We start from the raw sequence: 57,116 nt of genomic DNA, 5'->3' as shown, positions 1-57,116 counted from the left end.
GCCGCCGCCCCAGACCCTGATCAGGTTGACGTTGGCCTGCAGGCACTGCTGGAACCGCTCGTGGTAGCGGCCTCGGGTGATCCGGTGCGGGAAGGTGTCGTCAGGAATCCAGTTCACGCCCTTGACCAGGATCGGACGCCCGTTGACCACCAGCGCGAAGGGGGTTCCGGACGAGTCGGGGGTGATCGTGAGGGTCACCGTGCGGAACCCCAGTCGGCGCTCGACCCGGTCGAGTTCGGTGCCGTCGGCCGACAGCGTCACCGTGATCGGGTAGAGGGTCTGGCCGCCATGGCCGACCGGCCACCAGCGCTCGACCTGCCCGACCGCCAGCGCCAGGGTGGCCTCGGTCTGACCGGCACCGACGACGACCTCCTGGTGGACCAGTCCGCCCATCATCTCGGCGCGGACGGTGACGTCGACGTCACGGGCGCGCTCGATGCGCACCCGCACAGAGACCGCGCCCTGGTCGAGGCCGTCGACCTCGGCGACCGTGGCGTCGGTGAGCACCTGGTCGAGCCGGGCGACCGACCAGCCCTCGAGCCGGATGTCGCGCCAGATGCCCGACGACGCGGTCTCGATGCCCCAGTCCCAGCCGAAGCTGCAGGCCATCTTGCGCAACGCGTTGTAGGGGTGGTTGTTGCCGACCTGGGGGCGGGCGTGCAACTCGACCGAGCGGCGGTCGGCCTCACTGATCGGCGAGCCGAAGTCGACGATCAGCACGCCGCCGCGGGCAGCCTGTTCGGTGACGTCGAAGCGGTAGCGGCGATGCATGTTCTGGGTCTGGCCGACCTCGGCGTCGTTGACCCGCACGGTGGCGACGGTGTCGAGACCGTCGCAGACCAGGTCGACCCGGTCGTGGCCGGTGGTGGCCGGCAGCGGGGCGGCGTAGCGCCACGGCGTGCGCCCGATCCAGGTCAACAGCTTCTCGTTCTCGCCGAAGTACGGGTCGGGGATCAGCCCGGCGTCCTGCAGGTCGGTGTGGACGCAGCCCGGCACGGTCGCTGGTACCGATCCGGGGAGGTCGACCGGCGTGGGAGCCAACCCCGACAGGGTCCAGTCCGACAGGGTGACTCGCGTGGTCATGACACACTCCGTTGTTGTCGCCAGTACCGGTTGGGGCCCACTCTAGCCACGCCGGTCCGGCCCGGCTGGGCGGGGTCCGGACCCTCGTCCGGCACCGGGACTGATGTCGTTCGGCCGGGTCGGTCGATGACCGGGAGGGTCGTCCGTGGTTGGCTTGCAGGGTGAGTCCCACCAACCCGGCCAGCCCCACCAACTCGGCCCGCCCCACCAACTCGGCCATCGCCAACCTGTCCCGCGTCGATGCCCAGGCCCGCAGTGCCGCGGTCGCTCCCGGCGTGCTCGAGGTGCACCTCGACCTGTCCGGCGCCGCCGACGCCGACCAGGCCTGGTTCGGCACCCGCTCGACGCTGCGGGTCACCGCCCTCGAGCCCGAGACGTTCGTCGACTTCCTCGGCGAGGTGCACCAGGTCAGCATCGACGGCGCCTGGACCGAGGTCGACTTCGACGGCGCCCGGGTGTGGTTGCACGACCTGCCGATCGACAGCGAGGTCACCGTCGAGATCACCGGACGAGCCCGCTACTCCCGCACCGGGCAGGGCCTGCACCGCTTCGTCGACCCGGTCGACGACACCACCTACCTCTACACCCACTTCGAGCCGTCGGACGCCCGCCGGGTGTTCGCCACCTTCGACCAGCCCGACCTCAAGCAGAAGGTGAGCATGCAGGTGGTCGCCCCCGCCGGCTGGACCGTGCTCGCCAACGGGGCCGCACGCTCGTCCACGACCTTGGACGAGCGCACCACCCACAGCTTCGACACCACCCCTCCGCTGTCGTCCTACCTGGTGGCGGTCGCCGCCGGGCCCTGGCACACCGCCAGCGACGAGTGGCTCAGTGAGGACGGGATGGTCGTGCCGCTCGGGTTGGCGTGCCGGGCGTCACGAGCCAGCACGCTGGACGCCGAGGCGATCTTCACCGTGATGCGCCAGGGTCTGGACTTCTTCGACGAGCACATGGGCCACCCCTACCCGTGGGGCAAGTACGAGCAGGTGTTCGTGCCCGAGTACAACCTGGGCGCGATGGAGAACCCGGGCCTGGTCACCTTCACCGAACGGGTGCTGTTCCGTACCGCGGCCACTCGCGCACAGTACTCCTCGCGCGCCAACGTGGTGCTGCACGAGATGTCGCACATGTGGTTCGGCGACCTGGTCACCCCGCAGTGGTGGGACGACCTGTGGCTCAAGGAGTCGTTCGCCGAGTTCATGGGCACCCATGCCGCGGTGACCGCCACCGAGTTCACCGACAACTGGGTCGCCTTTGCCGGCCGCCGCAAGGCCTGGGCCTACCAGCAGGACGAACTGCCCACCACGCACCCGATCATCGCCGACATCGCCGACGTCGAGGCCGCCCGGCAGAACTTCGACGGCATCACCTACGCCAAGGGTGCGGCGGTGCTCAAGCAGTTGGTGCACCACGTCGGGCTGCAGGCCTTCCTGGCCGGGTCGCGACGGCTGTTCGCCCAGCGTGCGTTCTCATCGGCGACCTTCGCCGACCTGGTCGCCGCGCTCGAGACCGAGAGCGGACGCGACCTGTCGTCGTGGGTGCAGGCCTGGCTGCGCACCAGCGGGCCGGACCTGCTGCGTCCGGTGGTCGAGGTCGAGCAGGGACGCATCGTCCGGTTCGCGGTCGAGCAGACCTCGGTCGACGCCCTGACCGGTGAGCACGTCGGACGACCGCACACCCTACGGGTGGCGTTGTACGACGTCATCGACGACCGGTTGGTGCTGCGCGAGAGCGTGCCGCTGGAACTGGCCGGCGATGGCGCGTCGCTGACGCGGCTGGTCGGCCGACCCGCGCCGGCGCTGGTGCTGGTCAACGCCGACGACCTCACCTACGCCAAGGTCGAGTTCGACGAGGCCTCGCTGGCGACCCTGCGCGAGCACCTGTCGAGCTTGGACGACCCGCTGGCGCGCGCGCTGGTCTGGACCAACCTGCAGACCAGGGTGCGTGACGCTCGCCTGCGGGTCGACGACTTCCTCGAGGTGGTGGTGCGGCATGCGCGCGCCGAGTCCGACACCGCGTCGCTGGCGTCGCTGCTGGCCGAGGCGTCGTCGATGATCGAGAACTACCTGCCCACAGAGCGGCGGGCCGCGGCCAGGCTGCGGCTGGCCGAGGCGCTGAGTGCCTGGGTGTCGCCGGGGGAGGAGCCGGCCGACGACCGGGCGGTCGTCCTCGATCGGGCCTGGGCGCTGGCGATGGCTCGCACGCCCGAACTGGTGACCCGGGTGCAGGACGCCTTGGAGACCACCACCAATGTCGAACTGCGGTGGTCGATGCTGCGCGCGCTGGCTGTGCACGGCCGGATCGATGCCGACGGTCTGCAGGCACACATGGAGGCCCACGACGACACCCTCGACGGACGCACCGAGTTGCTCGGGGCGCGGTCGGGACTGCCTGATCCGCAGGGCAAGGCCGAGCTGTTCGACACCCTCCTGACGCCGGGGGCGCTGACCAATGCCCAGGTCGGCGCCGCGCTGGCCGGTTGGGGACAACCGCTGCACCGCGACCTGGTCGCCGGCTTCGACGACCGCTACTTCTTGTCGCTGGTGACGATCTGGGACGAGCACCCGCAGGAGATCGCGGGCCGCCTGGTGGAGGAGTTGTTCCCGGCGGACGCGAAAGTGGGCGCCACCCGAGGCCGGACCTGGCTGGACGAGCACCCGGACGCGCCCGCGGCACTTCGCCGGACGGTGGTCGAACTGGTCGACCAGGCTGAGCGGGCTGGCCGGGCGCAGGCGTTCAACGCCTGACTCCGTCCACGTGGGTCGAGTGGTTCGCGAGGGACGAGCGAACGTGTCGAGACCCTGCTGGTCGTCGGCTGACCACCCCCACCGGTCGCCCGTTCGCCCTTCCACCGGTTGCGGCTAGATTGGTCGCCGTGGCAGACACTGTCGAGCATGCGCAGAACACTCCAGACGTCGAGCAGCCGTGGGCCGAACTGGGCCTGAAGGCCGACGAGTACGCGAGGATCCGCGAGATCCTGGGTCGTCGTCCCACCGGCGCCGAGCTGGCGATGTACTCGGTGATGTGGTCGGAGCACTGCTCCTACAAGTCGAGCAAGGTGCATCTGAAGCGGTTCTCGGTGCTCAAGCAGGAGACCCCGCGCGGTCCTTTGCTGGCCGGCATCGGTGAGAACGCCGGTGTGGTCGACATCGGTCAGGGCTACGCAGTCACCTTCAAGGCCGAGTCGCACAACCACCCGTCCTACGTCGAGCCCTACCAGGGCGCGGCCACCGGGGTCGGCGGCATCGTCCGCGACATCCTGGCGATGGGTGCTCGTCCGATCGGTGTGATGGACCCGCTGCGCTTCGGCCCGCTGGACGCCCCTGACACCGCTCGGGTGCTGCCCGGTGTGGTCGCCGGCGTCGGCGGTTACGGCAACTGCCTGGGCCTGCCCAACATCGGTGGCGAGGTGGTCTTCGACCAGACCTACCTGGGCAACCCGCTGGTCAACGCCCTGTGCGTGGGGCTGCTGCGCCACGACGACCTGCACACCGCGCACGCCTCGGGTGTGGGCAACAAGGTGATCATGTACGGCGCGGCCACCGGTGGTGACGGCATCGGCGGCGCCTCGATCCTCGCCTCGGAGACGTTCGAGGACGACGGCGGCAAGCCCAAGAAGCGCCCCAGCGTGCAGGTCGGCGACCCGTTCATGGAGAAGCTGCTGATCGAGTGCACCCTCGAACTGTTCGGCGAGAACCTGATCAGCGGCATCCAGGACTTCGGGGCGGCCGGCATCTCGTGCGCCACCTCAGAGCTGGCCAGTGCTGGTGACGGCGGCATGCACGTCGACCTCGACCTCGTGGAACTGCGCGATCCCTCGCTGGCGCCCGAGGAGATCCTGATGAGCGAGTCACAGGAGCGGATGATGGCGGTGGTCGAGCCGGCCAACGTCGACAGCTTCCTCGAGATCTGTGCCAAGTGGGACGTGCTGGCCACGGTGGTCGGCGAGGTGATCGAGGGCGACCGGCTGATCATCGACTGGCACGGCGAGACGATCGTCGACGTCGACCCCCGCACCGTGGCGCACGACGGACCGGTCTACGAGCGGCCGATCTCTCGTCCGGACTGGATCGACGACGTCAACGGCGATCCGGCCGAGGCACTGTCGCGGGCCCAGTCCGGCGACGAACTGCGGCGCCAACTGCTGGCGATGGTGGGTTCGCCCAACCTGTGCGACAAGTCGTGGGTGACCGACCAGTACGACCGCTACGTCCGCGGCAACACCGTGCTCGCTCAGCCCGAGGACTCGGGGATGCTCCGCATCGACGAGGAGTCCGGCCTGGGCATCGCGCTGGCCACCGACTGCAACGGCCGGTTCTGCTACCTCGACCCGTATCTGGGTGCCCAGTTGGCGCTCGCCGAGAGCTACCGCAACGTGGCCACCTCGGGTGCGGAACCGGTGGCGATCACCGACTGCCTCAACTTCGGCTCTCCCGAGGACCCCGAGGTGATGTGGCAGTTCGTCGAGTCGATCAAGGGTCTGGTCGACGGCTGCCAGGTGCTGGGCACCCCGGTCACCGGCGGCAACGTCAGCTTCTACAACCAGACCGGCAACGTGGCGATCCTGCCCACGCCCACCGTCGGCATGCTCGGCGTGATCGACGACGTCGACAGGCGCACCCCGATCGGGTTCGCCAACCCTGGCGACGTGGTCGTCCTGCTCGGCACCACCAGGGACGAGTTGTCCGGCTCGATCTGGGCCGACGTCGTCCACGATGGCCACCTCGGCGGCAACCCGCCCAAGGTCGACTTCGCCGCCGAGAAGGCTCTGGCCAAGGTGATGATCGCCGCCAGCAAGGAGCAGGTGCTGACTTCGGCCCACGACCTCGCCGACGGCGGTCTGGCCCAGGCGCTGGTCGAGTCGTGCCTGCGCCGCAACCTCGGCGCCTCGGTAACGCTGCCCGACGGCTGCAACACCATGCACCTGTTCAGCGAGTCAGCCGGCCGCGTTCTGGCCTCGGTGCCGGTGGACAACCTGCACCAGTTCGAGCGGCTGTGCGGCGAGCGCAAGGTTCCGGTCGTGCGTCTGGGCGAGGTGACGGCCGAGCCGGTGTTGAAGGTGGAGGGGTTGTTCAGCGTCTCGCTGCACGAATTGCGCGAGGCTTGGACCGCCCCCATCCCCGCCGCCATGAACGCCTGACGACCGCCAAGCCGTCCGCGTCGGGCTCACGCCCGTGCCCCGGCAGCCTCGGCAGCCCCTCGGCTTCCGCCGGGCGGCTCGTGGGCGCGGTGGACTGGGTGGACTCCATTCCGTGGGGAGTGCCTCCGCAACGGAAGCACTCCCCACGGTCTGGAGTAGGCACTCGTCCCAGAAGCGCCCGGTGAGAGAGGCGCCAGGCGGGTCTGCGCCGGCCCATGGAACAGAAGTGTCAGTGCTGCCTGCGACTGTCGTGTCGAGATCTTCAGGCAACCTACGTGGGGCGAGTGGGGGGACGGACAAGTGCAGACAACAGATCGATCGAGCCACCGCGGCGGGTGGCGTAGCGGTGCGCATTCGACCGGCCTCGACGTGCCTGGGCTGATCCGACGGGTGAGGCGCATCCTCAGAGTCAGCCAACGAGGGCTGGCTGGCCTGCTCGGGGTGGCGCCCGGCACCGTTGGCCGGTGGGAGAGCGGCGACCGCGAGCCCTCACTCTCGATGTACGCGCGGATCCTCGACCTGGCTGGGCTTCGGATGGATGTCATCGATGTGGCCGAGGTCCGAGCAGAACCCATGGGCACGCCCGACTCGGTGCGCGACAGCGTCGGCCGCCGATTCCCTGCCCACCTCGACGTGGTGGCCGCCTCGCCGTGGGCCAACCCCTCGGGGCAAGGGGGCTTCAACTACCGGCCGGTGGCGGCGTCTGTGGGCCGGCGACGTCGTGGTGCTCGGTCGCTCGCGGAGCAGCTCGCACTGGGAGCCTCCGCTGAGCGGGCACTCGCCACGCAGCACCCGACCAGTCAACAAGTCATGGCCCAGCGCAACGAGTGGCGCGAACAGGTTCGCGAGCGCACGAGGCTTCGATCGATCGCCCTGAGTCGGAGCGAGGGGCCGACGCCCACCCTGAGTGAGTGGCTCGAGGGAGTGGACGAGGCGGACGAACTCGACGAAGTCGACGAACTCGACGAACGAGTTGCCGGCGACCGCGAACTCGGGCGCCACCCCGAGGGCGAGCCCGCCTTCGAGCCGTCGCCCGGCCGGTGAGGTCAGCCCTTGTGTGTGGCGGCGATGGCGACCACGGTGTCGCCGGGCACCTCGCTGGTGATCTTGCCGTCGTCGCCCACGCTCACCTTCTCGGTGCAGCCGGGCACCGCCAGGTTGCAGTAGGACCCCGGGGCCATGCCGGTCTCCCACGGCACGGCCGTCGCGCCCTCGCCGGCGTTGATCGCGACGAAGCCGTGGCCTCCGCGCTGGATGCCGACCAGGTTGCCCTCGGCCATCGTCGTCACCGGTGCGTCACCGACCGCCTTGTGGAACTGGATCATGCCGACATTGGCGGGGGAGCGGTGGTTGCAGGTCCACGGCGGGGTGCCGCACTTGGCGTCCTGCACCCGTGACCCGTCACCGCGCGGAGGGCCGGCGTCGGTGACGAAGTTGAACTCATAGCCCGTGTAGAGCACGGGCGTGCCGTAGCCGTAGCCCAGCAGGAAGGCCTGCGCCAGCCGGTAGGGGCCGGGGTTGGCGATCGACAGCGACTCGCCGTTGCGCTCGGTGTCGTGGTTGTCGACGAAGCTGATCGCACTCTTGCTGGGCAGCCACGACCCGATGCCGAAGGTGTTGACCGAGTCGAAGCTGTAGTTGCCGAAGATGTTCATCAGCTCGCGCGAGATGCCGAACTCCTGCGACGGGCCGATGTTGACGTACTGCTCGGGCTGCACTGGCTCGTTGTCGGCTCCGCGGATCACCTCGAGGATCAGCTTCGGCTCCACCTTCACCAGGTCGATGATCGCGGCCAGGTCTTCAGCACTGATGTGCTTGGCCGCGTCGACCCGGAAACCGACCACCCCCAGCGACATCAGGTCGTCCAAGTAGGCCGCGATCGTGCGACGCACCTTGTCGGACGAGGTGTTGAGATCGGACAGGTTAAGCAGCTCACAGGTCTGCACCTGCGCCTGGTTGGAGTAGTCGACGATCTCGTTGCCCTCGGTCAGCCCGCACTGGTGAAAGTCAGCTGGCTCGTAGATGCCCGGGTAGCGGTAGTGCTCGAACTTCGACCCGGCCGTGCCGGTACCGCCTGTGTCCTGACCGGTCATGTGGTTGATCACCACGTCGGCGAACACCTCGACACCGACCTCTTGGCAGGCCTTCACCATGGCGGCGAACTCCTCGCGGGTGCCCAGCGTCGACTCCAGCTTGTACGAGACCGGCTGGTAGACGATCCACCACGGATCGCCGGCAATCGACTCCTGGGGCGGCGAGGTCTGCAGGAACGAGTAGCCGTCGCGCGCCAACTGCGGGCATTCCGCGGCGATCGAGCGCCAGTTCCACTGGAACATCTGCACCCCCACCGGCATCGCCGGCCCGACGGGGCTCAGGGGGGTCGTCGAGGCAGCGGACGTCGGGCTCGGAGTGGGCTGCCCGGCATCCTGACGGCACGCTGACGCCAGCAACGACAGTGCCAGGGCGAGGACGAGGACGATCCATCGGGGGCGGGTTCTCACCCCCCTGATCGTGCCAGAGCGGGTCAGCTCACGGTGAGGATGGAGCCCTTCGAGGCAGAACTCGTCCCCTGGCTGGTGGTCACCCGGACGACGACTCGTCCCTTCACACCGGCCGGGACGACGAACCACAGGCTCTCCGGCGAGACCGTCGTGACCTCGGCCGGGGTGCCCGACAGGTCGACCGTCGCACCGGGCAGGAAACCGCGTCCGGTCACCTGGATCACCGCCCTGGCTGCGGCGGTCGTGGTCGGCAGCGACACCACGCGCGGCAGGTCGACATAGCCGACGTCGACCCGGCCGGTGGTCGTCACCATGCCGTTGGACACCTTCACCGGGTAGCGGCCCGGAGCCAGGTGGGCGGGGGCGCGCACGACCAGGCGGTTGTCGCCGCTCCTGCCGACGATCGGCGCGTCGAGGCTGCCAATGGTCACCGAGGTGACCCTGGCCAGCCCTGCACCGAGCAGCACCATCTCGCCGCCGGGCAGGCCGGTGTGCGCGAACCCGAGCGAGCTCACCGTCGGCAGCCACGACAGGGCCAGATTGGCGTCGACGATGCCCGCACCGCACCCACTACAAGTGTCAGCACCTTCGGCGGTGCGGGTGAGCAGCGTCTCGAGTTGGGCCAGCGTCAGCGACGGATGGGCCGCCAGCAGCAGCGCCGCCACCCCGGAGACGTGCGGTGCGGCGATGCTGGTACCCAGGACGCCGACGGTGGTGTAGGCGCCGTTGTTCGTGGTGGCGGCATCCAGCCCGAGCGAGGGCACCGGCGCATTGGTCTCGCCGCCGGGGGCTGCCACCCTGACGGGCCCGCCGTAGTTGGAGAAGCTGGACCGCTGGGCCGAGGGGTTGCTCGCCGCGACCGTCATCACGCCCTGGCAGTTGCCTGGTGAATAGCTGGCTGCGGGCGCGTACTCGTTGCCGGCCGCGACCACCACCAGGGCATTGCGCCCTCGCACTCGGTTGATCGCGTCCTGCATCGCCGGCGAACAGGCCTCCGGCTGCACCGAGGCGAGCGACAGGTTGAGCACCCGAGCCGGGTACGCGTTGGCGGGTGCGCCGGGCACCGCGATCCCCGCCGACCACAGCATCGCGTCGATCAGGTCGGAGACGTAACCACCGCATCGTCCCAGCACCCGCACCGGGACGACCCGGCTGGCGGGCGCGACGCCGGCGATGTCGCGGGAGTTGTTGGCGAGGGCGGCGATCGTCCCGGCCACCCCAGTGCCGTGCCAGCTGGACGGGTCGCTGTTGCAGTAGTCACCGGTGTCGGTCGCGTCGCCGTCGCGCCCGTTGCCGTCGCCGCCGGCTGTCGGGTCGGAGACGAAGTCGTAACCACCCAGCCAGCGTCCCGACAGGTCGGGGGGGTTGGTCCTGCCACTGTCGATCACGGCCACCCGCGCACCAGAACCAGACGTTCGCTGCCACGCGCTGGTCACCGACAACCCGGGCAGCCCCTCCTGCAGGTTCCACTGTGACGACCAGTAGGTGTCGTTGGTGGCCCGGACGATGCGGGTGTCGGGCACTGCCCATTCGACGTCGGAACGGGCTTGGAGTGTGGCGATCAGCGACCGGGGGTTGCCACCGCCGCTGACCAGGGCGGCCTCGTTGCCGAGCACCCGCTTCGCGCGCGCGGCCTGGGGCAGTCTGGCGCGGTTGCTGGCCGCGCGGATGGCGCCCTCGCGGCCGGCGGCGGTGCGCTCGGCCGGCGTTCCGTCGCGGAACTTGACGATGACGTCACCACTCCAGTGGGCAGGCACCTCAGCCGGAAAGGGGTTCTGCGGCATCGGGGGAGGGGTGGCCTGCGCCAGCGAGGCGAGCGACATCGAGAGCGCGCCGACGACCAGGGCCGCCGCCGCCCGTCCAGCACGCCTCCACCTGCTCACGATCCCTGAGTGTACGGTGTCGCCGTGACAGTTCCCCGCCGGTGACCTTCGACGGTCAGCCGTGCCGCCCGGGCCGGCGATAGGGTCAGCTTCATGGCCCACGACGACGCCCTCCATGACGACGATGCCCTGCGCGCCCGAGTGGAGCAGGAGCTCCCCGGCACGCTCGACGACCTGATCGCCCTGTGCGCGATCCCCTCGATCTCGTCCATGCCCGACCACATCGCCGATGTGCAGGCCAGCGCGCTCTGGGTGGCCGAACAGCTCAAGGAACTCGGCTGCCCCGACGTGCAGGTGGTCGCCGAGGGCGGCCTGCCCGCCGTCATCGCCCGCTTCCCCGCACCCGAGGGCCAGCCCACCGTCTGCCTGTACGCCCACCACGACGTGCAGCCCACCGGCGATCTGGCGTTGTGGACGAGCGAACCGTTCGAGGCCACCGAGCGTGACGGGCGCCTGTTCGGACGAGGCACCGCCGATGACAAGGCCGGCATCGCGGTGCATCTGGCCGCGCTACGCGCCTTCGACGGCAAGCCGCCGGTCGGAGTCACCCTGTTCATCGAGGGTGAGGAGGAGATCGGCTCACCCAGCTTGGCCACCATCCTGGAACGCCACGCCGATCTGCTGCGCTCCGACGTGTTCGTGATCGCCGACTCCGGCAACTGGGACGTCGGCGAGCCCGCCTTCACCACCACCCTGCGCGGGCTGGCCGACTGCGTCGTCGAGGTCGCCACGCTCGACCACGCACTGCACTCGGGACAGTTCGGCGGCATCGTCCCTGATGCGCTCACCACCCTGTGCCGACTGCTCGCCACCCTGCATGACGACTCCGGACGGGTCGCGGTCGAGGGCCTGCAGCACGGTGAGGTCGCCGACCTCGACTACCCCGAGGACCGCCTGCGCACCGAGACCGGCATCCTCGACGGCGTCGAGTGGATCGGCGAGGGCAGCGTGGTCAGCAGGCTGTGGGGCCAGCCCTCGATCAGCGTGCTGGCGATCGACGCCACCTCGGTGGCCAATGCCTCGAACACCCTGGCCCCGAAGGCCCGCGCCAAGGTCAGCCTGCGCGTGGCTCCCGGCGACGACGCGAACCGTGCCATGGACGCCCTGCGCACCCACCTCGAGACCCACGCCCCGTGGGGTGCGAAGGTGACCGTCACCGACGGTGACTCCGGTCAGCCCGGCCTGATCCCGTTCGAGGGACATGTCGCCGACGCTGCGGCCGACGCCTTCAAGGTGGCCTGGGGACGAGACGCCGTCCAGGTCGGCCAGGGTGGCTCGATACCGATGGTGGCCGACTTCCAGCAGGCCTTCCCGGACGCGACGGTGCTGGTCACCGCGGTCGGCGATCCCGACTCCCGCGCCCATGGCATCGACGAGTCCCTCGACCTGGGTGACTTCGGCAAGGCCGCCGTCGCCGAGGCGCTGCTGCTGGCCCGACTCGCCCGCTGAGCCTGTTTCGACCCTGACGGAAACGGCGAGGGACGAGGCTCAGCGGCTCATCAGCACGTCGAGCGCCACGCCCATGGCGGCGGCGACCCGGAAGTCGACGCGCTGGTCGGGCACGGTGACGGTGTACTTGTCGCGCAGCGAGAACTGGCGACGCACCCGCATCAACGGCTCGCCCTGCTCGGAGGTGAACGCGAAGTGCACCGGTAGGAAGTCCAGTTCGGTGAACCGGCGCAGCAGGGCGACCGCTTCGTTCTCCTCGTGGCCGCGTCCCTGGTAGCCGGGGCCGGCGATCTCGAAGGTGGAGCGCAGCAGGCTGGCACCGAAGACCTTCTTGATGTAGCCGATCGGTTGGCCGTACTCGTCGAAGACGTCGTACTGCGCGCCCAGGTCGACCACCTGGCGGGCGGCGAAGCTGAACACCGGCCGGGTCTGGGTGTCGTCGGAGTAGAAGGTCACCTTCTCCTTTAAGGCCAGCCGCTTCTGCTGGGCGAAGGCCAGCATCTGCCCGGGCTGGCCGTCGGGTCCGGGTGCGAGCACCTCGTACCGGTTGACCAACATGGTGATGCGCTGCTTGACGAAGAACTCGGGTACGTACACAGCCGGAATCGTATCGATCCGCAGGGCCGACTCGAGGGGCGTGGCGCGTCCGTAGACTCGACCCATGTCCCATCCCGGCCAGCCGCGCTCCGAGACCTGGGTCGAGCGCCAGATCCGCGAGGCGATGGAACGTGGCGAGTTCGACAACCTGCCCGGCGCCGGCAAGCCGATCGACCTGGGACGACCGGGCGATGCCGACTGGTGGTTGCGGCGAAAGCTCGAGAAGGAAGACCTCACCGGCGCCATGCCCACCTCGCTGCGCCTGCGGCGCGAGAAGCAGGACATCCAGCAGACCCTGGCCGACGTCCGCACCCGCGAACTGGCGCGCGACCTCATCGAGGACCTCAACGCGCGCATCAAGGACTCCAACGCCCGCCAGGTCGAGCGGGTACCGATCTACACGCGTCCCCTCGACGTGGACGAGGTGCTCGCCGAGTGGCAACGCCGCCGCGACGATCCTGAGTCACCCAGGCCGGCCCGATGAGCGCCCCGATGGACGAGGTCGTCCGCTCCCGGGTGCTGCGCTGCGCCGCCGACGCAGGCATCGACCCCGACCACTTGGGTGACATCGTGCCGAGTTGGTCGAACCACGCGGTCGCCGTCAACGCACCCGAGCGCGCCTTCCTGCGGGTGTGCTGGATCGGCAACCGCTGCGCCTGACCGCCGAAGCCCTGGTCATGCGCGAGTTGCCCGCCGAGGTCGGCTGCCCCGAAGTCCTCGACCACGGCCGCGTCGGCGAACTGACTGCCCGTGGTGCTGATGGAACGCCTGAGGCGACGCCGGGGCACGCCCGGTCGCTACGACAGCGTAGGAACCGACCATGCCAGGGGGCTGAGCTCGCCATCGAGCACCTGCTGTGACAGGGGCACGCGCACGTGCACTCCGACCTCGAGGCCGAACCACTCAGCCTGCGCCTGCGAACAGCCGGTCTGCGGCTGGGTCACGACGTGTCGATGATCGCTCAGGACGATGTGCTCGCCGCTGACCTCGACCCGCCGCTGACCGCGGTGGCGGCTCCGCGTCGGCGGGGTCGGGCGACTGGCGGCGCAGGTGCTGGCCGAGCGGTTGCGCCACCCCGGTAGGGGCGGCCCTGCGCGGGCGGTCAGCCTGGAGCCCGAGATCGTCGAGAGAGGCTCGGTGGGTCCACCTCGCGGGGCGTGACGGCCGACACCATGACGACGATCACGTGTGTCTCTCATGGCCGTCTCATCGCCGGGCCATAGCGTCGAGGTATGGAGCGCACCCGGCGGCCGACACCGCACTCGATGCTGCTCGTGCTGCTGCTGCTCACTGACCTCGGCTACATCACGCTGCACGTGCTGTATCGGCTCGACCCCACCCGGTCGCTGTCGCGCTACCAGATCGACATGGACAATGGTCTCGCCGAGCACTACCAGTATCTGAAGTGGGCCTGGCTGCTGGTGCTCACGGCGCTCGCGGTGATACTGCATCGCACCCTGCGACTGGTCGGCTGGGTCGTGCTCTTCCTGGCCATGGTGGCCACCGACGCGCTGCGACTGCACGAGCGATTCGGGCATCGGATCGCCCGAGCTCAGGTGCTGCCCTCGAACGGCGTGCTCTCAGCACAGGAGTTGGGCGAACTCGGCCTGGTTGCCCTGGTCGGTCTCCCGCTGGGCTTGGGGCTGCTGGCTGGTCTCTGGCGAGCCCCGAGGGCCATCAAGGCGTTCACCGGCGATCTCTTGGTGCTCCTCGGAGCCCTCTTCACAGTGGGCGTGCTGTTGGATGCCGTCGGATCGGTACTGCCGGCCGCGTCGAAAGCTTCCCACGTGACGCAGGTGCTCGAGGACGGCGGGGAGATGATGGTGGCCTCGGTCATGGTCGCCTTCGTCTTCGGATGGGTGTGCACGGGTGGTCGACTGAGGCTCCTCAGCCGCCAAGGGTGGTGGGCAGCACGGTCAGGGGCAGGTGAGCAGGCGGTAGGGTGAGCGCGTGCGCCGTCCGGATGGTCGTCTGACCCACGAACTCGATCCCCACGACCGAGGTCCCCAGGACCAGTGCGGTGTGTTCGGGGTCTTCAGCCCGGGCGAACACGTCGCCCAACTCGCCTACTTCGGGTTGTTCGCCCTGCAGCACCGTGGTCAGGAGTCCGCGGGGCTGGCGGTCAGCAACGGCCAGCGGATCATGGTCTTCAAGGACATGGGGCTGGTCTCGCAGGTCTTCGACGAGTCGACCCTCAACTCCCTCCAGGGCCACCTGGCCGTCGGCCACACCCGCTACTCGACCGCCGGCTCGTCCAGTTGGGGCAACGCCCAACCGACCTTCCGCGAGACCGGCGACGGCGGCCTGGCGTTGGCGCACAACGGCAACCTCACCAACACCGAGGAACTCGAGGCCATGCTGGCCACCCAGGCCCCCTGCAGCGAGGTGCCCCACAAGCAGCGGATGGACTCCACCTCTGACACCGCGATCCTGTCGGCACTGCTGGCCACCCACGGCGAGGACGACATCGAGAAGGCCGCGCTGGCGGTGCTGCCGCACCTGCGTGGCGCGTTCTGCCTCACCTTCATGACCGAGAACACCCTGTACGCCGCGCGCGACCCACAGGGGATCCGCCCGCTGGCCCTGGGACGGCTGCAGAACGGCTGGGTGGTCGCCAGCGAGACCGCGGCCCTCGACATCGTCGGGGCCACATTCGTCCGCGACATCGAACCAGGCGAACTGCTGGCGATCGACGCCGACGGTCTGCGCTCGAACCAGTTCGCCGAGCCGGCGCCGAAGGGTTGTCTGTTCGAGTACGTCTACCTGGCCCGGCCCGACACCACGCTCAACGGTCGACGCATCCACAACGTCCGGGTCAAGATCGGCAAGTTGCTCGCCGAGGAGTGCCCGGCCGAGGCCGACCTGGTGATCCCCACCCCCGACTCGGGGACGCCGGCCGCGATCGGCTATGCGGCCGAGTCGGGCATTCCCTACGGGCAGGGCCTGGTGCGCAACGCCTACGTCGGACGCACCTTCATCCAGCCCTCGCAGACGGTGCGCCAACTCGGCATCCGGCTCAAGCTCAACCCGCTGCGCGACGTGGTCGAGGGCAAGCGGCTGGTCGTGGTCGACGACTCGATCGTGCGCGGCAACACCCAGCGCCAGGTGGTGGCGATGCTGCGCAGCGCCGGCGCCGCCGAGGTGCACGTGCGGATCTCGTCGCCGCCGGTGCAGTGGCCCTGCTTCTACGGCATCGATTTCGCCACCCGCGCCGAGCTGCTCGCCCCCGGCATGGGGACCGACGAGATGTGCCGCGCGATCGGCGCCGACTCGCTGGGCTTCATCTCGCTCGAGGCGCTCGTGCAGACCACGCACCAGCCCATGGACCAGTTGTGCCGAGCCTGCTTCGACGGGGTCTACCCGGTTCCGGTGCCGACCCGCCTCACCCCCAAGGAGTGACCATGAGCCAGTCCGCCTACGCCCGAGCCGGCGTCGACATCGAGGCCGGCGACCGCGCCGTCGAACTGATGAAGCAGCACGTCGCACGCACCCGCCGCCCCGAGGTGCTGGGCGGGTTGGGGGGCTTCGCCGGCTTCTTCGACGCCTCGGCCCTGGCCGGCTACAACCACCCCGTGCTCGCGACCTCGACCGATGGGGTGGGGACGAAAGTGGCCATCGCCCAGGCCCTCGACAAGCACGACACCATCGGCTTCGACCTGGTCGGCATGCTGGTCGACGACCTGGTCGTGTGCGGGGCCGAGCCGCTGTTCGTGACCGACTACATCGCCTGCGGGAAGGTCGTGCCCGAACGCATCGCCGACATCGTCAAGGGGATCGCGGCGGCCTGCGAGCAGGCCGGCGCGGCACTGCTCGGCGGCGAGACCGCCGAACACCCCGGGCTGCTCGGACCCGATGAGTACGACGTGGCCGGCGCCACCACCGGGGTGGTCGAGAAGGCCAAGATCCTGGGGCCCGAGCGGGTCACCGAGGGCGACCTGGTGCTGGCGGTGGCCTCGTCCGGGCTGCACTCCAACGGCTACTCCCTGGTGCGCAAGGTGTTGCTCGACGACGCCGGATGGACACTCGACAAGCACGTGGCCGACCTGGGCACCACCCTGGGCGAGGCGTTGCTGACCCCGACTCGGGTCTACGCCAGCGACCTGCTGGCCGTGCTCGACGTCTGTGAGCAGATCGGCGAACCGGTGCACGCGCTGAGCCACATCACCGGTGGCGGCTTCGCCAACAACCTGGCCCGCGTGGTGCCCGAGGGGCTGACCGTCGAGGTCGACCGCGCCACCTGGACCCCGCCGCCGGTCTTCTCGCTGGTGCAGCAGGTGGGTCAGGTGTCGCAGGCCGACATCGAGGCGACCCTCAACCAGGGCGTCGGCATGGCCATCGTCCTGCCGCAGAACGCCGTGGCAGTCGCCCAGGCCGAGATGCGCGGACGAGGGCTCGAATCGTGGGTCTGTGGCGTCGTCCACCCGGTGCGCGAACACGGTGAGCGGGTCGTCCTGCAGGGGGCGCATCGCTGAGCGCCTGACCAGCGCCGACGCCGGTTTCAGCCCTCAGCGTTGGCGGGCGTGGATTGCTTTGGCTCATCTGGCGTGCTCCGGTAGTCTTGCCGTCACGACAGCAGACCAGACATTCCGCGGGCACACCCCGCGATGACCAAGCGAGGGGGTCGACCCATATGGGGCGCGGCCGTGCAAAGGCAAAGCAGACCAAGGTTGCCCGAGATCTCAAGTACCGTCCGGTGAACACCGACTTCGCGTCGCTGGAACGAGAGCTCCGCACCGAGTCAGGCGGCCAGTACACCTTCGACGAGCCGGACTACTCCGACCTCGCTGACCGGTATGCCGATGACGAGTTCGACGAGGACGATGACGAACTCGACGAGGACGACGAGCAGGACGTTCGTCGCACCTCCTGATGCCTGAGGACGAGGGCGCCGACTGGCGCCCTGACACCAAGCTGTCCGGGTTTGAGTGCCTGACCCTCGAGCTCCCGCTGGCGACCTACGCCCCCGACGAGCCCGAGACCGATCCGCTGGTGGGCACGCTCGTGCGCCGTGGGCCGGCCCGGCACCCGCGCGCGGTGCTCTACGTGCACGGCTGGAGTGACTACTTCTTCCAGACCCACCTGGCCAAGTTCTTCGACCAGGAGGGTTTCGACTTCTACGCTGTCGACCTGCGTCGCTACGGACGATCGCTCGGCGAGGGACAGTTCGCGGGCTTCATCACCGACCTAGACGAGTACGGCCAGGAGTTGGACGCCGCCCTCGAGGTGGTGCGCGCAGACCACGACCAGATGACCGTCATGGGCCACTCCACCGGCGGACTGGTGGCCTCGCTGTGGGCGAGCCGCCGACCCGGGGAACTCAACGGGCTGATCCTCAACGCCCCGTGGCTCGACATGCACGGCACCGAGGCGTTCCGGGCGGTCACCTCACAGTTCCTCAAGCAGATGAGCAAGCGCAACGCCACCTACGTGATCAACCTGCCCGACTCGGGGCTCTACGTGCGCAGCATCCACGACTCGCTGGACGGGGAGTGGGACTTCGACCTCGGGCTGAAGAAGCACCCGTCGTTCGTGCTGCGGGCCGGGTGGCTCGCCGCCGTGATGCAGGGGCAGAAGCGGGTCTCGGCCGGGTTGGCGATCGACTGCCCGGTGCTCACCCTGATCAGCGATCGGTCCGACTTCCGGCGCACCTGGGACGAGTCGCTGTTCGAGGCAGACACGGTGCTCGAGGTCGACAAGCTGGCCAAGGCGGCGGTGCGGCTGGGTCCGCACGTGACCGTGGTGCGGATCAAGGGCGGCATGCACGACCTGACCCTGTCGCGGCTGCCGGCCCGCACGGCCTTCTTCGACGAGGTGCGGCGCTGGGCGCATGCCTACGTGGTCGACCGCGAGTCGCTGCCCGAGGCCGTCTCCGCCATCTGAGCCCTTCGTTGGCGCTCGTCCCCGCCCTGCGACACCGTGATGTCGTCAGTCCGCCGTGGCACCCTCGGGACAAGGAAGGGAGTCATCGTGGAGATCACCATCGTCGGCACCGCGCAGGCGTCCGTCGCGCCCGAGCGGGCCACCATCCACCTCAGCCTGGGGCACGAGGGGGGTGACCTTGGGCCGGGTCGAGTGGGCCCTGACCGAGAAGCACCGGGTCGAACAGGAGGCCAGGGTGCTGGCCGCAGCGGTGTTCAACGCCAGGGAACGCGCCCAGACCATGGCCACTGCCGCGGGACTGGGTGAGGTGCACTGCCTCGAGGTCTCCGACCCCGGCATGCTGTCAAGCAGGGCGAGGGTCGAGCACCAGTTCGACAGTGGGGGACCGGCGGCCTTGCGGGCGGCGATGCCCGCGGGTGCGCCCGGATCGTCCAGCTCGGGCTCGTCGGTGAGTCCGGAGGACATCGAGTTCTGGGAGTCGGTGCATGCCCGGTTCGCGGCTGACCAAGCTCGTCAGGGCTGAGTCGCGAACTTGGGTCCGACGCCACCGGGGTGCGACGATCGAGGCATGCCACTTCGTGATCAGCACGTCGTCATCGTCGGCGGAGGGTTCGCCGGCCTCAGCGCCGCCACGGCTCTGGCCAAGGCCGGTCTGCGGGTCACCCTGGTCGACAGGCACCCTTACTCGGTCTTCCAGCCGCTGCTCTACCAGGTCGCCACGGGTGGGCTGAACCCCGGCGACATCACCTATGGGCTTCGCCGGTTCGCGGCGAACCACCGCCTCGGGGCGATCACCTTCCGTCGGGGCTCGGTCACCGGCATCGACACCGAGGCCAGGGCCGTCCGGGTCAGCCATGGTGCCCCGATCACCTACGACCACCTGGTGCTCGCACCCGGCGTGGGGCCCAACCACTTCGGCATCCCCGGGGCGGCCCAGCACTCACGCTCGATCTACACCCGCGGTGCCGCGCTCGACGTCCGCGACCGGATCTTCTCCGGTCTGGAGGCACTCAGCGCCCAGCACGACCCGGATCGGCGCTTCACGGTCGCTGTGGTCGGGGGTGGCGCCACCGGGGTCGAGATGGCCGGCACCTTGGCCGAACTCAAGTCCGAAGGGCTGCCGGCGGTCTACCCCGAGATCGCCACCGACAACTTCCGGGTCGTGCTCGTCGAGATGGGTGATGCCGTGCTGGCCCCGTTCGAGCCGGAACTGCGTGACTACACGCTGGCGCAGTTGCGGCGGCGCGGCGTCGACGTGCGGCTCGGCACCACGATCGACCGGGTCGAGCAGGACCGGCTGCACTTCGCCGATGGGGGCAGCCTCGAGGTCGACGTGGTGATCTGGGCGGCCGGCGTGGGCGCTCACCCGGTCGTCGCCGACTGGGGACTGCCGCAGGGGCGCGGCGGTCGCATCCTGGTCGACCGCCGGCTGCGGGTTCAGGGTCTGTCCGACGTCTACGCCGTGGGTGATGCCGCCCTGGTCGTCGACGACCCGCTGCCGCAACTCGCGCAGCCCGCCATCCAGATGGGACGCCACGCCGCCGACCAGATCGTCGCAGCGGTCAAGGGACGATCGGGCACCGACTTCGGCTACGTCGACAAGGGGACGATGGCCACCATCGGACGCAACGCCGCGGTCGTCGAGCTCGCACTGCCCGGCGGGCGATCAGCCTCGGTCACCGGTGTCATCGCCTGGCTGCTCTGGGTCGTGGTGCACCTGCGCAGCCTGTTGGGCGGGCGCAACCGGTTGACCGCGATGATCAACATGGGTGTGCGCTACCTGACCTGGCCCAAGTCGGCCAACGGCATCATCGGCGACATCGTCGATCCCGGGACCCCGGGCGCCGTCCACGACGACGACTGAACCGCCGGGCGACCTGGTGCGCCCTGCGTGCGGTCGCGGCGCACCGCTGACCGGCTGCGTACTCAGCCGAAGGGTCGAGGGGCCTGCGGCTGCTTGCGCGCCTGCATCAGCCGGAAGCCGGTCCAGCCGACGTAGCCCAGGGCGACGATCGCAGCGCCATAGGCCAACCACCGTGTGATCAGGAAGATCACCAGGATCACGGCAAGCACCCCGACCAGGATGATCAGCGACTCCTTGAACTGCTTGTCGGCTGCCGTCGCGGCGTCAACGGGTGCCGGTGACTGGCTCCACCCCATCGGCTGCTGTGGGTACTGCTGACCCATCGGCGCCGGACCCATGCCGCCTGGGGGACCCTGGCTCGGGTACGGCGGCGTGGGCTGCGGCTGGGGGAACTGCGGGGCTGGTCCACCCTGCTGGCCTGGATGTGGCTGGCCGGGGAGAGGCTGTTGAGGTGGGTAGGGCTGCTGGGGCTGCGGGTGCTGGCCCTGCTGTGGAGCCTGAGGGGCCACCGGCTGCTGGGTGGGCCACTGGTTGGGCTGCCACTGCCTGGTGGGCTGTTCGGCCGTGGGCCAGTTCGCCGAGTTGCCCGACTGGGGATAGGGAGTTCCCGGGCCGGACTGCGGGGGCCCGGGCTGGGACGGCGGCCCGGACTGGGGGCCAGGCGGGTAGCCCTGCTGCGACATGCTGGTCTCCTGGTGTCGAACTGGCCCCACTCTACGGGCAGTGCGGACCTCACAGACGACGAAGGCAGCCCCCGCGATGTCGTGGGTGCTGCCTCAGACGTGGCCAGGGCCGGGTTCGAACCGGCGACCTTTCACTTTTCAGGCGAACGCTGCTACCAACTGAGCTACCTGGCCTGGTGGTGGGGCGGGGTGGATCGTCCACCCATCGCCTCGCGACCCCGACGGGACTCGAACCCGCGACCTCCGCCGTGACAGGGCGGCGCGCTAACCAACTGCGCTACGGGGCCTTGGGCCTGTTCTCCCAGACCAAGACCGCCGCCATCTCTGGCGGCTTGGAAACTATAGCGTGCCGTCTTCGGGGTTCGCCAATCGGCGCAGCACCGCCCCCAGGTGGTGCGACATCTCGACCCCGACCGCGGCCATCGCCAGCGTGTAGCGGATCTGGTCGCCCTCGCGTTCGTAGTGTCGCTCCACCCCATCGATCGGCTTGCCACCGGGCACGCTGGGCAGGGGACCCGCCACCAGATCGATGCGGTGCTCGTCGCCGCTGCCCTCGGCGATCTCGGTCGCCCCGAAGGCGTGGGCCAGCACCAACTGCACGCCGGAGGGCGTGCGCCTGAGGTAACCGGTCTCGGAGTGGCGAGGGTCGCCGGAGACCTCGTCGCGGGTGCGGCTCGTCCACAACGCCAGCGGTCGTCCCGGGACGGGGGCGATCACCAACTCCTCGGTCCAGGCGAAGTCGTCGATTGTGGGGTACTCGCCGTCACCGCGACCCCGCCACGTTCCCGCCCAGTCCTGCCACACGTGCGTCATGGACGAAATGATACGTATCCCCAACGGGATTCGAACCCGCGCTGCCGCCTTGAAAGGGCGGAGTCCTAGGCCGCTAGACGATGGGGACCAGCGCCCCCATGGTAGGGGACAGCCGCGGTGCCTGACCAAATGCCGACCGGCCGTGACGGCCGACCTCGTCCGCCACGGCCGGTGTCACCTTCCCCGGTCAGGGCTGCACAGTGATGTGCACGTGATCCTTGTGGTTCGCGGTGGAACCGCCACGGTCGGCCATCAGGCGCCAGCCCTCGGCGTCACGGGTGACGTTCCAGATCTTCTGGTCCCAGATGATGTACTGGATGCCCAGTCGCTTGGCGTTGGCGCGGTAGTAGGTGGCGACCTCCCAGCCGCGGGCGTTGCCGGCCGAGGTGCTCCAACTGGGGATCATCAGGTCGACCGCGCGTCCCGACGGATGGTCGGGCAGCGGGTCCTGGCGCACGCCGTAGATGGTCAGGATGAAGGGGAACTTCTCACGTGCCTCGGCCACCACGACCTTGGCGCGGGGGGTCAGCCCGTCGAGGCCACTGCTCCAGCCCAGGTTCTGGCCCAGCGGCGGGTTGGCGCTGAGGTACTGCGCGGTGACCCAGCGCGAGGCGCCGTTCCAGACGATCTCTGCGCGGCCGTTGGCCACGGTGCCGGTGACCTTGAGGGCGGTGCCGAAGGGCACGTCGGTGATCACGTAGGCGCTGGAACTGGAGCTGGAGCGGATGCTGAGCCAGGTGGCCGTCGAGTACTGCGTGCCGATGGCGACCGGAACCTTCGGCACCGCCGGGGCCGGATTGGTGCTGACCGAGACGAGGTAGTTGGCGTTCACCCAGCGGTACTCGCCGCGCCAGACCACCTGGGCCACGCCGGGCTCCACCAGGCCGGTGAGGTCGAGCACGGTGCCACGGGGGATCTCGCCGAGGGTGGTGAAGTTGCGTCCGGGGGACGAACGCACCAGCAGGTCGGCGGTCGCCCTCGCGGTCTCGCCCGAGGTCTTGGGAGTCGAGGTCGAGGTGGACGAGGTGGCGGCATCGCCGAGCCAGGCGGTCGAGATCCAGACCCGCTGGTCGCGCAGCGTGACCTGGGTCCAGCCCTTCGCCACGAGTCCGGTCGGGCTCACCTTGGTGCCCTTCGCGAGCACGGTGATCGACCGGTAGGCGGTCGAGGGCCCGGTGCGCACGTTGACCGGCGCGAGCGTGACCAGGGTGGCCCGGCTGCCGCTGGTGCTGGCGGGCGCGTCAGCGGTGGCCCGTGCGCCGATCAGGTAGTTCTGCGAGACCCAGCCCTTGATGCCGTTGACCTGCACCGGTACCCAGCCGTTCTTGGTCGAGCCGGTCTGGGTGGCCTTGCTGCCCTTGTAGAGAACGGTGAGGATCTTGCCGCTGGTCGACGGGGTCGAGCGGACGTTCACGGCGGTGACAGCACTCACGGTGCCGAACTGGGCGTCGGCCAAGGGCCCCACCACCAGGCCGGCCGTGGTCAGCGCGGTCGCGAGCGAGATGCTGGCTGCGAAGGCGCGTAGACCTCGAAGCGGCTTGTTCATCTGGGATCCCTCCGATGCCCAGCGGTCGCTGGGACGTCATGGCTTGTCCAACGGGTCGGAATCTAGGTCGGGCCCCCTACCGCCACAAGCCGACAAATTGGGTGGCGCATTAGACCGCAAGCCGACACGCCGGAGGGTGCGAGAAAACTACATCTGTGTGATTCGCTCAGGCTGAGCTGTCTGCTCGTCGGTGTCGCACCTGCGCGTGACAAGGACTGACAGCGACCCCTGACGGTGTCGACTGTGAAGAAGTAACTGCCGAACTCTCAGGAAGCGTCGAGTCAGGGCCCGTGATTGTGAGAGTTCACAGCTCAGGTGAAGTCTCCATCGACAGTTCAGGCTTGAACCTCGCCCGGCACGGGGACGAAGCGAGCGACGGCCTGGTCGACCACCAGGACCGAGGCCGTGCCGTAGGCGCTGTGCGGCACGTAGCCGCTCTGCAGGTCGGCGCGTCCGACGGCGTGCCCACCCAGCGACTCGGCCACCTGCAGGCAGTCACCGGCGCCGACGATGACCGCACCCCCTTCGAGGGTGCCGCGCGCAGTGTTGACCACCAGCAGGTCGACCACCTCGACGTCGATGGTGGGCGCCAGCAGAACGACCGGTGTCTTGTCGCGGGCGGCCCGCTCGAGGGTCTGCATCACCTCACGCGCCGAACCGATGCCCTCGGGGCACGAGAGCACCCGTGCTTGGAAGGCGACCAAGGTGCCGCCGCTGTTGGCCAGCCGCGGATCGGGCAGTTGCGCCGAAACCTCGACCACGTCTTCTGAGCCGTCGCGCAGTGCCTCGACCCGGGCACGCTGCTCGTCGGTGAGCGCGGTGTCTGCCCCGGGTCGGTGGGCCTGTTCGGACGAGACGTACTCGGGGGTGGGTGGGGGAGCTGCCGGGGCGTCCGACTCGTCCGCGCCCGGCAGGTCGGGCACCTGCTGCAACGCACGATCGGCTCGGCGGGCGCTGCGCCGGTCGAGGGTTGCGGCGATCGTCAGCACGACCAGACCGACGCCCAGGATGATCAGCACGCCACGCAGCGTTTCGGGGGACACGTGCCCCCAGCGGGGCTCGAACCCGCGACCCATGGATTAAAAGTCCACTGCTCTGCCAGCTGAGCTATAGGGGCTCGGCAATCCTAGCGGGGCGAGGCCGCCGGACGACCGAGACCTGGCCCGGCATCTCCGGCCGCAAGGACCTCTAGCGCTATCCCTACCGGCCCAGCCTGGTGGTGGACTCAGTCGCCGAGTTGCGCGACATGCTCTGAGGCCGCACGCGGGTGGGCCTCGGCCGACTGCCACCACTGCTCGGCGTCCTCGGGCAGCACCTCGGGCCTGACCCGGGTGAGCAGGTGGCGGATCCGGGTCTTGACCTCGGCGAGTTCGTCGAGGGTGTCGGGCTCATCCAGTGACTTCCGGGCGGCGAGCCGTGCTGCCTCTAGGGTGTGTGCGTGGCAGCGCAGTTCGATGATCTCGCGGTGGATGGAGCGCTCGGCTCGGCTCAGTTCGAGGTGGGCTTCGGCAGCGCGCAGCCAGCCGTAGTCGCGGGCGATCCTGATCAGTCCGGGGTCGACAGTGAGCGGGTCGTGCACGTTGAACTCGGGCTCGATCACCATGGCACCGGCGTTGCGGGCATAGGCGACCTCGTCGCGTGAGCCCTCGTCTGACAGGATCTCGGTGGCCCGCATCATCACGGTGAGCATCGACTTGGTGTCGAAGCCGGTGGCCGGCTGCAGCCCGGTGGCGCCCGAACTCACCACGTAGCAGCGGCTGGCGCCGAGGTGTCCGATCGCCATCTCGGCGGGCAGGTACTCGCGGGTGCCACCGTCGATGTACCACTCGCCGCCGATCTCGACCGGGCGGAACACGGCGGGGATCGAGCACGAGGCCAGCACGCCGCGCGACACGTCGTGCACGTCGTCGGACAGCAGCCGGTCGTCGCGGTCGACGATCCGGCCGTCCTCACGCATGAAGTGCAGCGCACCCGAGTGCAGGCCGACGATCGCGAAGCGGGCGGTGATGCCCGAGCGCGACACGGCGTCGGCGGCGAACACCTCGGGGTCGAGCAGGGCCGCGAGGATCGGGCCCGGGTGGTACATCGAGCGGGTGGCGTCGGCGCCGCGCAGGATCAGCGACAGGTCACCCGAGGCCCCGCGGAGCCTCGGCAGCATGCTCATCAACCCCATCGCCATCGACGGGGTCCAACCCAGGCCGGTGGGCACGGTGTCGTCCATGGCCAGGCGCAGGGTCTCGGCCTGTCCGGTGAGTTCCTCGGGGTCGGCGGTCTGTTCGCCCACGACGGACGAGTCGGGGTGCTCGGCGGGGTCGGCGTCCTCGTCCCGGCTGAGGAACGGGACGTTGAGTCGGGGCAGTGACCAACTGGGTGCCGGACGAGCCGCCTCGCGCTGCAGCAGCGCCATCCAGTCGGTGCCGCGGCGGCGCAGCCGGGTGAACCAGGGGCGTTCGGTGAACATGTCGGACTGCTGGTCCATGCCGTACCAGAGGCGCTCGATGGTGCGCACCGCCTGGGCCTGGTCGTCCGGGTCGGCGTGCTGGGCGATCATCGCTCCCAGGATCGAGCCGGCCGAGGTGCCGACCACCACCTGGGGCTTGATGCCGACCACGTCGTAGAGGTAGCGCAGGGCCCCGATCTGGAAACTGGCGCGCGAGCCTCCGCCGGAGAGCACCAGCCCCTCGACCACGTCGGGATGCCGGTTCCACGGCAGGCGGGGAAGACCATTCCAGACTGACGAGGCCATGTTCTCCAGAGTACGCCGCAGTGCCACACTGTCTGGCGTGAGCAGTCCGTCCATGCACGTCCGCAGCGCCCCGGTCGACCTGAGCAAGTTCGCGTGGTTGTCGATCGCGGCAGCCCTCGTCACGATCTTCCTCAAGGGCGGTGCCTGGTGGGTGACCGGTTCGGTGGGCCTGCTGTCGGACGCGGCGGAGTCGCTGGTCAACCTGGCGGCGGCGATCGTCGCCCTGGTGGCGCTGAAGGTGTCGATCAGGCCCCCGGACAAGAACCACAACTACGGCCACGCCAAGGCCGAGTACTTCTCGGCCGCCACCGAGGGGATCATGATCTTCGTCGCCGCGGCGGTGATCCTGTACACCTCGGTGGAGCGGTTCTTCTCACCGCAGCCGCTGGAGAATGTCGGCGTGGGTCTGCTGATCTCGGTCGCGGCCTCGCTGGTCAACGGCTGCGTGGCCTGGGTGCTGTTGCGGCAGGGACGACGGCACCGGTCGATGACGCTGGTCGCCGACGCCAAGCACCTGCTGACCGACGTCTGGACCTCGGTCGGTGTGCTGGTCGGCGTGGGGCTGGTCTGGGTCACCCACTGGAACCGGTTGGACGCGCTCGTGGCCTTCGCGGTCGGCATCAACATCCTGGTGACCGGGTGGAAGCTGATCACCGAGTCGACCGCCGGGCTGATGGACGTGTCGTTGCCCAAGGAGGAGAACGACGGCATCCGCGCCGTGCTCGAGGGCTTCAAGCGAGACAACGTCGACTTCCACGCCCTCCGGACGCGTGAGGCGGGTCATCGTCGGTTCATGGAGTGCCACATGCTGGTGCCCGGGGCCTGGACGGTGCAGGCCGGCCACGATGCGGTCGAAGAGGTGACCGAAGCCCTGCTGGCCCAGTACCCGGAGTTGCGGATCACCATTCACCTCGAGCCGATCGAGGACCCCAAGAGCTACGAGGACATCGAGATCTGAGGGCGGACTCCTGGGATCCCCATGGGTGTGCGAACCCTCGCATGCGCCCTGGCATCGCGTCGCGACCTATCACTGAGGCACACCTTGCTGAGTGAGGCACAGGAAATTGCCTGTGCTTGACGCACCAAGGTGTGCCTCACCCTGTGGGGGCGAGGGCCCGCTTCGCGGTACGCCTCGTCGTCAGAGGGCTCGCCTTGGAACGCCATGAAGGTGCACGGCTCCAGGTCGATCACGTCGAACCCTTCGGGCAGGTCGCCTGCCCAGTCGGCAGGCACCTCGACACCGTGCGCATAGCTGCCGGTGCCTGCGGGGCGCATGGCTTCGGGCAACCAGAGCCCGACCGGCTCGTCGATGGCCTCAGTGATCCGCACCAGTTCGTCCCACGGGGCGGAAGCGTCACTGGTGCCGCAGCCGACCTCGTCGACGTAGCTGAAGTAGTCGTCCGCCGATCTGCTGCGCTTGAGGACGAGCCGGCGGGCGGGCCGCTCCAGCACCTCGGTCACGATGGTGGCCTCGGTCATGGGTCGCCCTCCTGTTGGGTACTGACCGCGTGATGCTACGTGTCGCTGAGTCTAGATGCCGGACGAGGCGGCATCGCTGGCGCCAAAGCACAACCTGCTGCGTGGGGCATTGGCAATTGCCTGTGCCTCGCACAGCAACCTGTGCCTCAGCGAACGGCTCGGGGCCTGCTGGGGTCGTGCTCAGCGGTTCACGAGTGCTGGGGGGTTTGGGGACCCGACCTGTCAGGCGACACGGGCGCGGCACTCGTCGATGGCAGCGTGGATCCGGCGTCGCAGCAGCGGCAGATTGCCGAGTTGCCCCCACAGCATGCGGACGAAGACCAAGCCGATGCTGCGCAGCGCCTCTTCCCGGACCTTCTGCGCCTCAAGAGCACGACGCTGTTCCAGGGGGTCGGCCCCGTACTTGGCCAGACCGTCCATCTCCAGCACAACCGGCCAGTCGTCCAGCTGACGATCGACCCGGTACTGAACGCCGTCGATGATGTGCTCAACCTGTGGAGTCGAGGCGAGCCCCAGCAGGCGAGTCGCGAGTCCGAGTCGCGTTTCGCCGGCGCTCTCGTGGAGTGGCTCGGCGAAGGCCAACTGGTGCACCCGTGACATCCCCCGGAACCCCCGATGCCGCGTGGTGGCTTCGTCCAGTTCACCACGTGTGACCAACTGCTGTCGCAGGGCGTGGTCGGCGGCGATCAGCATGTCGATGCCGTGGGGCGAACGGTCCAGCAGACCGACACCGACGATGGCGTCGGCGATCCCGACGGCCAGTACACCATCGACGTTCTGTAGTGGTTGATCGGGGATCTGGCGGTGCAGGACGGCACCCGATCGATGCCGGGAGTTGCGGTCGGCGACCCTGGTCAGGTGCACGTCGTCCAGAGACGCTCGCCACAGCGGCAACTCGTGGAGCACCGCAGCGCTGGTATGGCTGGCGGCGGCGCGTCCGTCGAACTGATTGACCAGGGCGGCCGTCGTGCGGCGGTGCAGCAGCCGCGCACGTGCGAACCTGTCAGGTGCAGCGTCGAGAACATGGCCAGGTAGGTAGGCGTCGCGAGCCAGTCGGACGAGCTCACCGGAGTTCAGCAGCTGCCTGATTTCGCTGACACCAAGGCCGTGTCGGCACAGCTCCGCCCAAGTCAGATCACCGTCGAGAGGCAGATCGCGCAGTTCCATGCAGCACAGCTTTGTGCTGGAGGAGACATGGCGACAGCCCCCCTGCCAGGGCTGTGGACAACTGCTCGAGCAACCCTCGAGTTGTGGATGACGTGCCACTGTGCCCCGCACACGCCCGGTGAGGCACAACCTGTTGCGTGACGCATAGGAAATTGCCTGTGCCTCGCGCAACAACCTGTGCCTCAGCGAGTCCGGGTGGAGGCAACGCCCTCAGTCGTCGCGGCCGCGCCACCAGGCCCGGATGCCCTCGCGGTGCACTGCGGCCACCGCCGCAAGGCTGATCCCGGCCGGGCAGACCTCGGCGCACTCGCCGTAGGTCGAGCACGGCCCGAAGCGTTGCTCCAACTCGTCCACGATGGCGCGGGCCCGTCGTCCACGCTCGAGTGCCGGCTGGGGCAGCATCGCCAGGTGGGCCAGCTTCGCCCCGGCGAACAGGTGCGCCGCCCCGTTCGGGCAGGCGGCCACGCACGCCCCGCAGCCGATGCAGGCGGCGAAGTCGAGCGCGGTCTCGGCATCGTCGTGACCAATGGGGAGTGCCTCCGCATCGGAGGCAGTCCCCGAGTTGATCGCGACATGGCCGCCAGCGGTCACCAAGGCGTCCAGAGCAGATCGGTCGATCACCAGGTCGCGCACCACGGGAAACGCCGCTGAGCGCAGCGGCTCGATCCGCAGCCGGGTCGCGCCGTCGAACGAGCGCAGGTGCTGACGGCACGACGGCGTCCTCGGCACCGGCCCGTGCGGCACCCCGTTGACGGTCACCCCACAGGCACCGCACGCGCCCTCGCGGCAGTCCGACTCGTAGGCCACCGGCTCACCACCGGCGGCAGCGATCTGGTCGTTGAGCAGGTCGAGCAGGTCGAGCAACGACAGGTGGGACGCGGCGTCGTCCACCTCGTGACGCTCCCAACGCCCCGCGTCAGCCGGGGATTCCTGGCGCCAGACCTCGACGGTGAGCTTCATCGGTAGTCCCTCTCGGCCATCGGTACGGCGCTGAAGTGCAGCGGTTCGTGGTGGCGCACCGGCGGCGACCCGTGCTCCCACGCCGAGACGCTGCACCAGCGATCGTCGTCGCGCTTGGCCTCACCGAGTGCGGTCTGGAACTCGTCACGGAAGTGGGCGCCGGCCGACTCGGTGCGGTCGAGCGCGTCCAGGCACATCAGCTCGGCCAGGTCGAGGAAGTCGGCGACCCGACCGGCTGACTCCAGTTCCTGGTTGAGTCGTCCGCCGTCGCCGGGCACCCACAGGTCGGCCCAGAACCGCTCCCGCAGCGCAGACACCTCGGTCAGCGCGGCGCGCAGCCCGGCCTCGGTGCGGCTCACCCCGCAGCCTCGGCGCAGCACCTCGCCCAGTTCACGGTGGAAGGACGAGGCACGGGTTCGTCCACCGACCGCCAGCAGCGCCTCGACCCGTTCACGCACCGACGCGACCGCCGCCGCAACCTCCGGGGCGTCGGAGTCCAGCACCGGCTCACCCAGCAGCCCGGCCAGGTGGTGGGGCACCGTCAGCGGCAGGGTGAACCAGCCGTCGACGCAGGCCGACAGCAGTGAGTTCGCTCCCAGCCGGTTGGCGCCGTGGTAGCTCGAGCCGGCCTCGCCGCCGACGAACAGCCCCGGCACCGAGGTCATCAGGTCGAAGTCACTCCACAGCCCACCCATCACGAAGTGGGCGGCAGGTGCGATCCGCATCGGCTCGACATAGGGGTCCTCGCCGGTGACGTCGGCGTACATCGCGAACAGGTTGCCGTAGCGCTCGGCGATGGTGGCTCGTCCGAGCCGGGCGATCGCGTCGGAGAAGTCGAGGTAGACCGAGTTCTTCTGCGGACCGACTCCTCGTCCGGCGTCGATCTCGACCCGGGCTGCTCGCGAGGAGATGTCGCGGGGGGCGAGGTTGCCGTAGGCGGGGTAGCGACGCTCGAGGTAGTAGTCCCGCTCGTGCTCGGGGATTTCGTTCGGACGCCGCGCGTCGCCGGGATGCGTGGGTACCCAGACGCGTCCGTCGTTGCGCAGCGACTCGCTCATCAACGTCGTCTTGGCCTGGTTCGGGGAGTCGGCGGGCAGGGCGGTGGGGTGGAACTGGACGAACGAGGGCGACGCGAACAGTGCCCCGCGCAGGTGCGCCCGCCACACCGCGGTGGCGTTGGAGTGCACGGCCAGCGTGGAGTGGTGGAACACCGACCCGTAGCCGCCGGTGGCCAGCACCACGGCGTGGGCGGTGTGGGCCCTGATCTGGCCGTTGACCAGGTCGCGGGTGACGATGCCCTGGGCGCGTCCGTCGGCCACGACCAGGTCGAGCATCTCGTGCCGGGTGTGCAGGGTGACCCGGCCGGCCTTGACCTGACGCAGCAGGGCCTGGGCGGCTGCGACCTGCAGCTGCTGGCCGGTCTGCCCACGGGTGTAGTAGGTGCGCGACACCTGAACGCCGCCGAACGAGCGGGTCGACAGGCTGCCGCCGTACTCGCGGGCGAACGGCGCGCCGATCGCGTTGAGGTGGTCGATCACCCGACTCGACTCGGCCGCCAGGCGGAACACGTCAGCCTCACGGGCACGGAAGTCGCCGCCCTTGACGGTGTCGACCACGAACCGGTGCACCGAGTCGTTGTCGACCGCGCGGGCCCTCGCGGCGTTGATGCCCCCTTGGGCAGCCACGCTGTGGGCACGCCGCGGGGCGTCGTGGAAGGTGAAGGCGTCGACGTGGTAGCCGAGTTCGGCCAGCGCGGCCGCAGCACCAGCACCGGCCAGGCCAGTGCCGACCACGATCACCCGGAAGTGGCGCCGGTTGCCCGGGGACACCAGGCGGTGCTGGCTGCGCCGCACAGCCCAAGCCTGGTCGGGGGCGACGTCGGGGACGCCCGGGTCAAGGGCTCGTCCCACCTGGCGCAGGGCATCGATGGTGGTGTCGGCGAGGTCGGTCATCACAGCAACCCCGTCCAGACCCCGATCGGTAGGGTCAAGTTGCCCACCGTGATGCCGATGGCGAGCACGTAGGCGATCACCTTCCAGGCCTTCCGGGTGCGGCGGCCGGTCAGTCCGAACTCGGTGGCGCTGCTCCACAACCCGTGGACGAGGTGGACGAGCAGCACCAGCATCGCCAGCAGATAGGCGGCTCCGGCGAGCGGACGACCCATGCTGGCGACGGTGTTCTGGTAGGCGAAGGACTCATCGGCGGTGGCGGCGCGGTACTCGGCAGCACCGGCGATGCCCAAGGTCAGGTCGAGGATGTGGAAGGTGAGGAAGGCGAGCAGCAACAACCCGGTCCACGGCATGGTCGCCGCGGCCCAACGGTTGTGGCCGCGCCGCCGGAACCGGCCGCGCGCTCGTCGTCCCCGCAGGTACAGCACCAAGGAGGCGACCACGTGGACGACCAACGCGACCGCCAGGACGATCCGCATGATCCACAGCAGCCCGTCGCGCGGCAGCAGCGGGTAGAGGGCGTTGTGCAGCCAGTGGGCGTAGCCGTTGTAGGCGTCGGCACCGAACCAGGCCTTGAGGTTGCCGTACATGTGCACCGCGGCGAACAGGGCGAACAGCCATCCGGTGACCGCCATCGCCAGCTTCAAGGTGAAGGTCGACACTCGGGCTCGCGACGTCGTCGCCGAACGCAGGGTGGTGGACGTCACGGGGCATCACCTCACCGACCATGCTAGTGAGCGGGCAGTTCGCCCAGTCCGGCGGGTCGCTTGATCACGATCGTCCCACCGAGCTGCCCACGGCCGTGACACCATGTCCGACGCGATCACCCTCAGCTCCGTCACCGTGAACTGCCCTGACACCAGGCAGCTCGCCGACTTCTAAGCCGACATCACCGGCGGCGAGGTCACCTTCTGCCGCGCCTCGTTCGCCACCATGCACAGCGCGGGCGGCCGCATCGACTTCCAGTACGTGGACGACTTCACGCCGCTGCCCTGGCCCGAGACGAGTGGGCTCATCCACCTCGACTTCCTGGTCGACGACCTCGAGGCAGCCGAACGCCGGGTGCTGGCCGCGGGCGCGACGAAGTACGACACGCAGCCGAACCATGAGCACTGCCTGGTGTTCGCCGACCCGGTGGGGCACGTCTGGCCCGGGTGCGGTCAGCGACCACTGCCCCCGAGCGTCCGGCGACGTCGGATGCCGAGGGACGAGAGGGACGACTGGCCCCGGTCAGCCCGGTGAGGGCGGGTAGCTCTTCCGCGATCAGCTCAGCGGGTGGGCACGGGGTAGCCCGTGATCGTCTGCCAGATCAGTCCAGGCGCTTCGCTGGGTCGCCCGGACGAGTGGTGATCGAGGTCGCCCTCAGCCCTGCCTCGGGGTGGGCCGCCCGGTGTCGCTCCAACCATGCGGCGGCGAACTCGTCCGCACCGCTGGTCGGCACCAACGCCCACACCGACCCGCCGAACCCGGCGCCGAACGCCGAGGCGGCCAACGCCCCCAACTCGCGTGCCTGCGCCGCCAGCGACACGGTCTCGGGCACCTGGTTGCCCAGGTCAGTCTGCGACAGCTTCTGCGACTCGTCGACCATGGCGCCGAACCCCTGCCAGTCGCCGGCCACGAACGCGTCGCCAGCCGCGGGGACGATTCGGGTCGACTCCTCCAGGAACTGGTGCAGCCGCTTCGACAGGTAGTCGTCGTCGGCCACCAGCGCGCGCAGGCGGTCGGCGGCATCGTCCCCGCCTGCCAGCACGTCGGCGATCACGACCTCGTTGCTGCCGGTCGACTCGTTCCAGCGCTGGACGATCTCGCGCGTCGCCAGTGACGCCCGGTTGTAGAGGTCACGCGCCGCACCGGTCTTCTCGGCCGACACCCCGCTGACCATCACCGCGAAGCTCAGGTCGTCGGGGAACGGTAGGTCGCGCTCGTGGCGAATCGGACAGAACGAGAACTGGCCGAGCATGTGCGGCTGGGTGCACAGCATGCCGGTGTGGTCCTCCGAGCCGCCGAAGGTGCCGACGCCGCGGTGCCCCTCGAGGTTCTTGAAGGTCATCCCGTTCTCGACGCAGGCGAGATAGCCCGCCAAGTCGATCCGGTCGGTGATCGCTGCCTGCCACACCTCGGTCTCGGGCAGCCCGTTCAGTTCAGCCAGCGCCATCGACAACCCGACGATCAGGGCGGACGACGACGACATGCCCGAGGCCAGCGGCAGCGTCGAGGTCACCTCGAGGTGGGCTCCGGCCAGCTCGCCGAAGTTGAGCGTCAACCGTTCGATCGCGGCCTGCAGGTAGCCGCCCCAGTGCCCGGGCGGCAGCTGCGGATCGATGCCGGCGGCCAGGGTGATGTCACCCTCCAGTGAGGACGAGCGCGCCGAGACCCCGCGCTGGTCGCGGCGTTCGGCGCGCACGGTGACCCCACGGTCGACTGCGGCCAACAGCGATCGTCCCCCGGCGTAGTCGGTGTGCTTGCCCAGCACCTCGATCCGGCCCGGGGCGAACCAGGCCACCTCGTCGAGTCCGGTGGTGGTGGTGTTCAGAGCTGGCACGGCTTGCCCCCCAGTGCTGCCACGACGTCGGCGATGTCTGCGCGGCTCGACATGTCGAGCACGCCGGCCTTCACCGGAACCACCTCGATCACCTCACCGGCGTCCTTGGCGGCACGCACGGCGTCGACCAACTCGTACTCACCGCGTGCCGACAAGGGGATGTGCCGCGCCGCCTCGAGCACCGCCGGCCCCAACAGCCAGCAGTTCATCGACACCATCGGACGCTCGCCGACCGCGGCCCGCTGCTCGGCGGTCGGCTTCTCGACGATCGTGTCCAGGTGCCGGTCGTCGTCGGTGGTGACCAGGGCGAACGCGTTCACCCGGTCGGCGGGGATGTTGCTCTTCGCGATCAGCGCCTCGACGTCGAAGCCCAGGCAGGCCGAGTGCGTTGTCTGCTGCAGCAGCGCCACGGCGTCGGTGGGGTAGTGGTTGTCGGAGTTGATCACCAGCACCCGGTCGTCACCGGCGAACTCGGCGGCCGCCAGGTAGGCGTTGGCGGTGCCCAGCGGCTCGTCCTGCACGGCGTAGCTGATGGTCACCCGCTGCTTGTCGAGGGCGGTGTAGTAGTCGCGGATCACGTCGTGCTCAGGCCCGATCACCAGGCAGATGTCGGTGAAGCCGGCGTCGGCGATCGCCGAGATCACGTGGTCGAGGAACGGACGACCGACCGAGATCATCGCCTTGACCCCGGAATCGGCCGCAGCCTGCTGCTCGGGGGTGAGCTCGACGCCATCGGCCTGCTTGCGCATCCGCGACCCGAGGCCACGGGCCATGATCACTGCCTTGTGGGGTGCCGTCTGGGGTGACTGGGACATGCCCGTCAGCCTAGGGAAACCTGCCCTCGCGACGCACGAAGGCGACGGTGCCGCTGCGCGCTCAAGGCCGGTCAGACCCCAGCGACGTCAGATGAGGGTCGCGCCACGCACGGCAGCCTTCACCAGACCGACCAGCGGCGGACGAACGCTGAGCTCGGTCACCCCGAGCCCCACCAGCGTCGCGGTGTGGTCCGTGTCGCTGGCCAGGTCACCGCAGACCGCGACCGGCACCCCAGGCAGGCCCTCGCAGGTCATCCCGATCAGCGCCAGCACCGCAGGGGAGTCGGCTCGTCCCAGCGAGGCGACGTGGGCGTTGCCGCGGTCGACGGCACAGGTGTACTGGGTCAGGTCGTTCGTCCCCACCGAGACGAAGTCGACCAAGGGCGCGAACTCGGCGATCCGCAGCGCCACGGCCGGCACCTCGACCATGATCCCCACCGGCACTGAATCGGCACCCACCTCGGAGGTCACCTCGTCGAGCACCGAGCGTGCCCAGACCACTTCCTCGGGTTCGGTCACCATCGGGAACATCACCCGCACCGGGGTGCGCTGCGAGGCCAGGACGATGCCGCGCAACTGGTCGCGGAACAACTCCGGTGCCCGCCGCATCGCACGGAGGCCGCGCTCACCCAGGAACGGATTGAGTTCGGGCTCGGGTTCGGGCAGGAAGGGAAGTGGCTTGTCAGCGGCGCCATCCCAAGTGCGCACCGTGATGGTGCGACCACCGAGCGCCTCGCCGATCGCGACCAGGTCGTCGGCCATGGACTGCACCGCCGGGGCATCGGCGCGGTGCCCCCAGAGCAGTTCGGTGCGCACCAGCCCCGCCCCGTCCGCACCGGCCAGGGCGGCCCGCTGGGCGTCGGCCAGGCTCGAGATGTTGGCCTCGACCAGCACCTGCACCGCCGACACGGTGACCGCGGGTTCGTGGGAGTCCTCGGCGGCGCGGCGCTCGTCGTCGGCGCGCGCGGTGGCGGTGCGGCAGATCTGCTCGACGGTCGCCTCGTCGGGACGAAGCCACAACTCCTGGCTGACCGGGTCGAAACCGATCAGGTCACCGTTGGTGAGGTCGGCCGCCTCTGCGCGTCCGGTGAGCACCGGGACGCCGCGGCCCGTGGCCACGATCACGCCGTGGCCGGTCGCGCCACCGGTCAGGGTCACCACGCCCAGGCACAGGGCCGGGTCGAGGGTGGCGGCTGTGGCGGCGTCCAACTCGTCGACGACCAGCACGTGCGGCTGGTCGACCACCTCGAGGTCGCCGTCGGGTTGCCCGACCAGGGCGCGCAGCACCTGCCGTGACAGGCTGCGGACGTCCTGGCTGCGTTCGCGCAGGTAGGGGTGGGGCAGTGAGTCGAAGTCGGCGGCGACCGAGGTGAACACCGTCCTGACCGCCTCGGTGGCCGACCTCGTCGAGGTGAGCGCGCGTCGCATCGCCGGGCCCAGTTCGGGGTCGGTGAGCAGGGCTCGTTGGGCGGCGAAGATCGCACCAGCCGACTCGTCCGCCCGGGCCTGCAAGGTGTCGGCGACCTGGCCGAGCGCCTCGCGCAGGCGAACCGCCTCGGTGGGGCCGGGCTCGTAGCCGGAGGTGTCGACCTCGCCGTCGACCACGACAGCGGGGGCCAGCACCACCTGTAGCCCGGTGCCCTCGGCCATCTGCTGGGCAGGCTCGTCGAACTCCGAGCGGTCACCGAAGGTGTCGGCCGCCATCGCCTCGAGCCTGGCCACCGCGTCGTCGGCCTGGGGGCCCCAACTGCGGGCGAGCAACTCGTCACCCCGGCGAAGGCCGAGGCTGGCGACCTTGTTGACGCTTCGTGCGTTGACCGGGCCGCGTCCGGTACTGGCGTTCATCAACTCGACCACGGCATCAAGTCCGGCCAGCCCAGCCACGAGCACCGCCGCCGGACGGGCGTGCAGACCGTGGGGGTTGCGCACCGGCCAGCGGAACTCGCGCACCTGACCGGGGGTGGCCGGGGCCATCAGCACCGGGCTGGCACCGGGCAGGTTCCAGTCGCTGCCATGGCGTGCCTTGCCCGAGAGCCCTTCGCGGGCCTCGGCCTCGACCTCGTCCAGACCGGCACCCCACGCGGCGGTGACCACTGCCGAGACCAGACCCTCGACCAGCGGTGCCGGGGTGAGCCGGACCCGCTCGGCGACCTCGGGGTCGATGAACTCCAGCGCCATCTCGGCCGACATGATCGCGCTGCCCAGATCCATCAGCACCAGCACGCCGTCAGCGGAGTCGACCTGGCCGATCGCCTCGGCGATGGCGGCGGCGTCGGTGCCGTAGGTCTGCTCGTCCAGCCCTGCCGCGACCGCAATCGGTGGACGATCGCCGTCGACCATCTCGCAGGCCAGCGCGACCGCCGCCTCGGCGAGCGGACGGCTGTGCGAGACGACGACGATCCCGACCATGGACGACGCTCCTGCTCAGGCCAGGGTGCGCGCGGCGCTCTCGACCAGCATGGTGATGCTGGTCGCGCCGGGGTCCTGGACGCCTGCGGAGCGGTCGCCCAGGTAGGAGGCACGTCCCTTGCGGGCGACCATCGGGATGGTGGCGTCGCGTCCGACGGCGGCGGCCTCGGCGGCGGCGGTCAGGGTGTCGGCCAGGCTCGCGCCCTGGGACGCCTTCTGCTCGGCCACCCGGACGGCCGGTCCGAGCGCGTCGACCACGGTCTTGTCGCCCTCGGTGGCCTTGCCACGCTGCACGATGCCGACCAGGCCGGCCCGCATCGCCGCAGCGACCACGGTGGCGTCGTCCCCGGGCTCGTCCAGCGCACCGGCGAAGCGCAGGAAGAAGGTGCCCCACAGCGGGCCGGCGGCGCCACCCACGGTGCTGACCAGGGTCATGCCGGCCTTCTTCAGCAGCGAGGCGGCGTCGGGGTACTCCTCGCGTGGGATCGCCTCGACCGCGGTCATGCCGCGTTCGAGGTTCGAGCCGTGGTCGGCGTCGCCGATCTGGCGGTCGAGGTCGGTCAGCCACGCGGCGTTCTCGTGGATGACGCGGGCGTAGTCGTCCAGCCAGGCGGCGGCCTTCTCGGTGGTCAGCATGGACATCCCTTCGCTGTTCAGGCTCCCCAGCGTAGGCCGGGGGTGTTGACCGGGGCGTCCCACAACGTGAGCAACTCCTCGTCCGCCTCGAGCACGGTCAGGGAACAGCCTGCCATCTCGAGCGAGGTGATGTAGCTGCCGACCAGAGTGCGGGTGGGGACGATTCCCCGCGCGGCAAGCAGTTTCGCGACTTCGCCAAACATCAGGTAGAGCTCGAGCAGGGGAGTGGCGCCCATGCCGTTGAGCATGACGATGGCCGCACGCTCGCGGGCTGAGACGGTTCCCAGGTCGTCCAGTACCGGGTCGACCAGCATCTGGGCGACCTCGGCGGCGGTGGTGAGGCTTCGACGCTCCCGGCCGGGCTCGCCGTGGATGCCCACGCCGACCTCGATCTCGTCCTCGGCCAGATCGAAGGTGGGACGACCAACCTCGGGCACGGTGCACGAGGTCAGCGCGACCCCCATCGAGCGGCCACGGTCGTTGATGCTGCGGGCCAGGGTGGTGACCGCGTCGAGGTCTCGTCCCTGTTCGGCGGCGGCCCCGACGAGCTTCTCGAGCAGCACGGTGAGGCCGGTGCCGCGGCGTCCGGCGGTGTGCAAGGAGTCCTCGACAGCGACGTCGTCGTCGACGACCACGGACTCGACCTGGATGCCGGACTCGGCGGCGAGTTCGGAAGCCATGTCGAAGTTCATGACGTCGCCGGTGTAGTTCTTGGCGATGTGCAGCACGCCGGCGCCGGCGTCGACGGTGGTGGTCGCGGCGAGCACCTGGTCGGGGACCGGTGAGGTGAAGACCTGCCCCGCGCAGGCGGCGTCGAGCATGCCGAGCCCGACGAATCCGCCGTGCAGTGGCTCATGGCCCGATCCACCGCCGGAGACCAGCGCCACCTTGCCCGGGCGGGTGGGCTCGGCGCGATACACCACGGCGTTGTCATGGTCCACCCGGAGCCGGTCGGGGTGGGCCAGGGCCAGTCCGACCAGTGCCTCGGCGACCACGTCACGCGGGTCGTTGATCAGCTTCTTCATCGCTGCCCATCCAACCACCTCGGGCAGGCCGTCGCTGGGTGCGGGAGTGAGCGCCGTCGCTCGCACTCGACGGGTACCTTCTGGTCGCGACGGGCACCAAGGTTCGCGACGGGTAGTGCATGCAGTACCCGTCGACGATCGAGGCGCCCCTCGCTGTCGGTAGGTGGCCGCCAAGGTCTCGTGAGGCTGGCGGGTGCTGGCCCCTGGACCGACGTCCCCTCAACCAGCCGGCTGAGCGGCTGCGGCCTTGAGCGCCTCCTGCCAGATCGGCCAGAGCTTCTCCGCTGCACCGGGCGGGGCGATCAGCAGACCCCCAGAACTGGGGAACAGGGCATCGTCGCCGTCGGAGTTCATCACCCGGGCCCCGGCCTCGGCGGCGATCAGCACCCCGGCCAGGTGGTCGATCGCCGAGAAGCCGGGCACCAGCCCGCCCACCGACGAGTTCGCGGCGACACGGGTCATCGTCAGAGTGCCCGAGCCCATCACCCTCACCGCGCAGTGCTCGCGCGCCAGCCCGTCCACCAACTCCAGCAGGCCCGGCCACAGGCCCAGGGCGCTGGTCTCGACCAGCAGCGCCTTGCCGGCCAGCGAGTCGACCTTCTTCACCTGCAGCGGCACACCGTTGCGCGCCGCACCCATGCCGCGGGCGGCCAGGAACAACTCCCCGGTCCAGGGCTGGGTGGTCGCGGCCACCAGTGGCTGGTCGTCGATCGCCAGCGCCAGGCTCATCGAGTTCCACGGCAGGTTGTTGGCCAGGTTGGTCGTGCCGTCGACCGGGTCGATGTACCAGGTCGGACGACCGGGCTCGGCTCGTCCGCCGTACTCCTCACCAACCACCAGGTGGTCACCGAACTCAGCGGCCAGCACCTCGCGGAAGTGCCGCTCCACGGCGGTGTCGACCTCGGTCACCACGTCAGCCGGATTGGCCTTGTCGTCGATCCGCCCCAGCGACGCGGTGCGCACGAACTCGATCTGCCACTGCGCCAGCTGCCGGGCCACGTGCACCCAGCGAGCCATCTCGAGCTCGACGCCCGTGCGCGCGGCCAGTTCTTCCGCTGACGCCCACGCCATGCCCAGGGACGAGTGGCCACCGGTGACCAACTGGTGCAACGTCCGGGGACGGTTGGTGGTGATCGCATCGACCCCGGCGTCGATCAGCCAGGTCATCTGCTCGCCGTCGTCCACGGTCCAGACCGCGATCTCGAGCCCCAGCCGGTGCACCTGGTCGACCAGTGCGGCGTCGATGCAGGTCCACTCGCAGTTGACCACGCTGGGACGAGTCCGCTCCAGCAGCTCGAGGTCAAGCGGGCCGCCGTAGTGGTTGTGGCGAAGGTCGGCCTCGGCGTCCAACTCACGGATGCGCTGCATCGCCGCACTCAACCCGCACCACGAGATGCGCACGGCGTCGTCCCTGACCCCGGGATGGGTGCGCAGTTCGGTCCACGCCACCACCGCGTCGTCCACGTCGACGGTGTCGACCAGCAGGTGCACGGGGCGTCCCAGGTCGGCGAGCGCCTGTACCAGTTCACCCAGCGTCGGGATCCGCGTGCCGCTGACCCCCAGCTCCTGCAACTGGGCAACGGTCTGCTCCGAGGCCAGCTGGGCTCGTCCCCACAACCGCAGTGTCGACGCGTCGTGCAGCACGACCGAGCGCCGGTCGGCGCTGGTGCGGATGTCGATCTCGATGGTGTCGGCGCCAGCCTCGACGGCGGCCAGCACGGCTTCGATGGTGTTCTCACGGGCAGAGAAGGAGTCGCCTCGGTGGGCGATCGTGCGCAAGCTCATGCCACCAGCCAACCAGACGCGTCGATCAGGTGACCCGGTTGCCCACGTCCTCGGTCACGGTGCCGCGCACCAGGCGGATCCACGGCGCCTTCTTGCTCGAGTCGAAGCGCAGTCGCAGCCCGTCGTGGAGCATGATCCACCAAGTCACCGCCACGAAGGCGATGCCGACCGGCACGGCCTGGGCGACCACGGTCCATCGCGGCCCGAAGGTGTCACCGATCCATCCGATCAGTGGGGCGACGAACGGGGTGCCGCCCAGGATCAGTGCACCCCACAGGCTCATCACGCGGCCACGCATGCTGGGTTCGACGCTGATCTGCACCAGCGCGTTGGCGGTCACCATCACCGTGATCAGCGCCAGGCCGATCGGGATCTGCAGCAGCGCGAAGGTCCAGTAGTTGGGGGCCAGCGCCGAGATCAGCATGATCACGGTGAACGCGGCCATCGCCTCGAGCACGAACCGCAGTCGGGGCCGGTTGCGGCGGGCCGACATCAGTGCGGCCGCGAGGGCGCCGACGCCCATCCACGAGCCGAGCATGCCGTACTCGCCAGGGCCCTTGTCGTACTCCTGGGTGGCCATCACCGCGTTGCTGATCGCGCCGTTGAAGGCGAAGGCGCCCATGACGAAGGCGATGGTCAGCAGCACCAGCAGGTCGATGCGTCCACGCACGTAGTGCACGCCGGCTCGCAGGCCGCCCTCGCCACGCTTGGCCCGAGCCGGGTTGAGCTGGGCCTTGTTCATCGTGGCCAGCGAGAAGATCAGGGTCGCGAACGACAGCACGTTGATCGCCAGGACCGGTCCGGTGTCGACCAGCGCGATCAGTGCGCCGCCGATGCCGGGCCCGAGCAGGCGGGCGGCGTTGAAGCTCGCCGAGTTGAGGCTGATCGCGTTCGACAACTGCGACAGCGGAACGATCTCGCTGACGAAGGCCTGGCGGGCCGGGCCGTCGAAGGCCGCCGCGCAACCGTCGAGGAAGGCCACCAGGAAGACGTGCCACAGCTTGACCGCGCCGGTCAGCACCATGATCGCCAGGAAGCCGTTGTGCACCATCATCGCCGACTGCGCGATGTTCATGATCTTGCGTTTGCTGACCCGGTCGGCGACCGCTCCTGCCCACGGTGCCAACAGCAGCGTGGGGACGAACGCCAGGCTGGTCATCCAGCCCAGTGCGCTGGCGTTGCCGCCGGTCAAGGTCACCAGCACCAACCAGCTGGTGGCGGTGCGGGCCATCCACTGGCCGATGTTCGAGACGGTGAAGCCGATGAAGTAGCGCCGGTAGTTGGGGACTGACAAGGATGCGAAGGTCGCACTCACTGACGAAGCATCCCCTCGAGGATCTCGGTGGCCTTGGCAAGCACGTCGCGCTGCTCGGGCGGCAGTTCGCGGACGCGTTCGATCATCCAGTGGTCGCGTGAGCGCCGCACCTGCTGCACCATCTGCTCGCCCTCACCGGTGAGCGTGAGGATCTTGCGGCGGCGGTCGGTCTCGCTGGTCTCGTGCTGCACCAGTCCCTGCTCGGTGAGTTCCCTGATGGTGCGCGACATGCTCGGTGCGCTGACCTGTTCGCGAGCAGCCAGTTCGCTGGCGGTGTGCGGGTGGTGGTCGAGTGCGGCAAGAACTGCGAACTGGTGAGGGGGCATGCCGGAGGCCTCGAGTCGGACTCGCCGCGTGATCCGCATGCAGGCAGCACGCAGTTGCTGGGCGATCTGGAAGTTCTCGGGCATCGGGCTTCCCGCAGAGGAGGGGGCAACGGCTGACCAAACGGTTAACCACGCTAACGGTACCGTACGCTGTCAGCGTGCTGCGCACTTGTCCTCCTGAAGAGATCGCCTCGTTGCTGCCGGGTGCGCTGGCCGGCGAGTACTGCCTCGCCCCCCTTCCCAGCGGGACATCGTCCGACCACCTCGACCCGACCGACCCCCTCGTCCAGACCGCCGCGGTGGTGGTCAGCACCTCCGGATCGACCGGACGCCCCAAGGGGGTCGCGCTCACCGCCGACGCCCTGCTCGCCGGGGCCCGCGCCACCCACGAACACCTCGGACGACCGCTGACCTGGGTCAGCCCGCTGCCCGGGCAGTACGTCGCCGGGCTGATGACCATGGTCCGCGCCCTCGAGGCGGGCACCCGGGCGTTGCGCTGCGCCAGTGACCTGTCCGATCTCGACGTGCCGGACGAGCCGTCGGCGATCTCGCTGGTGCCCACCCAACTCGTCCGTGCCTTGGCCCAGCCCGGGCTTCTCGACCGGCTGCGTACCTTCCACACGATCCTGCTCGGCGGGGCCGCGGCCTCGTCCACGCTGCTCGATCGTGCCCGTGAAGCCGGCCTGTCGGTGGTCACCTCGTACGGCATGAGCGAAACCTGCGGCGGCTGTGTCTATGACGGTGTCCCGTTGCCCGGCCTGGAGGTTGCCGTCGACGAGACGAGGGGCCGGGTGAGGCTGCGCGGACCGATGCTGTTCGCCGGCTACCTCGGCGACCCCGTGCTCAGCCGCGAGACCCTGCACGACGGCTGGCTGCACACCCAGGACCGCGGCACCTGGGCCGACGACCGCCTCACCATCCTCGGACGGATCGACGACGTGGTGATCAGCGGGGGAGTCAACGTCGACCTCGCCCACCTGCAGCGTGTCGTGGACGACCTCGCCCACGGCAGCGCCGCCGTGGTCGCCGTGCCCGACCCCGAGTGGGGGGCCACCGTCGTGCTGGTCACCGACGACCCGACGGCCACCGACCTGCAGGCCTGGCGGACGAGGTTGGCCTCGCTCGGCATCGAGCCCGCAGGCCTGCCGCGACACGTGCTGCTGGGCCCCCTGCCCCGGCTCGCCTCTGGCAAGATCGACCGGCAGGGGCTGGCGGCCTGGGCAGCCGGCCGACATGCAGCACACCGCCTGGAGGACTGAGTGGCCACGATCGCCGAATGGGTCGAGGGTGCTCGTCCGCGAACGCTCCCGGCTGCCGTGTCACCGGTGCTCGCCGGGTCGGCCACCGCGCTGGTCGCGCTGGGTCGCTTCGAGTCGCGTCACGTCGTGGTCGCTGCGCTGTGTGCCGTGATCGCCCTCGCCCTGCAGATCGGGGTGAACTTCGCCAACGACCACTCCGACGGGGTGCGCGGCACCGATGACGAGCGGATCGGCCCGATGCGCCTGGTCGGCTCGGGAGCCGCCACGCCGAGCACCGTGAAGGCTGCAGCCTTCACTTGTTTCGGAATCGCCGCGGTCGCCGGGCTGGTCGCGGTCTGGATGACCGGGCTGTGGTGGCTGCTGGCCGTGGGTGCCGCAGCCATCCTCGCCGCCTGGTTCTACACCGGCGGACGACACCCCTACGGCTACCTCGGCCTGGGCGAAGTGTTCGTCTTCATCTTCTTCGGACTGGTCGCGGTCGCCGGCACGCACCTGCTGCTCACCCGCTCGACCTCGATCGCGGCCTGGATGCTCGCAGTGGCGATCGGCCTGATCGCCTGCCTGATCCTGGTCGCCAACAACCTGCGCGACATCGAGGGCGACACCGCCTCGGGCAAGCGCACCCTGGCCACCCGCATCGGCGACCCCGGGTCGCGCACCCTGTTCATGGTGATGGCCAGGTTCACGCTGTTCTTCGTCGTGATCGCCGCCGCCACCAGCCACCCCTGGCTGCTGCTCGGCATGGTCGGCGGCATCCCGCTGATGCTGGCCAACGCCACCGTCAGTCGTGGCGCGACCGGCAGGGAACTGATCGGCGTGCTCAAGCTCACCGGCATCGCCGAACTGCTCGTGGGCCTGGGTGTGCTGTTCGGAGCCGTACTCGCGGTCGCCTGACTTCCCGGGTTTGGCGCGCAGACAGGGTTTACTGGACTCAGGAGGTTGACCAGTGCCGGTCTCACGACGAACCAAGTGGCTCACCGCGATCGCGGTCGGGCTGGGTGGTGCTGCGGTCGTGGCCTCGTCCATCGACCAGGGCTCGCTGGCCCGCACCTTCGCTCCGACCAGGCGCCCCCGTGGACTGCCCGAGGGCTTGGCCGGTGACTTGGAGTACCTGCGCAAGGTGGTCGAACGCCACGAGTGGGGCGCCACCCAGTCGCAACGCCAGGCATTCGACACCGTGCTGGAGCGGCGTCGTCCGCTCGACATCGACCAGTTGAGCCTGGCGGCGTGTGAGGCGTTGGCCTGCTTCGACAACGCCGCCACCGTGGTGCTCACCACCCGGGCGCACCGGCTGGGGGTGCGGTTCGGCTGGGTCGCCGACGCCCTGGTCGTGGTCAAGGCGCGGCCGGAGTTGGCCAACCTGCTCGGCCACCGGGTCACCTCGATCGCCGGTGGTGACCCGCTGGTCACATGGCCCTTCTTCGAACGCTTCGTCGGCGGCGGCACCCCGGCGTGGCTGCGCAACCGCAGCGCCTGGTTCTTCAGCGTGCCCGAGGCGCTCAGCCAGGTCGGTCTGGCCACCGCCGACGGCGTCCGGTTGGTCACCGAGTCACCCGAGGGACTCACCCAGATCAGCCTGTTGCACGCCGAGGCCGAACCGACGCCCGGCGGCCCACTGGCCGACTTCCGCGACCGGTTCCCCGACGACGAGGCCTTGGGGACGACTGGCTGGGTCAGCCTGCTGCACCAGGACGCCACCCTGCCGCTCTACCTGCAGCACACCGACGAGTTGCTGTTCACCGCCTCGGTGCCGCTGCCGGCAGGTCAGGAGGCTCTCTACCTGCGGCTGCTGGGCACCCCCGAGTCGATCGACCCGCCGGCCAGCCGGGTCGAGCAGGTCGAACAGATGGTGCGCGAGTCGAGCCCTGCCCGGTTCGTCGTCGACGTGCGCTACCACTCCGGTGGTGACTACCGGGTGGTGCTGCCTCTGGTCCGCCAGGTCAGCGAACGCGCCCGCGAGATCGGGGTGCCGATCAAGTTGCTGGTGGGTCCCAACACCATCGGTGGGGGCCTGATCGCCGCGTCGCAGTTCCTCGCCCACGCGGGCGAGCGCACCACGGTCATCGGTAACCACGTCGGTGACAAGCTGCGGGTTCGTGGTCAGGGTCGCACCTTTCAGCTGCCTCGGTCGGGACTGCTCGTGCAGCTCTGCCACGACTGGCACGACCTGACCGGCGACACGTCGCTGTGGCACGACGTGTGGCTGCCCGACAAGTTCCTGCTGCAGGGCGTGGGCGAGTTCTTCCCCGACCAGGTGGTGCAGAACTCCTGGCACGACTTCGTCGACGGACGAGACCGCGTGCTCGAGGCGGCGTTGTCGCCGTGACGCGGTCGCAGTCGTCCGGGCAGCCCACCAACCTTCGCCAGGTCGCCGAACTGGCCGGCGTCTCGGTGGCGACCGCCTCACGCGTGCTCTCGGGCAGTGACTACCCAGTCACCGAGCAGTTGCGTCGCCGGGTCGAGGGTGCCGCCACCGAACTCGACCACGTGCCCAACGCCCGGGCCCAGGGCCTGCTGCGCCGCAACCCCCGCTCGGTCGGGGTGATCGTCGGCGACGTCGGTGACCCCTACTTCGCCGAGATGGTCGAGGGCCTGCAGCAGGTGGCGCCGAGGTGCTGGACGAGATGCCCGACCTGACCGCGATCGCCGCCACCGCCGACCAGATGGCGATGGGCGCCCTGGCCCAACTGCGTGCCCGCGGACTGCGCTGCCCCGATGACGTCTCGGTGATCGGCTGCAACGACATCTGGCCCTCGCGCGACACCTGGCCGCCGCTCACCACGGTGCACCTGCCCCTGGCCGAGGCTGGGCGCCACGCCCTGCGGCTGGGGATCGCTGCCCTGGCCGGTGAGGTCACCCGTGACCACCTGCCGGTGCACCTGGTGGTGCGCGAGTCGACCGGACCCGCACGTCGATGACCCGTCCCACCGCCGCTGCGGTCGGCGTGCACAGCTGCCACCAGATCGCGATGACCACCCGGTTTCGTGGCATCACCGTGCGCGAGGGGCTGCTGGTGCAGGGCGAGGCCGGGGTGGCCGAGTGGAGCCCGTTCTGGGACTACGGCCAAGAGGAGTCCGCGACCTGGTGGCGCGCCGCCGTCGAGGCCGCAACGCTGGGGTACCCGACCCCGGTCAGGGACGAGGTGCCGGTCAACGTCACCGTGCCTGCGCTCGACCCTGAGACGGCGCACGCGCTGACACGCGGTTCGCGGTGCCGCACCGCCAAGGTCAAGGTCGCCGAGCCCGGACAGTCGCTGACCGACGACCTCGCCCGGGTCGAAGCTGTGCGCGATGCGCTGGGCGCTGATGGTCGGGTTCGTGTCGACGCCAACGGCGCCTGGTCGGTCGAGGATGCGGTGACCGCCCTGCGCGAACTCAACCGGTTCGACTTGGAGTATGCCGAGCAGCCCTGCGCCGACGTCGAGCACCTCGCAGACCTGCGCCGCCGCCTCGTCCGGGCCGGCATCGACGTGCCGATCGCGGCCGATGAGTCGATCAGGCGCAGCGGTGACCCCGAGCGGGTGGTGGCCCTCGACGCGGCCGACATCGCCGTGCTCAAGGTGCAGCCACTGGGTGGTGTGCGGGCCTGCCTGGAGTTGGCCGAACGGCTCGGGCTGCCGGTGGTGGTCTCGTCCGCACTGGAGACCTCGGTGGGACTGCGGATGGGGGTCGCGCTGGCTGCGGCCCTGCCCGACCTGCCCTACGCCTGCGGACTCAACACCGCCGCCCTGCTCACCGACGACGTCGCCACCCCAGCCACCCAGGTCACCGCCCTCGATGGCAGCATCCGGGTCAGCGACCTGGTGCTGGACGAGGCCGCCGTCACCCGCCTCGCCGCACCGCCCGAGGTGATGGGACGATGGGTCGCCCGCCTGGGTGAGGTGCTGGCCCTGGAAGGAGCCCGATGAGCTCGCCCGTGGTGGCGCGCACGGTGGTCGCAGCGCTTCGGGCTGCCGGCGTGCGCGACGTGGTCTGTTCACCCGGTTCCCGCAACGGCGGACTCTCGCTGGCCCTCGCAGCCGCCCACGCCCGTGGCGACCTGCGGCTGCACATGGTGCTGGACGAGCGCGGCGCCGGCTTCCTGGCACTCGGGCTGGCCAAGGGAACCTCGTCCACGGTCGCCGTGGTGACCACCTCGGGGACGGCGGCAGCCAACCTGACCCCTGCGGTCGCCGAGGCGTTCCACGCCGGGGTGCGGCTGCTGCTGGTGACCGCGGATCGCCCGGTCAGCCTGCACGACTCGGGCGCCAACCAGACCACCCGGCAGTGGGGACTGTTCGGCGACCTCGTGGTCGGGCGAGCGCGGATCGCGTCGGACTCAGGCGACGAGGCGGCGTGGGCGTTCGTTGTGCGCCGAGCGGTGGCGCTGGCCTCGGGGGTGCGAACGGGGCGTCCGGGACCGGTGCACCTCAACGTCGAACTCGCCGAACCCCTGGTCGACGCCGACCTGCTCGGACCCTTGAACGACCTGCCGGTCGAGCACCAGGGGCTCCCGGGTGCTTCGGCGGCGTACCGGCTGCCGACGGGACCGCGGACCGTCGTCCTCGTCGGTGACGCGACGCCCGATCTGGGACGACGGGCCCGGGAGTTGGCCGAGTCGGCGCGCTGGCCATTGCTGGCCGAGCCGAGCAGTGGTGCCCGGACTGGTCAGTGCGCGATCACGGGCTACCGCCTGCTGCTGGACGAGGCGGTGGGGCAGGAGATTGAGCGCGTCGTGCTGGCCGGGCATCCCACCTTGTCGCGGCCGGTGACGAGGCTGCTGCGCAGGCCCGAGGTCGAGGTGGTGCTGTTGGCCGACCGGGCGCTGCCCGATGACCCCGGCCAGCGCGCCGTGGTGGTGGCCGATCGGTTCGAGGCCGAGCCCGATGACAGCGACTGGCTGGCCCGGTGGCAGGCTGCCGACGCCGCGCTGGATCGTCTGAGCGGGTGGTCGGCCCGGAGCGTGGCCGAGCGGGTCTGGCAAGCCTGTCGCGGCCAGCAACTGGTGGTGGGCTCCTCCAACGGCATCCGCCACCTCGACCTCGCACCGGTGGTGGACGACCCGCCGCTGACCTGGGCGAACCGAGGGCTCGCCGGCATCGACGGCACCCTGCACACCGCCGCCGGGCACGCTCTGGCCAACGACCTGCCGACCACGGTGCTGCTCGGCGACCTCACCTTCCTGCACGACCTGACCGGTCTGGTGGTTGGGGAGGGCGAGCGGCGCCGACCCCTGCGCATCGTCGTGCTGGATGACCACGGCGGCGCGATCTTCTCCGGCCTGGAGCAGGGCGACGCGGCCTACGCCGAGCACTTCTCGAGGGTGTTCACCACCCCGCAGCAGGTTGACGTCGCCGAGGTCGCTCGCGGACTCGGGGCTGGAGTGGTCGAGGTGTCGTCACTGGAGGAGTTGGACGTGGCCCTCGGGGGTGAGCTGCAGCGCACCACGGTGGTCGTCTGCCGTCTGCCCGCCTGCTGAGGCCAACCCGCATCGTTGGTCGAGCGTGTCGAGACCAGAGCGCCAGCGATCACAGCTTCCGGGATTGCTGCGACAGCCAGGCACTTCCGAAAGTGTCCCCGACGGTTTGTGAGGGATTGCTGGGTAGACCCAGCGATTTCCTCCACGGCGATCCGGCCGGGGTGGGGGAGCAGCGCGAGCCTCGCGGGTCGCCGGGCGATCTCGACACGCCGCCTCGTTCCTCGGCTGCTACTCGATCGGCAAGAGGGAGCGTCGTGAGTGGCAGGTGATCTCGACACGCAGCCTCGTTCCACGGCTGCTACTCGATCGGCAAGAGGGAGCGGCTGCTACTCGACCAGCTAGGGAGACGGCACTAGTCGATCAACCGGCGTCCGGTGGTGGCCGCCGCAGCCAGGCCCGCACGGCGTGGGTGGCGCGCACGTCGTCCTCGTTGTACTCCAGCACCCTGGTGCGGGCGGCCTCGCGCAGGGCCTCGTCCTCGGCGTCGCAGGCCTCGGCGAACCAGGACTGCGAGGCCAGACCGCTGGGGTCCTCGTCGCGCCAGGCGAACCCCGGCCCCTCGGCCGCGACCACCTTCAGCCCCAGCCCTCTGACCCCGAAGTAGTGGTCACGTACGGTCAGGAACAGGTCGTGGAACAGCTCCCGCCGACGGGTCAGCAGGTTCTCGAGCACTGGGTGCCGGTTGCGCTCGGCCAGCTTGCGCAGGTGCACCAACTCGTAGTCGGAGTAGTGGTGCACCTGGGCGTCGCGCCCCTCGACCAGGTCGGTGAGCCACTGCATCGCCTCGACCGCCAGCGCCTCCTCGCGTGCCGGGTCGAGCCGGTCGAAGGCGACGAAGGCCTTGTAGTAGGGCGGTTGGCCGGACGCGCGGTCGTCCACCAGGAAGCCCCACAGGTAGATGGTGTCGTCGGCGGAGGTCTCGATGTCGACGTCGATCTCGAGCTCATGACCCGGCAGGGGCAGCTCGCCGGTGCTGATCCGCTGCAGGTTCACTCCGGCCTGCAGCAGTTCGGCGCGGCGCTTGGTCAGCCGCAGTCGGTCCTCGGCGCGATCGCGGTGGCGCACCTCGGGCAGGTAGGCGGGCAGTAACTCGTCCAGATCGGCCTTGACCAGGTCTTCGAGGGTGGAGACACCGAGCTTGCGCAGCACGCTGATCTCGCGCACGTCGAGCGGGGCCTTGTCGATGCGCAGGCTCAGGTCGTCCTCGGGCAGCTTGGGGGCGCAGCGTTCCCACCAGCGGCAGCTCTCGCACTCACGGATCCGGATCGGGTGCACCATGCTCGCCGGGCGACCGTCGGTGCTCGCCTCGGCCCGCTGGGCCACCGTCACCCGGAACCCGAACTCGTGGTCGTAGCGCTCCAGCGCCGAACGCAGCCGCCAGCCCTCGGCCGAAGTGCGCGAGAAGGTGCGCAGGAACTTGGTGGTCAGGTTCACCCAGACGACTGGATGGGCGCCGTCGATGGTGTCGGTGCCGATCAACCCGGCAGTCGGCGGCAGGTCGGGGTCTCGGCCCATCGACTCGAGCATCCGCCAGTAGTGGGCGACCTGGATCAGGTCGGCCTCGCGGCTGGAACGCAGACTGGTCTCGGTGGTCGGGGTGGCGGTCTCGAGCCGGGGCGTGGCCAGTGGCGCCAGCGCCAGGTGGTCGGCTGGGCAGACCCGCTTCTCGAGCAGCCGGTGCCGCTTCACCTGCACCGGCAGGTAGCCGACCCGACCCGACGTCGCGTTGACGTGGCGCACCAGCACGTCGGGGGAGCCGCGGCGGTGGCCGGCGTCGTCGTGGGGCAGCCGTGGCCCGATGACCACGTCAACACCCTCGTCCATCGCGGCCAGGGTGGCTGCAACCTTGTCGTGCGGTGGTAGGGGACGAAGGTCGACCACACCGGCGCCGCTACCGTCGAGCCCGCCCGCGACCACGCCGAGCACCTCGTCCTTGAACACCTGCGACCCCAGGAACACCTCGACCATCACCTGGTCTTCGCGCAGTTCGGGCGCGGGGACGGTCGGATCGTAGGCGTTCTGGGTCTTGACCGGGCAGTTCCGGGCAGCGTAGGCGTCGAGGAGGATCAAGCAGCCCACCCCCGGTGCAGGGCGACGAAGCCCTGGGTGAGGTTGCGCCACCCGACGGCCTTCCAACCGGCCTCGGTCATCAGCTCGGCGAGCCGACGCTGATCTGGCCAGTCGACGATCGACTCGGCCAGGTAGTCGTAGGCGGCCGGGTTCGAGGCCACCTTGCTCATCAACGGCATCACCGTGCGCAGGTAGCTGTGATAGCCCCAGCGGATCGCGCCATTGGTTGGGGTCGAGAACTCACACACCAGCAACTGCCCGCCGGGCTTGGTGACCCGGCGCATCTCGGTCAGTGCGGCCACGGTGTCTTCGACATTGCGCAGCCCGAAGCTGATGGTGACGGCGTCGAACACCTTGTCGGCGAAAGGTAGGTGCAGTGCGTCCCCGGCCACGAAGGTCAGGTCGGGCTGGCGCTGCTTGCCGGTCTGCAACATGCCCCACGACATGTCGGCGGCCACCGCGAACGCGCCGGCGTCGGCCAACGGACGAGTCGAGGTGCCGGTGCCGGCAGCCAGGTCGAGGATCTTCATGCCCGGACGAGGTTCGAGCTCGTCGGCCACCGTGCGACGCCACTGCTCGACGCCGCCGAAGGTGAGCATCGAGTTCAGCAGGTCGTAGCGCTTGGCCACGCCGTCGAACATGGCGGAGACCTCAGCGCGGCGCTTGGTCAGGGTGGCTCGGGACTCGGACACGTCGCCCAGAATTCCACATCCGACCGACAACGGCTGCCACTCGTCGACCCCGGGCAAGCGACCACGGCCCGCCCACACGCCCACAGCCGGTTCTGACCCATTACCGCTATGGGTCAGAATGGAGCCCATGGCCTCACGCGACACCGTGCTCAAGGTGACCAACCTCAGCAAGTCCTATGGACCCACCACCATCGTCGACAACTTCAACCTCGAGGTGCGCGAGGGTGAGGCCGTCGCACTCACCGGACGCAACGGTGCCGGCAAGTCGACCGTGTTGCGCTGCCTGGTCGGCGCCGACCGCCCCACCGAGGGGAGCGTCGAGGTGCTGGGGGTCAAGATGAGCGAGACCAACCCCGAGATCCGCCGCAACGTGGCCACCGTGATCGACGACCTCGACTTCTTCCCCGACCTGTCGGTGGTCGAGCACCTCGACCTGCTCGCCCGGGCCCATGGCTTGGACGAGGCCGACCAGCTCGTCGACGAGGTTCTCGAAGAGGTGCAGTTGGTGCCCCAGTCGGGCCAGCTGCCCGGCACCCTGTCGTCGGGTCAGCGTCGCCGCCTGGCCCTGGCCACCGCCTTCGTCCGCCCGCGCCGGTTGCTGGTGCTGGACGAGCCCGAGCAGCGACTCGACGTCGAGGGCGTCAAGTGGCTGGGCGCGAGGCTGCGCGCCGAGAAGGAGAAGGGCCTGGCCATCGTCATGGCCTCGCACGAGCCCGCCCTGGTCGAGGCGCTGGGCTGCCGCATCGTCGAGCTGGGCGGGCCGCGCGGATGAGTCGTCCCGGCAAAAAGTCGCGCCGCCAGCCCCAGCAGCGTGCCCCGCAGCCCGAGCCGCAGGTCGTCCCCGCCGAGGTGCAACCGGCCTGGGGCGACGTGCCCGAGCCCGTGCTCGTCCTGCACCAGGACGTCAACCAACTGCACGGCCACGAGGTGGACGAACGCCAGCTGCAGCTGTTGGTCAAGGACTGGCGCCGCGGACGAGCGACCCGCAACATCTGGCAGGCCCTGGGTGACGCCTACGTCGCCCTGTTCAGCTTCGCCGTGATCGCCGCCATGTTGATCTCGTCGATCGCCCGCGCGCAGGCGCTGGCCGCCGAGTGCTCCACCGAGGGCTGCACCACCGCCCGTGGCCTGCTGCCCTGGGCGATGCTCGCCGGCGTGCTCGGCCTCACCCTGGCCGCCGCCCGGGTGTTCGGTCCGGTGCTGGCCTCGGCCGCCGAGGGCTTCTGGTTGATGGACGCCCCGCTGCAGCGCTCGAAGATGCTGGCCCGACGGCTGTGGGCGATCATCGTCGCCGCCCTGGTGATCGGCGCCCTGGTCGGTGCGCTCACCGCCGCCCTCACCGGCGGCAGCCTGATGGCGGTCGGCGCCTGGGCGCTGGGCACCGGCCTTGCCGCCGCTGGCATCACCGCCTTCGCCGCCGCCGAGCAGGGTGCCGAGCGCATCTGGCTGGTTCGCATCCTGCAGGCCGTGATCAGCCTCGTCGGTCTGGTCGTGCTGCTCGCGGTCGTGGCCACCGCCTCGGGCTGGATCAGCCTCACCGTCACCGATGCGCTCGCCGTCGAACTCGGCTTCGCCGTCGCCGGCGTCGGCCTGCTGCTCTGCATCGGTGCCGGGCTGATCGCCCGCGCCCGGCTCAGCCAGATCCGCCGCGCGCGCCTGCAGTCCGGCGGATCGCTGGTCGCCGGCATGCAGGGCGCCATGTTCGCCATGGACTTCGGCCTGATGCGCGACATCCTGGTCGAGCGCGAGGCCGTGGCCCGCGGCCACGTGCGTCCCACCCGCGGACGCTCCACCGGGCTCGCGTCACTGATCTGGCGCGACGTGCAGCGTCTGTTCCGCTACCCCCGCCCGCTGGTGCTCTACTTCGCCAGCATGGTGGTGCCCTATGCGGTCCAGGCGTTGGGCCTGGGACGACTCACGGTCCCGATCTCGGCGCTGGTGCTGATGGCCGCCCTGGTGCCCTTCTTCACCACCCTGCGCGTGCTGTCGCGCACCCGAGGACTGGCCCGCACCTTCCCGTTCTCGACCTCGCAACTGCGCACCGCCGCCAGCGCCGTGCCGGCCATCCTCGCCGGCATCTGGGGTGTGGCGGTCACTGCCGCGTTCGTCGGGGTGGGCGGCTCGTCCATGCTCGGCAACAGCCCCGCGCAGGCCGCGATGTGGGCTCTGATCACCGCCTTCGCCGGGTTCTTGGCCGGCATCCGCTGGGTGAGCGCCAAGTCGGCCAACTACAACACCCCGATGGTGGCCACCTCGATGGGTGCCATGCCGCCGGGGCTGATGTTCAACCTGATTCGCGGTTTCGACATGGTGGCGCTGATGAGCCTGCCGGCCATCGTCGGCTGGTCGCCGTGGATCAGTGTGGTGCTCGGCGTGATCATCTTCAGCTTCCTGCGCATGGGCGGCATCGACCAGGAGGAACTGAAGGCGATGCAGGAGGAGAACAAGCGGCAGGCAGCGGAGGCCCGCGCCAGCATCCGTGGCGAGGCACCCGCCAAGAGCACCGAGAAGATCAAGGTCACCCGCACCAAGCGTGAGGGGACGAGGCGGTGAGCCGGGTCATCCTGCTCAACGGCACCCCCGGCTCGGGCAAGTCGACACTGGCCGAGGCCTGGATGCTGGCCAATCCCGAGCGGCGCGCCGTGGTCGAGGTCGACCGGATCAAGCACGCCCTGCCGATGTGGCCCGAGGACGCCCAGGCTGCTGGACTGCGCGCCCGCGAACTGGCCCTGATGGCAGTGGTGGCCACTGTCGAGGAGGGCCACGACGTGATGCTGCCGCAGTTCCTGGCCCGCCCGGAGTTCGCCGACGCCCTTGCCCAGGCGGCCGCTCTCACCGGCGCCGAGTCGGTCGAGTTGGTGCTCGACGTCACCCCGTCGCAGGTCACCGAGCGGCTGATCACCCGTCGCGAGACCCCGGATCGTCCCGAGCAGGCCACCAACGACCTCGGCGTCACCCCCGACGAGGCGGCCGACCTCGTCGAGCGCGTCCAGGCGTGGGCGAAGGCTCGTCCGCAGGTGCGCATGGTCGACGCCAGCGGCACGCCGGACGAGGTGCTCGCCCGGATCGAGGTCGCGCTGGCCTGAACGGCGGCCTGCTCCGACAGGTCAGTCGGACAGACCGCGCCGAGGAGTTCCAGCCGGAGTCTCATCAACGTCCGGACCCAGCCCCAGCAGGGCGCGCACGCGTTCGGCACGCCGCTCACCTGCGTGGGGCGAGAACGACGGCAGTGCACTGAGCACGACCTCGCCGTCCTCGTCCGCCACCACCACCTCGCTGGTCAGCCGGTGCCTCACCGCGTCGACGGCGCCGATCTGGTCGGCGGGGACCCGACGTCCGAGAACCGGTCGGACCCCTCGCGCATCCACCCGCCACAGACATCCCGGCAGCACCAGCACGACTGACAGCAGCCACGCTGCCACCGCTGCTCCGATCACTGCCGCGAGCGGCCACACGTCCTCACGCACCACCCACCAGGCGCCGGCCCCCAGCACCAGTGCCGGCAGCAGCGCCCCGGCCACCAGCCAGGCACTCCAGACCAGACCCCGGCGCCCCTCGTCGGCGACGACGGCATGTCGCGGGGTGGTGCCTCCGGGATCGCTCACGGCCACATCCTCACAGCTTCTGCTTGGCCACCAGCTTGGCCACGGCCTGCTCGGCGCGTCGGTCGCGGGTGGCCTGCTGCTTCGCCTCGCCCACCCACTGGGCGTAGGCCTCGTCCAGCTCGATCACCACGTCGTAGCGCTCGCCGCTCTCGACCCCGAGTTCGGTGCGCAGTTCACGCCGCAGCCCGATGATGTTGCACCGGCCCATCGACGCCAGCCGCACCCGGGCGGTGCGGCCACCGACGGTGACGGTCACTGGCGACCGCTTGGACGCCCCGAGGTCGGCGAGTTGCTCGTCGGTGAGGATGAATGCACCCGCAGGTCCGGCGGGCTCGAGGACGAGGTTCCACTCCATGCGGCATCGTTGCACCCAAGAGGTCCGGCCGTGGGGCGTGACGAGCAGTTCACTCGCTTCGTGGTCGACCACTACGACGATCTGCGTCGCACCGCCTACTTCGTCTGCCGAGACTGGAAGCAGGCCGAGGACGCCGTGCAGAACCCTGTGCGGTGCGCGGCACCGGAACCCGGACGGTGTCCTGGTCGACCATCTCGACGGTGAGGTCGAGCGCGAGGGGTCGCACTGTCACCTCGTCAGCCGAGCCGATGGTCTGGCCGGTGGTCAGGCTGACCTCGACCCAGACGTCCTCGTCCTGCAGGAAGGACGACCAACACATCGTCATCCTGGCCTCCGAGGCGAACTCGGCACCGTCCTCGTCCGCGTATCCCTGCTTGTCACGCCCACTGCGGGGGATGCTCATGTGGACGAAGGAGTCGAACAACTGCTCCGGTGCCGCAGCCGAGGCCACCCGGACCTCGTAGAAGGACGAGCGACGCACCGCCTCGTCCGCGACCGGTCCCTCGGCGTTCTGCTCGTGGTCGTCGAACCACCAGGTCTTGAGGGTGGTGCTGTCGGCCGTGCGGGCCCTGGACGAATCGGAGCCCTCCCACGGCTTGACCAGGGCCAACGCCACCAGCGCCAGCACGGTGACCATCAGGACGAGGGCGAGGATGCGACGGTTCACCTGGACATCGGCGGAGCCTTCCGGGTGGCGGCAGTGACCTCTACTGTGGGCCAGTGTCGGCCCTCGGCGCAGCGATCGGGTCAGGCTCGACCCCAGCGGGTGGGGGAGTGCGTCGGTGGAATCGGCGGGAACCTCAACCGCTGAGCGCGTCACGCATCGGGACGAACTTGGCCACCGTCTCGGCCAACTCGTCCTCGGGCACCGAGTCGGCCACGATCCCGCAGCCGGCGAACAGCTGGATCTCGTTGGGTCGCGCCGGGTGGATCTGCCCACCGCGCAGGGCGATCGACCACTCACCGTCGCCGTGGGCGTCGATCCAGCCCACCGGGCCGGCGTAGCGTCCGCGGTCGAGGTTCTCGAGCTCGTTGATCAGGTCGCGGGCAATGTGGGTGGGGGTGCCGCACACTGCCGCCGAGGG

Annotated in this window: 53 protein-coding genes, 4 tRNA genes and 1 pseudogene (2 of these 58 only partly in view); 25 read left to right on the top strand and 33 right to left on the bottom strand. The window is 69.9% G+C overall.

Annotated elements, in window-relative coordinates:
• A protein-coding gene (locus tag IE660_RS12705; RefSeq protein WP_203568742.1) for a glycoside hydrolase family 2 protein crosses the window boundary here: on the bottom strand, positions 1–1,083 show its beginning. 1,419 nt of this gene lie to the left of the window's left edge; 1,083 of the gene's 2,502 nt are visible here — the first part of the coding sequence; it begins with the start codon at positions 1,081–1,083; the stop codon falls past the left edge of the window.
• A 161-nt stretch (positions 1,084–1,244) separates the two neighbouring features.
• Between IE660_RS12705 and pepN the strand changes: the two genes are divergently transcribed.
• The 3 genes from pepN to IE660_RS12690 all read left to right on the top strand — a co-directional run bounded on the left by pepN (position 1,245) and on the right by IE660_RS12690 (position 7,267).
• Entirely contained in the window at positions 1,245–3,830 is a 2,586-nt protein-coding gene (gene pepN / locus IE660_RS12700; RefSeq protein WP_203568741.1) for an aminopeptidase N, read from the top strand.
• A gap of 128 nt (positions 3,831–3,958) precedes the next feature.
• The gene (gene purL, locus IE660_RS12695) at positions 3,959–6,223 is read left to right on the top strand and encodes a phosphoribosylformylglycinamidine synthase subunit PurL (protein WP_203568740.1); all 2,265 of its coding nucleotides are present in this window, start codon (positions 3,959–3,961) and stop codon (positions 6,221–6,223) included.
• Between the two features lie 369 nt (positions 6,224–6,592).
• Positions 6,593–7,267, top strand: a complete 675-nt coding sequence (locus tag IE660_RS12690) for a helix-turn-helix transcriptional regulator (protein WP_203568739.1) — start codon at positions 6,593–6,595, stop codon at positions 7,265–7,267.
• Positions 7,268–7,269: 2 nt separating this feature from the next.
• On the opposite strand, the gene IE660_RS12685 is transcribed toward IE660_RS12690, so the two are convergent.
• Complete coding sequence (locus IE660_RS12685; RefSeq protein WP_203568738.1) at positions 7,270–8,724, bottom strand: alpha-amylase; 1,455 nt, start codon at positions 8,722–8,724, stop codon at positions 7,270–7,272.
• 23 nt (positions 8,725–8,747) lie between these two features.
• Entirely contained in the window at positions 8,748–10,607 is a 1,860-nt protein-coding gene (locus IE660_RS12680; RefSeq protein WP_203568737.1) for a S8 family serine peptidase, read from the bottom strand.
• Positions 10,608–10,700: 93 nt separating this feature from the next.
• On the opposite strand from IE660_RS12680, the gene IE660_RS12675 reads away from it, so the two are divergent.
• Complete coding sequence (locus tag IE660_RS12675; protein WP_203568736.1) at positions 10,701–12,056, top strand: dipeptidase; 1,356 nt, start codon at positions 10,701–10,703, stop codon at positions 12,054–12,056.
• 39 nt (positions 12,057–12,095) lie between these two features.
• Here IE660_RS12675 and IE660_RS12670 read toward each other — a convergent pair whose 3' ends face one another.
• A complete protein-coding gene (locus IE660_RS12670) occupies positions 12,096–12,653 on the bottom strand; it encodes an LURP-one-related/scramblase family protein (protein WP_203568735.1) in 558 nt (185 codons plus the stop codon).
• A gap of 64 nt (positions 12,654–12,717) precedes the next feature.
• On the opposite strand from IE660_RS12670, the gene IE660_RS12665 reads away from it, so the two are divergent.
• The 9 genes from IE660_RS12665 to IE660_RS12625 all read left to right on the top strand — a co-directional run bounded on the left by IE660_RS12665 (position 12,718) and on the right by IE660_RS12625 (position 20,397).
• Entirely contained in the window at positions 12,718–13,137 is a 420-nt protein-coding gene (locus IE660_RS12665) for a DnaJ family domain-containing protein (RefSeq protein ID WP_203568734.1), read from the top strand.
• A complete protein-coding gene (locus tag IE660_RS12660) occupies positions 13,134–13,313 on the top strand; it encodes a hypothetical protein (RefSeq protein WP_203568733.1) in 180 nt (59 codons plus the stop codon). The genes IE660_RS12665 and IE660_RS12660 overlap by 4 nt, the downstream gene beginning before the upstream one ends.
• Positions 13,314–13,885: 572 nt before the next feature.
• Positions 13,886–14,599, top strand: a complete 714-nt coding sequence (locus IE660_RS12655; RefSeq protein ID WP_203568732.1) for a hypothetical protein — start codon at positions 13,886–13,888, stop codon at positions 14,597–14,599.
• Positions 14,600–14,603: 4 nt separating this feature from the next.
• Entirely contained in the window at positions 14,604–16,052 is a 1,449-nt protein-coding gene (purF, locus tag IE660_RS12650) for an amidophosphoribosyltransferase (RefSeq protein ID WP_203568731.1), read from the top strand.
• Positions 16,053–16,054: 2 nt separating this feature from the next.
• Positions 16,055–17,125: a phosphoribosylformylglycinamidine cyclo-ligase gene (purM, locus tag IE660_RS12645; protein ID WP_203568730.1), complete on the top strand. Its 1,071-nt coding sequence runs from the start codon at positions 16,055–16,057 to the stop codon at positions 17,123–17,125.
• Between the two features lie 158 nt (positions 17,126–17,283).
• Positions 17,284–17,523: a DUF3073 domain-containing protein gene (locus IE660_RS12640; protein ID WP_203568729.1), complete on the top strand. Its 240-nt coding sequence runs from the start codon at positions 17,284–17,286 to the stop codon at positions 17,521–17,523.
• Entirely contained in the window at positions 17,523–18,533 is a 1,011-nt protein-coding gene (locus IE660_RS12635; protein ID WP_203568728.1) for an alpha/beta hydrolase, read from the top strand. The genes IE660_RS12640 and IE660_RS12635 overlap by 1 nt, the downstream gene beginning before the upstream one ends.
• Before the next feature lie 178 nt (positions 18,534–18,711).
• On the top strand, positions 18,712–19,056 hold the full coding sequence (locus IE660_RS12630) for an SIMPL domain-containing protein (RefSeq protein ID WP_203568727.1): 345 nt from the start codon (positions 18,712–18,714) through the stop codon (positions 19,054–19,056).
• 45 nt (positions 19,057–19,101) lie between these two features.
• Complete coding sequence (locus IE660_RS12625; RefSeq protein ID WP_203568726.1) at positions 19,102–20,397, top strand: NAD(P)/FAD-dependent oxidoreductase; 1,296 nt, start codon at positions 19,102–19,104, stop codon at positions 20,395–20,397.
• Between the two features lie 62 nt (positions 20,398–20,459).
• On the opposite strand, the gene IE660_RS12620 is transcribed toward IE660_RS12625, so the two are convergent.
• From IE660_RS12620 to IE660_RS12580, 9 genes are all read right to left on the bottom strand, one after another.
• Complete coding sequence (locus tag IE660_RS12620) at positions 20,460–21,080, bottom strand: hypothetical protein (RefSeq protein ID WP_203568725.1); 621 nt, start codon at positions 21,078–21,080, stop codon at positions 20,460–20,462.
• A 100-nt stretch (positions 21,081–21,180) separates the two neighbouring features.
• Positions 21,181–21,254: transfer RNA gene (locus IE660_RS12615), tRNA-Phe, on the bottom strand.
• 39 nt (positions 21,255–21,293) lie between these two features.
• Positions 21,294–21,367: transfer RNA gene (locus tag IE660_RS12610), tRNA-Asp, on the bottom strand.
• Positions 21,368–21,419: 52 nt separating this feature from the next.
• Complete coding sequence (locus IE660_RS12605) at positions 21,420–21,893, bottom strand: FABP family protein (RefSeq protein ID WP_203568724.1); 474 nt, start codon at positions 21,891–21,893, stop codon at positions 21,420–21,422.
• 15 nt (positions 21,894–21,908) lie between these two features.
• Positions 21,909–21,981 (bottom strand) — tRNA-Glu (locus IE660_RS12600).
• Between the two features lie 99 nt (positions 21,982–22,080).
• Positions 22,081–23,439, bottom strand: coding sequence for an SH3 domain-containing protein (locus IE660_RS12595; protein WP_203568723.1), 1,359 nt, complete (start codon positions 23,437–23,439; stop codon positions 22,081–22,083).
• Between the two features lie 335 nt (positions 23,440–23,774).
• Positions 23,775–24,515: a hypothetical protein gene (locus IE660_RS12590; protein WP_203568722.1), complete on the bottom strand. Its 741-nt coding sequence runs from the start codon at positions 24,513–24,515 to the stop codon at positions 23,775–23,777.
• A tRNA-Lys gene (locus IE660_RS12585) sits at positions 24,484–24,556 on the bottom strand. The genes IE660_RS12590 and IE660_RS12585 overlap by 32 nt, the downstream gene beginning before the upstream one ends.
• Positions 24,557–24,664: 108 nt before the next feature.
• Positions 24,665–26,185, bottom strand: coding sequence for a patatin-like phospholipase family protein (locus IE660_RS12580; protein ID WP_203568721.1), 1,521 nt, complete (start codon positions 26,183–26,185; stop codon positions 24,665–24,667).
• 52 nt (positions 26,186–26,237) lie between these two features.
• Between IE660_RS12580 and IE660_RS12575 the strand changes: the two genes are divergently transcribed.
• Positions 26,238–27,143, top strand: a complete 906-nt coding sequence (locus IE660_RS12575) for a cation diffusion facilitator family transporter (RefSeq protein ID WP_235998053.1) — start codon at positions 26,238–26,240, stop codon at positions 27,141–27,143.
• Here IE660_RS12575 and IE660_RS12570 read toward each other — a convergent pair.
• From IE660_RS12570 to IE660_RS12550, 5 genes are all read right to left on the bottom strand, one after another.
• On the bottom strand, positions 27,122–27,664 hold the full coding sequence (locus IE660_RS12570) for a hypothetical protein (protein WP_203568719.1): 543 nt from the start codon (positions 27,662–27,664) through the stop codon (positions 27,122–27,124). The two genes, IE660_RS12575 and IE660_RS12570, sit on opposite strands and share 22 nt — an antisense overlap.
• Positions 27,665–27,886: 222 nt before the next feature.
• Complete coding sequence (locus tag IE660_RS12565) at positions 27,887–28,831, bottom strand: hypothetical protein (protein WP_203568718.1); 945 nt, start codon at positions 28,829–28,831, stop codon at positions 27,887–27,889.
• 210 nt (positions 28,832–29,041) lie between these two features.
• Entirely contained in the window at positions 29,042–29,791 is a 750-nt protein-coding gene (locus tag IE660_RS12560) for a succinate dehydrogenase/fumarate reductase iron-sulfur subunit (RefSeq protein WP_203568717.1), read from the bottom strand.
• Positions 29,788–31,743, bottom strand: a complete 1,956-nt coding sequence (locus tag IE660_RS12555) for a fumarate reductase/succinate dehydrogenase flavoprotein subunit (protein WP_203568716.1) — start codon at positions 31,741–31,743, stop codon at positions 29,788–29,790. Before IE660_RS12555 ends, IE660_RS12560 begins: the two co-directional genes overlap by 4 nt.
• Positions 31,743–32,447 (bottom strand): succinate dehydrogenase cytochrome b subunit, encoded by a 705-nt coding sequence (locus IE660_RS12550; RefSeq protein ID WP_203568715.1) that lies wholly within the window; start codon positions 32,445–32,447, stop codon positions 31,743–31,745. The genes IE660_RS12555 and IE660_RS12550 overlap by 1 nt, the downstream gene beginning before the upstream one ends.
• Before the next feature lie 226 nt (positions 32,448–32,673).
• Between IE660_RS12550 and IE660_RS12545 the strand changes: the two genes are divergently transcribed.
• A complete protein-coding gene (locus IE660_RS12545; protein ID WP_203568714.1) occupies positions 32,674–32,982 on the top strand; it encodes a VOC family protein in 309 nt (102 codons plus the stop codon).
• 67 nt (positions 32,983–33,049) lie between these two features.
• Here the strand turns inward: IE660_RS12545 and IE660_RS12540 are convergent, their stop codons facing one another.
• From IE660_RS12540 to IE660_RS12505, 9 genes and pseudogenes are all read right to left on the bottom strand, one after another.
• Positions 33,050–34,273 (bottom strand): galactokinase family protein, encoded by a 1,224-nt coding sequence (locus tag IE660_RS12540; RefSeq protein ID WP_207731109.1) that lies wholly within the window; start codon positions 34,271–34,273, stop codon positions 33,050–33,052.
• Entirely contained in the window at positions 34,270–35,097 is an 828-nt protein-coding gene (locus tag IE660_RS12535; protein WP_203568713.1) for a nucleotidyltransferase family protein, read from the bottom strand. The genes IE660_RS12540 and IE660_RS12535 overlap by 4 nt, the downstream gene beginning before the upstream one ends.
• An 87-nt stretch (positions 35,098–35,184) precedes the next feature.
• The gene (locus tag IE660_RS12530; protein WP_328701955.1) at positions 35,185–37,071 is read right to left on the bottom strand and encodes a putative PEP-binding protein; all 1,887 of its coding nucleotides are present in this window, start codon (positions 37,069–37,071) and stop codon (positions 35,185–35,187) included.
• Between the two features lie 48 nt (positions 37,072–37,119).
• Positions 37,120–37,506: pseudogene (dhaM, locus tag IE660_RS16445) on the bottom strand (dihydroxyacetone kinase phosphoryl donor subunit DhaM); the annotation flags it as partial.
• A gap of 15 nt (positions 37,507–37,521) precedes the next feature.
• Positions 37,522–38,148, bottom strand: a complete 627-nt coding sequence (gene dhaL, locus IE660_RS12525; RefSeq protein ID WP_203568711.1) for a dihydroxyacetone kinase subunit DhaL — start codon at positions 38,146–38,148, stop codon at positions 37,522–37,524.
• An 11-nt stretch (positions 38,149–38,159) separates the two neighbouring features.
• Positions 38,160–39,167: a dihydroxyacetone kinase subunit DhaK gene (gene dhaK / locus IE660_RS12520; RefSeq protein WP_203568710.1), complete on the bottom strand. Its 1,008-nt coding sequence runs from the start codon at positions 39,165–39,167 to the stop codon at positions 38,160–38,162.
• Positions 39,168–39,386: 219 nt separating this feature from the next.
• Complete coding sequence (locus tag IE660_RS12515; RefSeq protein WP_203568709.1) at positions 39,387–40,952, bottom strand: inositol monophosphatase family protein; 1,566 nt, start codon at positions 40,950–40,952, stop codon at positions 39,387–39,389.
• 25 nt (positions 40,953–40,977) lie between these two features.
• Positions 40,978–42,267, bottom strand: coding sequence for an MFS transporter (locus tag IE660_RS12510; RefSeq protein ID WP_203568708.1), 1,290 nt, complete (start codon positions 42,265–42,267; stop codon positions 40,978–40,980).
• Positions 42,264–42,677, bottom strand: coding sequence for a MarR family winged helix-turn-helix transcriptional regulator (locus IE660_RS12505; protein WP_203568707.1), 414 nt, complete (start codon positions 42,675–42,677; stop codon positions 42,264–42,266). The genes IE660_RS12510 and IE660_RS12505 overlap by 4 nt, the downstream gene beginning before the upstream one ends.
• 74 nt (positions 42,678–42,751) lie before the next feature.
• On the opposite strand from IE660_RS12505, the gene IE660_RS12500 reads away from it, so the two are divergent.
• From IE660_RS12500 to menD, 7 genes are read left to right on the top strand one after another with little or no spacing between them, the layout of a single operon-like run.
• Entirely contained in the window at positions 42,752–43,852 is a 1,101-nt protein-coding gene (locus IE660_RS12500) for an AMP-binding protein (RefSeq protein WP_203568706.1), read from the top strand.
• Positions 43,853–44,746, top strand: coding sequence for a 1,4-dihydroxy-2-naphthoate polyprenyltransferase (locus IE660_RS12495; protein ID WP_203568705.1), 894 nt, complete (start codon positions 43,853–43,855; stop codon positions 44,744–44,746).
• 52 nt (positions 44,747–44,798) lie between these two features.
• Complete coding sequence (locus IE660_RS12490) at positions 44,799–46,178, top strand: hypothetical protein (protein WP_203568704.1); 1,380 nt, start codon at positions 44,799–44,801, stop codon at positions 46,176–46,178.
• Positions 46,175–46,489 (top strand): LacI family DNA-binding transcriptional regulator, encoded by a 315-nt coding sequence (locus tag IE660_RS12485; protein ID WP_203568703.1) that lies wholly within the window; start codon positions 46,175–46,177, stop codon positions 46,487–46,489. Before IE660_RS12490 ends, IE660_RS12485 begins: the two co-directional genes overlap by 4 nt.
• The gene (locus tag IE660_RS12480; RefSeq protein ID WP_203568702.1) at positions 46,477–46,770 is read left to right on the top strand and encodes a substrate-binding domain-containing protein; all 294 of its coding nucleotides are present in this window, start codon (positions 46,477–46,479) and stop codon (positions 46,768–46,770) included. The genes IE660_RS12485 and IE660_RS12480 overlap by 13 nt, the downstream gene beginning before the upstream one ends.
• Entirely contained in the window at positions 46,767–47,759 is a 993-nt protein-coding gene (locus IE660_RS12475) for an o-succinylbenzoate synthase (RefSeq protein WP_203568701.1), read from the top strand. Before IE660_RS12480 ends, IE660_RS12475 begins: the two co-directional genes overlap by 4 nt.
• Positions 47,756–49,309: a 2-succinyl-5-enolpyruvyl-6-hydroxy-3-cyclohexene-1-carboxylic-acid synthase gene (menD, locus tag IE660_RS12470; RefSeq protein WP_203568700.1), complete on the top strand. Its 1,554-nt coding sequence runs from the start codon at positions 47,756–47,758 to the stop codon at positions 49,307–49,309. Before IE660_RS12475 ends, menD begins: the two co-directional genes overlap by 4 nt.
• A gap of 360 nt (positions 49,310–49,669) precedes the next feature.
• Here menD and IE660_RS12465 read toward each other — a convergent pair whose 3' ends face one another.
• A complete protein-coding gene (locus tag IE660_RS12465; protein WP_203568783.1) occupies positions 49,670–51,388 on the bottom strand; it encodes a TM0106 family RecB-like putative nuclease in 1,719 nt (572 codons plus the stop codon).
• Entirely contained in the window at positions 51,376–52,200 is an 825-nt protein-coding gene (locus IE660_RS12460) for a demethylmenaquinone methyltransferase (RefSeq protein WP_207731088.1), read from the bottom strand. Before IE660_RS12460 ends, IE660_RS12465 begins: the two co-directional genes overlap by 13 nt.
• On the opposite strand from IE660_RS12460, the gene IE660_RS12455 reads away from it, so the two are divergent.
• The 3 genes from IE660_RS12455 to IE660_RS12445 are packed head-to-tail and all read left to right on the top strand — an operon-like array spanning position 52,190 to position 55,157.
• The gene (locus IE660_RS12455; RefSeq protein WP_203568698.1) at positions 52,190–52,843 is read left to right on the top strand and encodes an ABC transporter ATP-binding protein; all 654 of its coding nucleotides are present in this window, start codon (positions 52,190–52,192) and stop codon (positions 52,841–52,843) included. The genes IE660_RS12460 and IE660_RS12455 overlap by 11 nt on opposite strands.
• Positions 52,840–54,624: a DUF6297 family protein gene (locus IE660_RS12450; RefSeq protein WP_203568697.1), complete on the top strand. Its 1,785-nt coding sequence runs from the start codon at positions 52,840–52,842 to the stop codon at positions 54,622–54,624. Before IE660_RS12455 ends, IE660_RS12450 begins: the two co-directional genes overlap by 4 nt.
• Entirely contained in the window at positions 54,621–55,157 is a 537-nt protein-coding gene (locus tag IE660_RS12445; protein ID WP_203568696.1) for an AAA family ATPase, read from the top strand. The genes IE660_RS12450 and IE660_RS12445 overlap by 4 nt, the downstream gene beginning before the upstream one ends.
• A 21-nt stretch (positions 55,158–55,178) precedes the next feature.
• Here IE660_RS12445 and IE660_RS12440 read toward each other — a convergent pair whose 3' ends face one another.
• The 4 genes from IE660_RS12440 to IE660_RS12425 form a co-directional block, all read right to left on the bottom strand.
• A complete protein-coding gene (locus IE660_RS12440) occupies positions 55,179–55,676 on the bottom strand; it encodes a hypothetical protein (RefSeq protein ID WP_203568695.1) in 498 nt (165 codons plus the stop codon).
• A gap of 10 nt (positions 55,677–55,686) precedes the next feature.
• The gene (locus IE660_RS12435) at positions 55,687–56,031 is read right to left on the bottom strand and encodes a YdeI/OmpD-associated family protein (protein WP_203568694.1); all 345 of its coding nucleotides are present in this window, start codon (positions 56,029–56,031) and stop codon (positions 55,687–55,689) included.
• Between the two features lie 49 nt (positions 56,032–56,080).
• Positions 56,081–56,698 (bottom strand): hypothetical protein, encoded by a 618-nt coding sequence (locus IE660_RS12430; RefSeq protein WP_203568693.1) that lies wholly within the window; start codon positions 56,696–56,698, stop codon positions 56,081–56,083.
• A gap of 133 nt (positions 56,699–56,831) precedes the next feature.
• A protein-coding gene (locus IE660_RS12425) for an isochorismate synthase (protein ID WP_203568692.1) crosses the window boundary here: on the bottom strand, positions 56,832–57,116 show its final stretch. 963 nt of this gene lie beyond the right edge of the window; the window shows 285 of its 1,248 coding nt (coding positions 964–1,248); the start codon falls outside the window, past its right edge; the stop codon is at positions 56,832–56,834.

It is taken from the genome of Aestuariimicrobium ganziense (assembly GCF_015352975.1).
In the GTDB taxonomy this organism is placed as follows: Bacteria; Actinomycetota; Actinomycetes; order Propionibacteriales; family Propionibacteriaceae; genus Aestuariimicrobium; species Aestuariimicrobium ganziense.
Note: the sequence above shows the minus strand (reverse complement) of the source record. Positions and strands in the feature narration are given on the sequence as shown.

Coding starts and splice junctions, on each gene's coding strand:
- IE660_RS12675 (WP_203568736.1), top strand. CDS start 10,701: ATGGCCCACGACGACGCCCTCCATGACGACGATGCCCTGCGCGCCCGA.
- IE660_RS12665 (WP_203568734.1), top strand. CDS start 12,718: ATGTCCCATCCCGGCCAGCCGCGCTCCGAGACCTGGGTCGAGCGCCAG.
- IE660_RS12660 (WP_203568733.1), top strand. CDS start 13,134: ATGAGCGCCCCGATGGACGAGGTCGTCCGCTCCCGGGTGCTGCGCTGC.
- IE660_RS12655 (WP_203568732.1), top strand. CDS start 13,886: ATGGAGCGCACCCGGCGGCCGACACCGCACTCGATGCTGCTCGTGCTG.
- purM (WP_203568730.1), top strand. CDS start 16,055: ATGAGCCAGTCCGCCTACGCCCGAGCCGGCGTCGACATCGAGGCCGGC.
- IE660_RS12640 (WP_203568729.1), top strand. CDS start 17,284: ATGGGGCGCGGCCGTGCAAAGGCAAAGCAGACCAAGGTTGCCCGAGAT.
- IE660_RS12635 (WP_203568728.1), top strand. CDS start 17,523: ATGCCTGAGGACGAGGGCGCCGACTGGCGCCCTGACACCAAGCTGTCC.
- IE660_RS12625 (WP_203568726.1), top strand. CDS start 19,102: ATGCCACTTCGTGATCAGCACGTCGTCATCGTCGGCGGAGGGTTCGCC.
- IE660_RS12620 (WP_203568725.1), bottom strand. CDS start 21,080: ATGTCGCAGCAGGGCTACCCGCCTGGCCCCCAGTCCGGGCCGCCGTCC.
- IE660_RS12605 (WP_203568724.1), bottom strand. CDS start 21,893: ATGACGCACGTGTGGCAGGACTGGGCGGGAACGTGGCGGGGTCGCGGT.
- IE660_RS12595 (WP_203568723.1), bottom strand. CDS start 23,439: ATGAACAAGCCGCTTCGAGGTCTACGCGCCTTCGCAGCCAGCATCTCG.
- IE660_RS12590 (WP_203568722.1), bottom strand. CDS start 24,515: ATGGGTCGCGGGTTCGAGCCCCGCTGGGGGCACGTGTCCCCCGAAACG.
- IE660_RS12580 (WP_203568721.1), bottom strand. CDS start 26,185: ATGGCCTCGTCAGTCTGGAATGGTCTTCCCCGCCTGCCGTGGAACCGG.
- IE660_RS12575 (WP_235998053.1), top strand. CDS start 26,238: ATGCACGTCCGCAGCGCCCCGGTCGACCTGAGCAAGTTCGCGTGGTTG.
- IE660_RS12570 (WP_203568719.1), bottom strand. CDS start 27,664: ATGACCGAGGCCACCATCGTGACCGAGGTGCTGGAGCGGCCCGCCCGC.
- IE660_RS12565 (WP_203568718.1), bottom strand. CDS start 28,831: ATGGAACTGCGCGATCTGCCTCTCGACGGTGATCTGACTTGGGCGGAG.
- IE660_RS12560 (WP_203568717.1), bottom strand. CDS start 29,791: ATGAAGCTCACCGTCGAGGTCTGGCGCCAGGAATCCCCGGCTGACGCG.
- IE660_RS12555 (WP_203568716.1), bottom strand. CDS start 31,743: ATGACCGACCTCGCCGACACCACCATCGATGCCCTGCGCCAGGTGGGA.
- IE660_RS12545 (WP_203568714.1), top strand. CDS start 32,674: ATGCACAGCGCGGGCGGCCGCATCGACTTCCAGTACGTGGACGACTTC.
- IE660_RS12535 (WP_203568713.1), bottom strand. CDS start 35,097: ATGTCCCAGTCACCCCAGACGGCACCCCACAAGGCAGTGATCATGGCC.
- IE660_RS12530 (WP_328701955.1), bottom strand. CDS start 37,071: ATGGCCCCGGCCACCCCCGGTCAGGTGCGCGAGTTCCGCTGGCCGGTG.
- dhaL (WP_203568711.1), bottom strand. CDS start 38,148: ATGTCCATGCTGACCACCGAGAAGGCCGCCGCCTGGCTGGACGACTAC.
- dhaK (WP_203568710.1), bottom strand. CDS start 39,167: ATGAAGAAGCTGATCAACGACCCGCGTGACGTGGTCGCCGAGGCACTG.
- IE660_RS12515 (WP_203568709.1), bottom strand. CDS start 40,952: ATGAGCTTGCGCACGATCGCCCACCGAGGCGACTCCTTCTCTGCCCGT.
- IE660_RS12505 (WP_203568707.1), bottom strand. CDS start 42,677: ATGCCCGAGAACTTCCAGATCGCCCAGCAACTGCGTGCTGCCTGCATG.
- IE660_RS12480 (WP_203568702.1), top strand. CDS start 46,477: ATGCCCGACCTGACCGCGATCGCCGCCACCGCCGACCAGATGGCGATG.
- IE660_RS12475 (WP_203568701.1), top strand. CDS start 46,767: ATGACCCGTCCCACCGCCGCTGCGGTCGGCGTGCACAGCTGCCACCAG.
- menD (WP_203568700.1), top strand. CDS start 47,756: ATGAGCTCGCCCGTGGTGGCGCGCACGGTGGTCGCAGCGCTTCGGGCT.
- IE660_RS12455 (WP_203568698.1), top strand. CDS start 52,190: ATGGAGCCCATGGCCTCACGCGACACCGTGCTCAAGGTGACCAACCTC.
- IE660_RS12460 (WP_207731088.1), bottom strand. CDS start 52,200: ATGGGCTCCATTCTGACCCATAGCGGTAATGGGTCAGAACCGGCTGTG.
- IE660_RS12450 (WP_203568697.1), top strand. CDS start 52,840: ATGAGTCGTCCCGGCAAAAAGTCGCGCCGCCAGCCCCAGCAGCGTGCC.
- IE660_RS12435 (WP_203568694.1), bottom strand. CDS start 56,031: ATGGAGTGGAACCTCGTCCTCGAGCCCGCCGGACCTGCGGGTGCATTC.